Origin of the sequence: Mycobacterium sp. 1164966.3 (assembly GCF_001665395.1) — a bacterium.
Lineage (GTDB): Bacteria > Actinomycetota > Actinomycetes > Mycobacteriales > Mycobacteriaceae > Mycobacterium.
In genome coordinates this window covers 1-57,226 of sequence record NZ_LZSG01000023.1, presented here as the reverse complement: position 1 = coordinate 57,226, position 57,226 = coordinate 1, and the positions used below count along the sequence as shown (strand labels likewise).

The following is a 57,226-nucleotide window of genomic DNA, read 5'->3' as shown; positions in this document are numbered from 1 at the left end:
TGGTGGTAGCAGCGGTACGACATCATCGTCGGCAAGGCGTTCCGCGTCGGCCGACAGGGCTATCCGGGGGCAGCCGGCAATTTGTTCCAGCAGATACGCTTCGACCAGTGCCGGCCCGAACAACACGTTCTTGCCGTGGAAACACTGGCCGATGGCGACGCCGCCACGGCACAGGATCGAAAATTCCAGCAGGTAAGACAGCTGGATGCCGGCGAGAAGTCGCAATACCTGGCAGACGGCTCGTTGCTGCTGCTCGTCGTCCAGGCCGTCGATGACAATCGACGCTCCGATATTGTCCGAGAAATACGACGTGCGTAGCGGATTCGCCGCTGGCCGAGTGAGGTTGATCTGTTCCTGCCGATCGACCATGAATGCGACCGCATTCATGAAGACCTCGTTCTCGGCGAAGGCCTTAGCTCCGAGAGTGTCGACAAATCCGACCGCGGACAGTCGGTACTTTCGGCCGGTTCGCGCCAGCCGACGTCCTCGCGCAGGCAATTGCCGGCCCTCTTGCAGAGGTGCGCGGGGCCCCGCGTCGTCCACCGGTTACCGGGCTGCCCTTTGAGCGGTGGCTCGCTTCGACTTCTCCGGGCGGGGGACGAGCTTCCCGGAATCCGCCAATTCGACTGCCCGCCGAAGGCGATCGGCGATCAGGGTGACGGGCACGCTGACCACCGGCGTGAGAGTCAGTACACCCATTTCGTCTTCCTCCACCCGGTACCGCTTGTGACTGGGTTTTCCGGCCTTACCCAGGGAAATGCGACGCCGGGGGTCGACTTCGACCTCACCGACGAAGCGGTTCGAACCGCTCATGATGCACCTCTCTCGCGACGGGCTCTATGGTATCCAACGGCGCAACCGTGGGTAATAGGGTTATGGCCATTTGGGGTAAAACCCACATCTGAATACTACCAGTTTGCGACGCGGCCGCACGTCGAAGTGTCATGATCGGCCGGGTAGGGGACATTGCGCACACCCCGAAGGGACTGACGATCGACCTTTCCGGATGTGCCCTGAGCCGATACAGGCGGTGCCGATGAGCCGACCAACCCCTCCTGTGCTGACCATCCGCTATGACGGAGCCGAGCGCACTTTCGCGGCAGGCAACGATGTAGCCATCGGCCGGGATCTGCGGGCAGACGTCCGTGTTGCGGATCCTTCGATTTCTCGGGTGCACCTCTTGGTGCGCTACGACCAGAACGGATGGATCGCCGTCGACAACAACAGCCTCAATGGGCTGTTCGTCGACAACCGTCGCGTACCTGCCGTCGACATCCAAGACGGGCAGCGGATCAATATCGGCAACCCGGACGGGCCGGCGCTGACCTTCGAGGTGGGCCGCCATCAGGGTTCGGCGGGGCGTCCCCCAGACACCACATCGATGCCGATATTCGACCCGCCTAACGGACCCCACGGTGCGCCGGGAACCGCGGCATGGCAGGGCCCGGAACAGGACCCGCCCACATCGCGAATACCGCCCGAGCACCGGGGTACCGCGCCTGCAAGGCACCCCTCGGGCCCGCAGCCGCGACTCGCATCCACCGGACCGCAACCGCGCCAGCCAGGAAAAGCCGGGCCCGCGCAGCAGGTTTACCGTCCGCCGGCCCGACGCCGCCCGGTTCCCGCGGGTCGGCGGGCGGGCGGTGAGGGGACGAACATCGCGACGTCGATGATGAGGGTCCTGCGCCCGAGCAGAGCGGGCGCGGCGGCCGGGGCGGCCGGCGCCCTCACGATCGGCCGGTCCGACGACAACGACATCGTCATCCCCGAAGTACTGGCCTCGCGCCATCACGCAACGCTGATCCCGACACCCAACGGCACCGAGATTCGAGACAACCGCAGCATCAACGGCACCTTCGTCAACGGCACCCGGATCTATGCGGCGGTGCTGCAAGAAGGCGACGTCGTCACCATCGGCAACATCGACCTGGTCTTCGCCAACGGGACATTGGCGCGTCGTGAGGAGAGCTTGCTCGAGTCTCGCACCGGCGGCCTGGAGGTGCGGGCGATCACGTGGACGATCGACGGCAACAAGACGCTGCTGGACAACATCACCGTGGCCGCGCGGCCCGGGATGCTGACCGCGGTCATCGGTCCCTCGGGCGCCGGCAAGTCGACCTTCGCCAAGCTGGTGGCCGGGTACACCCACCCGACCAGCGGGACGGTGTCGTTCGAGGGGCACAACGTGCACGCCGAATACGCCTCGCTGCGCAGCAGGATCGGCATGGTGCCGCAGGACGACGTGGTGCACGGCCAACTGACCGTGAAGCAGGCATTGATGTATGCCGCCGAGCTGCGTCTGCCGCCGGACACCACTAAGAAGGACCGCGAACAGGTGGTGGCCCGGGTCCTCGAGGAACTTGAGATGACCAAGCATCTGGAAACTCGGGTCGACAAGTTGTCGGGCGGTCAGCGCAAGCGCGCATCGGTGGCGCTCGAATTGCTGACCGGACCGTCGCTGCTGATCCTCGACGAGCCGACATCCGGGCTGGACCCCGCCCTGGATCGGCAGGTGATGACCATGTTGCGTCAGCTGGCCGACGCCGGCCGGGTGGTGCTGGTTGTCACCCATTCGCTGACCTACCTCGACGTCTGCGATCAGGTTCTGCTGCTGGCTCCGGGCGGCAAGACGGCGTTCTGCGGACCGCCGAGTGAAATCGGCCCGTCCATGGGCACGACCAACTGGGCCGACATCTTCAGCACGGTGGCGGACGACCCGGATGGGGCCAAGGCTCGCTACCTGGCGCAGACCGGTCCGCCACCGCCGGCCCCGCCCACCGAGCAACCTGCCGAGCTGGGCGCGGCGGCGCACACCAGCTTGCTTCGGCAGTTCTCCACGATCGCGAGGCGGCAGCTGAGGCTGATCCTCTCCGACCGGGGCTACTTCGCCTTTTTGGCGATATTGCCGTTCATCATGGGTGCCCTAGCGATGTCGGTGCCCGGCAACGTCGGCTTCGGGATGCCGGACCCGCTCGGCAACGCGCCCACCGAGCCGGGCCAGATCCTGGTGCTGCTCAACGTCGGCGCGGTCTTCATGGGGACCGCGCTGACCATTCGTGACCTCATCGGTGAGCGGGCGATCTTCCTGCGCGAACAAGCGGTTGGGTTGTCCACTACCGCCTACCTGCTGGCCAAGGTCTGCATTTATACCGTCTTCGCGATCATTCAGTCGGCGATCGTGGTCATCATCGCGCTGTTGGGCAAGCCGGGCCCGACGCAGGGCGCCGTCGTACTGAGCAAGGCCAGCTTCGAGCTCTTTGTCGACATCGCGGCTACGTGCATCGCTTCGGCGATGCTCGGCTTGGCATTGTCGGCTATCGCGAAGACCAGCGAACAGATCATGCCCCTGCTCGTGGTGGCCGTCATGTCGCAGTTGGTGTTCTCTGGCGGCATGATTCCGGTAACCAACCGCGTCGGGCTTGACCAGATGGCGTGGGCCACGCCGGCGCGGTGGGGTTTCGCGACGTCGGCTTCCACCGTCGATCTGCTCAAGTTGGAGGCGCTGGTCAAACAGGTCCCGAAGGACTCGCACTGGCATCACACGTCCAGTGCGTGGTTGTTCGACATGGGAATGCTGGCACTACTCAGCGTCGTGTACCTGGGCTTCGTGCGCTGGAAGATTCGCCTCAAGGGCGGCGGCTGATCGCGCGCCTGCTTCGCGTCGACCTCGGCGGCGACGTCGCTGATGGCGGGCGCTTCAGCCGCGGGCTGGCTCGTCCTGCCGGGGTGCGTCGAACCGGAATCGCCGGCCGGTCACCCGCTCCGGAAGTATTCGGACATAGTGCATTTTCGCGTGCGCCGTCCACGGCAACAACTGGGCACGCTCAGCTTCCTCGATCTCCTCGTCGGTACGAAGGGAACGTGTCGTGCCTTCCACGATGACGCTCCAACCCTCGGCGACGTTGTGGTCGTCGACTTCGAACACCACGTGATTGTTGATCGCAACGCTGATCAACTTGGTTCCTTCCGCGGTGCGGAACAACAGGGTGCGGCGCTGCACGGCGAAGTTGACCGGGAAGATCTGCGGCCGGCCGTCGGCGGCGGTGACCAGCCTTCCCAGCGACATGCTCTTGAGTAGATCCCAGCATTCGTGTTCGGACAGGATCGTGGCCCCATCGACGGTCCCGGACATAAGCCAGCCCCTCTCGACAGTTGACAAGTCATCAGGTTACCGAGGCCGGCACGCCAAAGCCCGACCACGGGCGAGCGTCCCTATATGTACACCGATTCGCCGCATAGCCCGGCATTTTGGGGACGCTCGCGGCGCCCAAACGGATCAGCTGTTGCGTCTGATCTTCAGCGCGGTGGTGATCATGGGAATCTGTAGCGGCAGCCGGGCCAGCGCAACGATGCGCATCGGCCAGGGCTTGTTCCACCACAGCCGGACCATGTTGACGTTTCCCGGGAAGACGCCCATGAACAGGGCCGCGGCGGCCGTCGCGGCGGCCCGGCGGGTGCGTCGCGGCAGCAGCAGTGCTCCGATGACCAACTCGGCCACACCCGACGCGTAGGTGTAAAACCGCGGGCTTCCCGGCAGCTCGACCGGGATGATGTCGTCGAACGGTTTTGGTGCCAGGAAGTGGACGGTACCGACGCCGAACAACAGCGCCGCGATTCGGTACGCGGCGGTCTGGCCCGCATCGCGCTCAACTAGTGGTGTGGTCATGGGCCTTATTCTGGCGTGCGATCGGCTGCCAGACTGTGGTGTGGCCGGAATCGACTTCATCTCGGTATCGCCAATCGTCCCCGTCCGGAATCTGGATCTCGCGCTTGACCGCTACCGCCGGCTCGGATTCGACGTTCGTGCCTACGAAGGTCCAGACCGGTACGGCTTCGCCGACCGCGGCTCGGTGTCACTCCACGTCACCGAATGGGACGAGCATGATCCGCTGCGCACCGCGGCCAGCGTGTACCTCTACGTCAGCGACGCCGACGCGCTGTATGCGGAGTGGCATTCGCTCGAGGACCTTGATGGCCGGTTCGTCGCACCGCACGACAGACCGTACGGCTTGCGCGAATTCGCCTATGTCGATCCCGACGGCACTGCTCATCGCGTCGGTTCGCCCTTGTCCGGTCGGCAGACGTGACACGATACGGAAGATGACGACCACGGAAGTGTCGTGCTCGTCGTGCGGAAGCCTGCTGGCCGCATCGGCGAAGTTTTGCAGCGAGTGCGGTACACCGCTGAGGCGCAGCCCCGGTTCGGCGGAGTACAAGCAGGTCACCGTCTTGTTCGCCGACGTGGTGCACTCGATGGATATTGCCGCGTTCGTGGGTGCCGAGCGGTTGCGCGAGGTCATGGCCGAGGTATTCAGCCTATCGGCCGCCGCCGTGCAGCGCGACGGCGGCACGGTCGACAAGTTCACTGGCGACGGCATCATGGCGATGTTCGGCGCGCCGGTTGCGCTGGAGGATCACGCGCTTCGCGCTTGTCTGGCCGCGTTGCGCATACAGGACGAAATACGCAGGCTGGCAGGCGGATTCGAGCGCTCGGACGGGATCGCGCTGCAACTGCGGATCGGGCTCAATTCCGGTCAGGTGATCGCCGGTGAAATCGCTTCGGGTGCGGCCGGTTACACCGCGATCGGCGAGCAGGTCGGGATGGCGCAACGCATGGAATCGGCGGCCCCGCCCGGGGGCGTGATGATCAGTGAATCCACCGCCACGCTCGTGGAGCATGCCACGGTGCTCGGCGATTCCGAGCTGGTGCATATCAAGGGTGCAAAGGCGCCGGTTCCCGCGCGCAGGTTGGTGGCGGTCGGCGACGAGCGCATGCAGCGCAAGCGGCGCGAGCCGAACCTGGTGGGCCGCACCTGGGAGCTCAACACGCTGAACGGGATCGTCGATCAGTCGATCGATGGCGATGGTTGTGTGGCCGGGGTCGTCGGACCGGCGGGCATCGGCAAGAGCCGTACGGTCGGTGAGGCGACGTCATTCGCCGCCCACCGCGGCGTCGAGGTGTTCAGCACCTACTGCGAATCCCACACTCGAGATGTCCCGTTCCACGTGGTGGCTCGCCTGCTGCGAGCGGTGTTCCGCATCGGCGATGTCGCCGCTGATGCGGCCCGGGCCACGGTTCGCGAGCGCATCCCCGATGCGGACCCAGAGGAGTGCTGCTGCTCGATGATCTGCTCGGGATCGCCGACTCCGCAATTGCGTTGCCGCCCATCACTCCCGACGCGCGGCGGCGGCGGTTGACGGCGATGCTGAACGCGGCGGGCTTGGCCCGCACCCGGCCCGCGGTATATGTGGTCGAGGACGCGCACTGGATCGACGAAGCCAGTGAGGCCATGCTGGCCGAATTTCTCACCGTCGTCCCGCAAACCCACTCGGTGGTCCTGATTACCTATCGCCCGGAATACCGTGGCCCGCTGTCGCATCCACCCGGTAGCCAGACGATTGCCCTGGCGCCGTTAAATGCCAAACAGACCCGCGCACTCGTCGGTGAACTGCTCGGTGGGGATCTTTCGGTGGCGGAGCTAACCGAGCAAATTGCCGAACAGGCCGTCGGGAACCCATTTTTCGTTGAAGAGATCGTCCGGGACTTGGCCGGACGGGGTGTGCTCGACGGTGACCGCGGCAACTACGTCTGTCGGCATCCGACCGCCACCATCAGCCTGCCGAGCACCCTGCAGGCCACCATCGCGGCCCGAATCGACCGCCTGGACAGCAGTGCAAAGCGGGCACTGTATGCCGGAGCTGTTGTCGGAGCACGTTTCACACCCGACCTGCTCGAAACCCTGCTGGAGGATACCGACACGCTGGCGGCCGTTCTTTGTGAGCTGCTGCGGCTCGAACTCATCGATCAGGTGCGGTTTGCTCCGCACGCTGAATACGCGTTTCGCCATCCGCTCATCCGCGCGGTGGCGTACGAGTCACAGCTGAAATCGGAACGGGCCGAACTTCATCGGCGAGTCGCCAACGTCATTGAAGCGCGCGATCCCGAGTCAGCCGACCAAAACGCCGCATTGATTGCCGAACATCTCGAAGCTGCAGGAGATCTGCAGGCAGCCTTCGACTGGCACATGCGGGCCGGAGCCTGGTCGCGCTACCGAGACCTGACATCGGCCCGCACCAGTTGGCAGCGCGCATGCCAGGTCGCCGAACGACTGCCCGCTGATGAACCGGGTCGGCTACGGATGCAGATCGAGCCCCGAACTCTGCTGTGCGCCACCACAACTCTTGCCGGCGGCCGTCCCGGTGACACCGGGTTCGACGAACTTCGCCAGCTCTGCGACCAAGCCGACGACCAGGTATCTCTGGCCATTGGCATGGGCGGCGTCGTCATGGCACTCGCAGCCAATGGCCGTGTTCGCGACGCGGCCATACTCGCCAGCGAGCTGACTGAACTCATCGAATCAATCGGAGATCCAACGCTTTTGGTAGCTCTGCACTTCAGTATGATCTACCCCAAAAATGAGTCCGGCGAGATTCGCGAAGCGCTGCGCTTAGCGGACCGCGTCATTGATCTGGCCGCCGGGGACGCGACCAAGGGTAACCTTGTCTTCGGTTCTCCGCTGGCAATGGCGTTGGGCATGTCGGCGTTTTCGAAGATGTGCCTGGGCATTCCGGATTGGCAAGTCGACGCCGACGCTGCCATCGCCGTCGCGGCCCAGGTGGAACCTCAGGACCATGTGGCGGCGATCATGTGGAAGTACGTGTTGGCCATTCCTTTTGGCGCATTAGCGGCCGATGCGACCGCATTGGCGGACACCGCCGAGGCACTGCGTATCGCCGAGCAGAGCGGTGACGACTTTACCCTGGGTCTCGCACGACTGACCCACGGCTTCACAAAGATTGAACACGGCGCACGGGACGAGGGTCTGGCGCTTCTGGTTCAGGCGCGGGACTCTGCATCGAGTCAGCGATTTATTGGCTTGGCGCTCGCCATCGTTGATCCCGAGATAGCCAGGCAGAAAGCACGACTCGGAGATCTGGACGGCGCCATCAAACTCGGTCGCACGGTTGTCGAAGACGACTATGCGTCGGGCGACATGATATGGCTTTGGCTGGCAGCCACCGCTCTCGTGGAGGCGTTAGTCGCCCGCGGCACTGAAAACGACCTTCTCGAAGCACAATTTGCGATCGACCGGCTGGCGGCGGTACCGACCGACCCGGGCTTTATCCTTCACGAACTGCCGCTATTGCGCCTGCGCGGGTTGCTTGCCCGCGCGCAGGGTGACGAGGCCGCTCATGGTGAGTTCATGGCGCAGCTACGAGCAAAAGCGCTCACCCTCGAGTTCGAACCGCTTGCAGCTAGGGCGGTTTGACGCATTTAGGCCACCAACCGGGCCTCGCGCGTTACGGCGGTAGCGGCCAACACGGAACCCCAGGCGCGGGCTGCCCCGACCCGCATGGCCTCGGGATCGCCGGTGGTCAGAAACACCCGCTGCCGTGACCCTGCATTCAAAGTGTGAGGATGCCGCGCCGCAATCGCCGCGGCCAGCCGCTCGGCGGGATCGATCAACATGGCTTGCGGCAGCGCGGCTTTGAACCAACGACTCGCGGCGGGGTAGTGAGTGCAGGCCAGGACCAGCGCGTCGACCCCTCGTAACGGCGCGATGATCCTGGCCAAGTCTGTGCGGAATTGCGGTGAGCAGGTGCGGCCGGCCTCGATGTGGGCGGACAACGGCTGTGCCACCCGCGACCGCACAACGTGGCCTCGTCTTTCGAGGCCGCGCCGGTAGTGGCCGCCGGCGATGGTGCGACGTCCGCCTACCACGCCGATCGGACCCCCAATGTCGTCGGGCACGGAGGCCAGTCCGTGCTCGATGATGCCCTCCACCGGAATCGGTGTCGCCCCAAGCCGTCCGACCACCGTGCTGGCCGCGTTGCAGGCCAGCACTACCTCGGTGGCTCCCCGCTCGGCAAGCTGGGTGACGACCATGGTCAGCCGGGTAGCAAGCTCGTCGCTGCCCATCCGGCCGTAAGGGGTGGCCTCCGCGTCCGACCAGTACACGATCGGCAGCCCTGGTGCCATCTCGTCCAGCGCGCGAACCAGCCCGATACCGCCGATCCCCCAATCGACAATTCCCAAGCAAGAATTCGTGGTCATGACATCACGGATAGGTGAGGGGGGCGGTCTGCCCCTTGTCCAATGGTCCGGAATCGAATGCCACCACCCGCGCAGACCTGGTTGCTGTCAGCGTGTCCAGTCGAGTGCCGGGGAAGCGGCTGGCAAAATACCACTGATACTCGTGTTCGGCACGAATCGGGTTGTGCCGCACCATGGTCAGCCAGTCGGGGTGCGTCGTCAACGCGGCCAGGTCCTTAGCGAACTGTGGTCGGGCACGCCGCGTGCGCAGATGCGCCATGGCCGAACGGGCGAGCACGCCCAACTCTCGTGCGCGTACCGGGTGTTGCACCATGTCCACTACCCACAGCCGTCCGCGCGGAACCAGGACGCGCCGGATCTCTGCCATCACCGGATCCCAGTCCAGGTATCGGAACGACAGGAACGAGATCACCACGTCGACGTGTTCGTCGGGGACATCCAAATCCGGGCCGTTGACTTTGACGAACCGCAGCCTGGTCCGGTCGCGGCTGTGCTCGCGGGCTTTGTCCAGCATTCCCGCCGAACTGTCTACCCCGATGCCGAAGTCGATGTCACCGCGGTCATCCAGCTCGCGCAGCAAAGCGCCGTTGCCGCAACCAATTTCCAGCACTCGCAAGCCGCGGCCAAGCTCAGCGCGGACCCGGGATACCTTGTCGGCCACCCACTTCCACTCGGCCTCGCGAACTTTGATGTCCGCGTAGGCGCGGTCGTAGAGCTCGGCCACTCGGTCGTAGGACCGTTCCGGTTGCGCCGTGGCCGGAAGGCTCTGTATCAACGGCTCCGCCGCGCAGCCGGAGTACTTGCGGATGCTTCCGACCCAGCCGTGCGATTTCTTGCCGGGCGCGGCGATCATGTAAAGACTCGGGCGGGCCGCCGGATGGCGACCCGCCCACGCAAACCGGTCTTTGCGAGCAGACACGGTGGTGTAGTTGTAGTTGCCGAAAGTGGGGACTCCGAACACGTCGGCAAAGAATGGCGCGAACCAGCGCGCGGTGCGGCAGGCGTGGAAGTATGCACGCCCGTTGGGGGAGAACGGAATTGCCATGTCGCGCCACTCGTGCGGCGAGAACTGCTCGGGCCAGTCCGTCGAGCCGAACATCGGACCGTACATCCCGGCGTGGCTGATCAAGTGCAGCTCGCTGACCTGTCGGCCCGAAGCGGCGAACTTTGCCAGCTCGGCTGAGAAGTCGGCCTTGTGGTGCAGGCCGGAGACGACGACGTCGGCGTCGGGATTGGCGGCGCCCAGTTCGCGGGCCATGGTGGCCGCGGCAACCGAGAATTCGGCCGACCCGCCACGGTAGTGGGTGGTGTGGGCCACCCAAACCAATGGCCTCACTTGGCTTTTGGGTGCTATCTGTGCGAAGGGGATGCGCGGATGATCGCCTTGCGGTATCCATGCCCCGTAGTTGCCGACCAACTCCAGCACCTCGGCCCGCTCCAGGTCGAACACCCGCATGCCCGCCGCGGGCGGACTGTAGAAATGCAGTGTCAGTCCGTACTTTCCGGCGGTCATGTCGTGAATCACGTCGGGCGTGATCCGAATTGGCGCGCCTTCGGGGCGGATCGCCTTCTCGGCCACGACCAGCTGCGGGCCGTCCCACGTGAACCGGCGCTCCGTGAACGTGCCCTCGACGGGGATGACGAAGCCGCCCGAACCTCCGTGGTCATGCGGTGCACAGCTGTTTCCAGAACGCCAGCGCGCGAGCATGATCTCAACCTCGTCGTCGACACGCAGAATCGAGCGCGAGTACGGCTCTCCATCGGCGGGCGGCGACGCCAAGATCGACAGCTTCGAGCGGGCCTGCGCGACGCGAGTCAGCAGCTCAGGACCCGGCACTTCGCCACGCACAGCGACCGCGGCCAACGCATCTAACAGCGGGGCCAGTTCCGTGAGGCCGCTACGGGTCACGGGCGGTAGGGCGTGGACGATCTCGGTCATGGTGCTTTCCTCGTGCGGCGGACATGGCCGGGTAGGGGACCATGCGTCGCAGCTGTCCCTATGCGGCCGATACGCAACGCTGTCGCCGGGGTCTCAAAGGATCCTTGGAGGATTCTTGGAACGGCATGCGGCAAGCAGCGCAGCTGGGGTCATCACTTGCTTGCGGAGGCCGCGTTTCGGCAGGTACTCGTGACCTTTTGCGTCTGCTCGCGCGGCGCGGACGTTACGATCCCGGGATGGGTCACCAAGTGGAGGATGACGGGGTCGACGAGGATGAGTCGACCCCGGAAAGACGCCTGGCGAGCTGGCAGCGGGCCCTGCGGTGGACTGCTTGGCTGACCTTCATAGGCGTGGCGATTGCTCATTCGGATCGCCCCTCGTTCGGTGCAGTCGAATTCTTGGCGCTGGGCATCGCCCTCGCCGTCAGCATCTGGTGCATGGCCAAGCCGCTCGGGGGACCGAAGGTCGACATTGCGGAACCGGCGGACGTGCGCGGCGCATTCGTGTCACGTACGAGCTGGGGACTGGTCCTGCTGGGCGTTGCATTGACCGTTGGAGGAATCGGCGCGACCGGCGCGATCGCGTACGACCTGTCCACCGGTCGTGCGACGATCCGCGAGGTGCTCAGCGACATGGGCGCTTTCGTCGCAGGCTGGACCGCCGAGATGGTTACCGGTTGGTCATACGATGCGCATCTGGAAGAAACTCACGCCTACGCTCTGTTCGTCCTCATCGTGCCAGGCCTCTTGCTCATCTGGTTCAATCTTGTTCCGTTCGTCAAGCGGGGACATGAGTTTCGGGTGGCACCGGATTCGTCGGTTTCTGTGCGGGCGCCGGGTGGCTGGTTCGAGTTGCTCGAATACGAGTATTCGGCCGTCACCGCCGACGGAACCACGATCCGGTTTGCCGCGCGCGGTCGCGACGTCATCCTGCCGCAGGCGCGCGTGTTCTCCCGCGAGACCGGTGCCAGGCTGCCCGACGGCGTGAGCGCGGCGTTTTTTCGGCAACGGCTCGCCAGTCGAGGTTTTTGTGTCGACGAGGTCGACAAGAAACGCTTTGACGCGACGCTCGAACACGCGGCACGCTAGCTATAGACCCGGCGAGAAGACGCAGAAGCCCCCGTTTCGGCACGAAATCGGGGGCTTCTGCGTCTGCTCGCCGAACTTAGGTGACCCACTCCGGTTGTTGCGCGGTGTCGACCGCGGAGAAGTCCTTGTGAGCGAGCCCGGCCACGCAACCGCCGTCGACGACGAACTCTGAGCCGGTAGAGTAGCTGGACTCGTCGCTGGCGAGGTAGACGACGAGGTTGGACACCTCTCGCGGCTCGGCGATCCGGCCGAGGGCGGTCTGGAAGATGTCCTCGGGAACCCATTCTGTCATCGGTGTCTTGATGAGGCCGGGGTGGATGGAGTTCACTCGGATTCCGCTCGGCCCCAACTCCAGCGCGGCTGACTTGGTGAGGCCGCGGACACCGAATTTGGTTGCGGTGTAACCATGGCACGCGATCGTCCCGGCCAGTCCTTCGATCGACGAGATGTTGATGATGGAACCACGTCCGGCTTCCTTCATCGGCTTGGCGACTGCGCGGATACCAAGGAACACTCCGGTCAGGTTGATGTCGAGGATCCGCTGCCATTCGGAAAGCTCGTAGTCCTCGATAGTGCCGATGTTGATGATCCCCGCGTTGTTGACCAGTATGTCGAGCCCGCCGAATACGTCGAGGGCAGTGGCTACCGCAGCCTCCCACTGCTCGGGCTTGGTGACGTCAAGCGAGACGTATCGGCAGGAATCGCCGACTTCCTTGGCTACCAGCTCGCCCTCGTGGTCGAGGATGTCGCCGAACACCACCTTCGCGCCCTCGTCCACCATCGCCCGCACGTGCGACGCGCCCATCCCGCGCGCGCCGCCGCTGACCAGCGCGACCTTGCCCGCCAATCGTCCCGTCATATCGTCCTCCGGCTCGTTGGAATGCCTTATGTTCTCAGCCCGGTGATCGTCGGGATTTCGGGGGTACGTCCAGCAGATAAGTCATTCCAGCGCGCTCCGCGCCGGAGTACAGTTAGCAAACATTGTCGATCCCGGCGGGATGAGGTGACGAAACAATGGTGCTGCTGAGAAGGCTTGCGCCGCTTGGAATATCGATCATAGCCCTGCTCGCAATCGGTGTTTCGTTGTCGACGCGATCCGGCCCCGAGGCTACGTCCTCGAAATACCACCTCATCTCGACCGCCACGCCGCCGGCCTCGCCCGGAATCCCGTTGCCGCCGAACGAGCAAGGCTACGTGCGTGTGCAAACGAAGTCGGGTTCGACGAGCTGTTCGATCAATGCTGAAGTGGTCGCCTGCCGAACCAACGCCAATAACTGGCCCACCATGCCCGACGGGCAGCACTACCACGTCGCCAGTATCAACGCCGATGGCGAGTTCCATTGGGTCAATGCCGATCTCGGCCTGCTCGAGGGCAAAGTCACGATGGACTATCAGACCTACAGCGCCCAGGGCTGGACGATCGTCGCCAGCCCGGACGGCACCAAGTTCACCAATGACCGTACCGGCCATGGCATGTCCGTCGACACGCAGAACGTGACACCATTCTGAAACCGGGCCGCAAACCCGCGCATTGGCTCTGCGGCAATGGCGTAATCGTGCAAGTAGGGCGCGCCGTCGCCGCAGAATCAACGCTGGCTTTCGCAAGAGAGGACCCATGAACACCCGCACCTACGTCGTCACCGGCGCTGCATCAGGTATCGGGTTGGCCACGGCTCGGCGCCTGTTGGCCGACGGGGGCACCGTCGTCGGGGCCGACCTCGCCTCCCCTCCCGACCTCGGCAGCGGATTCACATTCGTGACAGCCGACGTCACCGACGAGGCGGCCGTCACCGAAGTGTTCGACGCCGTTCCGGGGCGCCTCGACGGCGTCGTGCACTCCGCCGGTGTCGCCGGCGGCGGCCCGGTCCATTTACTGCCACGCGCCGAATGGGAGCGGGTGATCGGTATCAACCTCACCGCCACCTTTCTGGTCGCAAAGGCCGCCCTGGCCAGAATGATCGAGCAACCCCGGATCGACGGCGAGCGCGGCTCGATCGTCACCCTCGCCAGCATCGAGGGCCTCGAAGGTACGGCGGGCGGCAGTTCCTACAACGCCGCCAAGGGCGGCGTTGTGCTGTTGACCAAGAACATCGCGCTCGACTACGGGCCCAGCGGCATCCGGGCCAACGCGATCTGCCCCGGCTTCATCAAAACGCCGATGGCCGACAGCGTCTTCGGGATACCGGGAATGGAAGGTCCGGCGGCCTCGATCACCAAGGAGCATGCCCTGCAACGGCTGGGTCAGCCCGAGGAGATCGCGGCCGTGGCGGCCTTTCTGTTGTCTCCCGACGCGTCCTTCGTCACCGGTCAGGCCATTGCCGTCGACGGCGGCTACACCGCCGGCCGCGATCACGGTGTGGTCCAGCTGTTCGGCCTACCCGGCTGACACCGATCGCGAAGTGGTAGGAAACAGCAATGACGTCGATATCGGAGACAGCCGCAGTGAGTGGTCAGGTCGTCGCGCTGGCCCGAGGGATGCGAGACGTGGTGCGCGCGGGGGCCGCCGAATCCGAGCGGATACGCACCCTGACTGACGCGATCGTCGACGAGATGTGGGCCAGTGGGCTGATGTCGGCGTTCAATCCGGTCGCCGCGGGCGGCGTCGAACCATCGTTCGCCGAGATGATCGAGACATGGATCGAAATGGCTTGGCAGGACGGCTCATTCGGGTGGATTGGCATCGCGAACCTGCCGTCGTCGTTCGCGGCCGCCGCATATCTGCCCGACGACGCATTCGCGGAAGTGTTCACCGCCCACGACAACCGGGTCACGATGGGAGGCCAGTTCTTCCCCAACGGCCAGGGACACGCCGCCGACGGCGGGTATCGGCTGAGCGGATCGTGGAGCTTCGGCTCGGGCATCGGCCATTCGCAGTACGTTGCCGCCGGGTTTTTCCCGATGGACAACGGCGAGATGCGGTGGATCAGCGAAGGGGTCCCCGACATGCGGGTGGCTCTGCTGCCGCGAGCCGAAGTTTCGTTCAACGACGGCTGGCATGTGCAGGGGCTCAAGGGAACTGGCTCCTACGATTACAGCGTCCAAGACGTGTTCGTGCCGGAAAACCGCACGTTCGCACTGTTCACCCGTGAGCCGTACCGCGGCACGTCGCCGGCCACTCGCATGGGGCTGATGCCGGTGACGGCCGCCGGTCATGCGTCCTGGGCGCTCGGGGTATCGAAGAGCATGCTCGACGACGTGTCCGAGCTGGCCGCGACCAAGTACCGAATGAGTGACATGGCGGCGCTGGCCAGTCGCCCGACGTTCCAGAAGGGGCTTGCCCAGCACCTCGCTGCGTGGCGGGCAGCCCGGCTTCTGGTGATCGACGCCTTCAGCACTGCCGAGGCTGCGGTGGCCGCGGGCGGGGAGCTGACCCCGACCCTGCGAGCGGACATGCGCGTCGCGGCCATCCACGCCACCGATACGGCGCGTGGCTGCGCGGAGTGGGCCCACCTCGTCGCCGGTACCAGCTCCATTCGCGAGGGCAGCCGCCTCGAACGCGCGTTCCGCGACATGTACACCGGAACCCAGCACGCGTTCATCAGCGAAAAGGTCGCCATGGATGTGGCACAGGTCTGGCTGGGAATCATTGAGGACCAGTTCGGGCTTTAGCTTTGCGTCTGCTCGCGGGCCCTAGGCCGGGACCTCCTTGGAGCCACGACCCAGATGACGGAAGCCCGCGCAGGCCTTCTTGAGGCCCAGCGCGTACGGCAGCGCGCTGGATTCGAACTTCAGCCTCGCCGCCAGCTTGGAGCCGAAGCCCGACTCCGGCACCGCGGGTGCGATCTCAGACGCGGCCAGGTCGATGTAGTGCGTGGATGTTTCCCCGATGCCTTCGAAGTGATGCACCAGCGGCAGGCAAAGACCACGCATGTGCTCGTCCAGGCATTGCGCTACGACGTCGGTCATCAGGACGTATTCCGGGACTGGTACCTCGTTCTTGAGCATGCGGTGCACGAGGATGACGTCCACGCCGGCCAGTTCGACGAGACGCTTCACTTTCTGCTGCGCCACCTCGCCCTCGTGCGCGACGAACTTCAGCGACAGCCGGTCTAACTGCTCACAGCTCGCGCAGTCGCAGGCAATGTCTTTCCGCATCCGTTCCCGACGCGTCAGGAACGACCGGCGCATGTCTGAAAGACGTTCGCACACCAGAACTTTTGCGTTACCACCCGGCGCCCAGAAGAATGCGGCGTCACCCTCCAGCTTCGCCAGCTTGAGTCCTTTGCCGGCGTCGATGACCGACTCCAGCAGGTCGGCCACCGTCTGCTGAGCGTGGGCCAGGTGCAGCCTGTTCCACTGCATGTAGTTCGTATATCCGCCGATGTCCGCGATCAGCAGAACGGCTCGCTGGATGGCCATGATTTCCGGAGTCTAGCCAGGTCGGGCCGCTTGAGCGGGCGATTGCGGGGACGCAGTCAGTTCGATTGCCACATGCTTCACTCCAGCATCGCCGCAGGCTCGGCCGTCCTGTTCCGAAAAGCGATAGCGCGGGTGATACCGATTTCAGAACAGACGCGCCCGCCGCCGCCAGGGGCTGGTGTGGCGCATGTGACCAGCGCCCATTGCAACGGTGGCATCCTTGCTCTATGGGCTTGGTGTTCCGCCTGGTGGAGCTTCTGCTGATCATCCTCCCGCTGGCCGGCGCGATTGTCGCCGCGCACAAGGCGTTCACTGCTTTCCGAAGAGGCCAGCAGACCAGCGGGACAGACCGCGACGAGACACGGGTTCCCACGCCGCAGGCACGAACCGGGAACCCGGCCGCCCAGTGGGCGGCGATCAAACGCGTCGTCGAGGAGCACAAGCGAACTGATTCGCGCTGGCTGGATTACGAACTCGACGTGGCCAAGCTGCTGGACTTCCCGCTCATGACAGACATGCGCAACCCGTTCACGACGGCCTTTCACAAGGCCAAGCTCAGGGCGGAGATGCTGCGACCGACCCGAGCCGAAGACCTTCTCGACGACCGCGAGGCTGCCGACCAATACTTCGCCGCGGTCGAGGAGTATGTGACCGCGTTCAACGTTGCGGAGACCGAGGCAATTCGTCAGCGCCGCAATGACTTTACCGAGGAGGGGCAGCAGCGGATAGCGCGTGCGCAGAGTCTGCTGCGCGTGGTGTCGGACAATGCGGCGACGGCGCAGGAGCGCCAACGTGCCTACGACCTGGCCCGTAAAGAACTCGATGGGCTGATCGTGTTGCCGTCCTTGACTCAAGCAAGAATCGAGCGTGGGATTGCCGGCGAGCTCGGCGGATAGCGGTCCATTACGGACCAGCGAGCAGATGTAAACCTCGGCACGCATACCATCAGCGCATGCGCGGCTACAAGATCTTGATCACCGGCCCGAGCGGTCAGGTCGCAGCGCCGATCGCCCGGGCGCTGGCCGCCGACAACGAGGTGTGGGGGATCGCCCGGTTCACCGACGCCGCCGCGCGCGCAAATCTGGAGCAGGCGGGTGTGCACTGCGAGGCGGTCAACCTGGCCGCCGGCGATTTCACCGCGCTCCCGGACGACTTCGATTACGTCCTCGACCTGGCGGTGGCCAAAAGCGGAAACTGGGGCAAGGACCTGGCAGCCAACGCGGATTCGGCCGGCTTGCTCATGAGCCACTGCCGCGGCGCGAAAGGCTTCCTCTACTGCTCGTCGACGGCGGTCTATGACCCTCCCGACGACGAGCCACGGACTGAGCACGCCGCCCTGGGCGACAACCACAAGGTCGTGTTTCCCACCTATTCCATCTCCAAGATCGCGGGGGAGGCCGTGGTCCGCTCGACGGCACGGGTGCTCGGCGTACCTACCACCATCGCCCGGCTCAACGTGCCGTACGGCGACAACGGCGGGTGGCCGTACTTCCACATGGAGATGATGCTGGCCGGTATCCCGATTCCGGTGCCGCCCGGCGGTCCGGCCCGCTACAACCCGATCCACCAGGACGACATCATCGCAACGATCCCGAAGCTGCTCGAAGCGGCGTCGGTCCCGGCGGTCACGGTCAACTGGGCCGGGAGCACGACCGTCAGCCTCCAGGAGTGGTGTAGCTACCTTGGCTCGCTCATCGGTCGCGAGCCGACGTTCCGAGAGGACCCGCAGGCGCTGGGCGGAGTGCCCGTCGATCTGACCCGGATGCGCGAGCTCGTCGGCGACACCGAGGTGGACTGGCGTGACGGCATCCGCCGGATGGTCGCCAAGTATCACCCTGAGCTGGTCAGCGCATGAACAAGCGGTTGGTAGGGGCTGGGCCCAGGGCTCAGCGTGTCGAATTCGATTGATAGGACGGATATGTCGAGAACGGTGGTGATCGGTGCGTCGAGCGGGCTAGGGCGCTGTATCGGTGTCGGCCTTGCCAAACGCGGCGCCAATGTGGCTCTGCTCGCACGTCGGCGCGAGCGGCTCGAGGCAGCCACGCAGGAGGCCGGAGAAGGCGCGGTCGCCATCGAATGCGATGTTACCGAACAGGATTCGTGCCGATCAGCGATCAATGCCGCTGCCGACGCGCTTGGCGGCATCGACAACCTGGTATATGCATCCGCGATTTGCCCGTTGGTGCGCGTCGCCGACACCGATGCCGACATGTGGCGAAAAGTCTTGGATACCAATGTCATCGGAGCATCGCTGGTGACGGCTGCGGCGGTACCGCACCTGTCAGCCTCCGGCGGCAAGGCGGTCTACCTGTCGTCCGATTCGGGTACCTACGGGCCGCCATGGCCCGGCTTGGGCGCGTATGGCGTCAGCAAGGCGGCGCTGGAGAGGCTTGTGGAGGTGTGGCGGGCCGAGCACCCGAATATCGGCTTCACCAACCTCATCGTCGGAGAGTGCGCGGGCGGTGAGGGCGACTCGATGACGGGCATGAGTTTCGACTGGGATCGCGAGCTCGCCATGAAAGCTCACCCGCTGTGGATGGCCCGCGGCTGCATGCCGGGAAAGCTGATGCCGGTCGAAGATCTCGTCGAAGTGGTGCACACGATTCTGCGCACCGACGCGGCGACGTCTATGCCGGTCGTGGTCGCCAGGGGTGCTTCGGCGACTCCGGCGGGACTTCTGGACACCTAGGAGAGTCGATGTCCGAGCGGCCACGCGACATCAGAGAGCTGATCGACGACACCGAGGCTTACCGGGACGAGCTGCTGCGACGGTGGACTGGTCTGCTCAGCTACCGCTATATCGGGCGCAATCATGCGTCGATGAATATCGGCGAGGTCGACGACACCGTTCGCATCAGGCGCGACATGCGCAACGATGCCGGCGGAATCATGGTCGCCCCGTTGGCAATTGCATCACCTGAGGGATGCCAGACCGACATGGTCGCGGTGCCCAATCCGGTGATCTCCTCGGTACAGATCCTGGATCCCGGGTTCGACGTCGACACCGTCCTCGTGGTGGGTTCCGGCAACATCCATCAGGGCAGGACGATGGGCTATGGCCGGTGCCTGATCGTCGACGCGAACAACACCGACCGGGTGATCGCCTTCATTCAGGGTCAGGGCGCGGTCATCGGTCAACCGCCGCCCGGTCTGGAGAAGATGGACGTCAGCGGTACCGAGCTGGTCATCGAGGATTCCCCTGACCTCCCGCCGCTGTGGCAGGCGTTCGGCGCATGTAAGCGCGACGACGGGCACTGGGTGATGCCTGAGCTCACCCTCGAGGTGGCATCCCCCGATGCCGCGCTGCACATCGGGCCGCAGCACGTGTTGCTGGAGACGGCCGCGATCGACCTGGCGGCAGAGCAGGCGGGTACCAGGAAGCTGCAGGTGCAGAGCTGGCACGTGATGTTCATGGCGCGCGGCAAGGTAGGCCCGTTTCGCGTCGACGGGACCGCGTATCGCGGCGCCGACGGGTGCATCGGCGTGCGCATGCTCATCCACGACGAGGGCAACGACGATCGTCCCATCACCGCGGGCTCGGCACAGCTGGCGCGAGCAGACGCAAAATCGCCCAAATCGGCCCCGATTTAGGCGATTTTGCGTCTGCTCGCGACCATCAAGGAGGCACAAATGAAGCTCAGCGGCAAGACCGTCCTGCTTACCGGCGCGACCGGCGGCCTCGGGCGAGCGATCGCCGCCGCGCTCGCCGACCGCGGCGCACGCCTGATCCTCAGCTCGCGCAAGCCACAGGAACTTGATCAACTGGCATCCGCGTTGCCGGGCAGCGATCACCGCACGATCGTGTCTGACCTCGCCGAGCCGGGAGCCGGGTTGACACTGCTCGCCGAGGCAGGCGAGATCGACGTCATGGTCGCCAACGCGGCGCTGCCCGCCTCCGGCAAGTTGGACAGCTTCACCCCTGAACAGATCGATCGCGCGCTGCGGGTCAACCTGGAAGCACCGGTCCAGATGACGCGAGGGTTGATCCCATCGTTCACAGCGCGAGGGTCCGGGCATCTCGTCTACATCTCGTCGATCTCGGGCAGGGCGGCAACGGCGCGTGCTTCGCTCTATGCGGCAACGAAATTCGGCATCCGTGGTTTCGCGCTGTGCCTTCGCGACGACCTGCGGCCCACCGGCGTCGGCGTCTCAGTCGTCAGCCCGGGAGCCATCAGCGGGGCCGGCATGTTCGCCGACTCGGGAGCCAGTGCGCCACCTTTCATCGGCACCGGCAGACCCGAGGAAGTGGGAGCGGCCGTCGTCACCGCGATCGAACGCAATCGCGGTGAGGTGACCGTCGCGCCGATACGGCAACGGGTGCTGGCTCAGTTCGCCGTTAATGTTCCGGAGCTGTCCTCGCGGTTGTCCGGCGACATTGCCGCCAAGGCTGCCGACCAGATCGCCGCCGGCCAGACCGACAAGCGCTGATACCTCATGTTCGGCTTGCTACGAAAATGGTCTCAGCTCGGGAGCCTGCCGGCAGAGCTGCGCGAACAACTCGAAGCCGAGGGCGTCATCTACCTGTCCGGCAGGGTCGGGGTAAACCGCCACTTCAGCGGTCATGTCCCAGGCGTCTATTCGGCGTCCGGCGTCGCCCGCTATCGTGGCGCATTCGCGTTCAGCACTGCGCGGATCGTCGCCACGTTTCCGACGAGCGCCGACCCGGCAATGCGCTGTGTCGATTGCGGCTGGGACAGCAGAACCGGCCCCGCGCGGGCGGCCATCACCGACAAGGGCCTCTCGATAAAGATCGACTTGCCCGCGGTGGACCGGGCCTTCAGCGGCACGATGGAGCTCAACTACAAGAAACACATCGACGACAACGTCCTGCGGCAACTGCCCGTCAAGGAGCTTGCCTTCCCGCTTGACCCCGTCTTCGTCTACCGCGCCGCCGGAGTTCGACTCCCCAAGTAGCTATGGGCGCAAATCCGCGCCGATCTAGCCGATTTGGCGTGGGCTCGCCACACGCTCTCGCACCGCGCGGCCCATCCGCGTCACCGCCTCGACCAGAATCGCTTGCGACGTAGCGATATTCATGCGGACATGCCCTACGCCGCCAGTCCCGAACGCGTGGCCCGACGTCAGCAGGACACGAGCGTGGTCGAGAAACCAGCGCGCCGGGCCGGACAGATCGGACACCACCGCGATGCCCTCGGCCGCCTGTTCGCTGAAGCCCAGTTGCCGACAATCCAGCCACGCCAGATATGTGCCTTCTGGCCGGTGATAGCGGACGCCGGGAAGATGCTCGGCTACCAACTCGCCCAGCAACTTTCGGTTCGTATCCAAACCGCCCAGCAGCGCATCGAGCCAGTCGCCGCCGGAACGGAACGCTTCGGTATGCGCGATGACACCCAGGTGGCTGGGTCCGTGGCTGACTTCCTCGGGCATCCGCTTGAGCTCCGCCGCCGATTCCGGACCGGCGACGGCCAATGCTGCTTTCAGCCCGCACAGATTCCATGCCTTGGAAGCGGATATCAGGGCCAGGGCGTTCTCCGTGCCGGGGACAGTCAGATACGGTGTGAACCGCGCACCGGACAGCACAAGCGGAGCGTGAATTTCGTCCGACACCACCTGGACACCGAATCGGCCGGCCAATTCGGCAACAGCACTCAGCTCCTCGCCGGTGTGCACCGACCCGGTCGGATTGTGCGGATTACACAACAAATAAGCCACTTTCGCAGCCGGCCCGCTAGAGCGACGGACACGCGAGAATGTTTCCTCCAACGCCGCCAGGTCAATTCGGCCGTCGCTACCCAGCGGCGCCTCGACCACCCGTCGACCGTCATGCGAGACGAACGCGTAAAACGGTGGATACACAGGCGGATTCACGATCACCGCGTCACCGCGTTCGGTGACCAGCCGCAGCATCTCGACCACACCGAGCATCACGTCGGGAACGATCGCCGTGCGGCTGACCGCCAGATCGTGCCATCCCCAGCGCTCAGAAGCGAATTCGCTCACGGCTACGGCATAGCCTCTTCCGTACGGGTACCCGGTATCGCCGATATCGACCGCGCGATGAAGCACGTAGGCCACCGTCGGCGCGAGGCGGACGTCCATCTCGGCGACCCACAACGGCAACACATCGGGTGCGCACGCGCGCCACTTCATGCTGCTGCGCTTGCGCAGTTGCTCGACCGAAAGCTCCTCGAAAGGATTAACCGCTCCGGGACTCACGAGCAACCACTTTAACCGCCGACGAACGCGCCTTTCGGAATCGTCAGGGGCAGATCCACCGAACTGAGCAGCCCGGGTGGTGCGTCGACGACATAGGGCACGGCGTTGACGACGCGCATCGCGGTCGCGACCATGGCGCCGGCTCCCGAGCTCATCCCCGGGATACCGGCCCGGCGTGGATCCTTGAGCGTGGCGGCCAGCGTGCAGTCGATGTCGGGATCACCACTGATCACGATGCGATACGACAGATCGCCGATCCCAGTGGGCCAGTCGGGGGCGACGTCGTGCGCGAGCCGGGTGACGTGTTCGATGACGATGGCGTCGCGGCCGTCGACCACCCCGATCGCCTGCATACGCAGGGCGCCGCAAGTCCCGGCCTCGACAGTGCCCATCGCGACTTCCAGCGTCCGGTTGGTGACGGCGCGATCGAATCCCTCACGCACTTCGGACACCTCGACGCCGAGCGCGTCGGCGATCAACCGGATCTGCCCCTGCCACTCGCCGGCAATCGCTCCCGGAAAGCCGATCCATGGCTGGTAATCCAGCGGCCGGCCAAATCCCAACGCGTCGCTCATGATGTCGGGGACCCCGTAGTCGTCGTACAGGCCGATCTCGAATGCGTGGATCTTTTCGATCGTCGACGACTGCGTGGACAGCACCAGCGGCAGGTAGTCGGCGGCGAAGCCCGGTTCGATTCCCGACGCATACAACGACACCTGACCCTGCTTGGCCGCGGCGGCCAACTGGTCGCGCCACTCGGCCGGTTGGTAGGCGTGCGGGTTGACCAGGCGGGTGGTGCTGGTGGTGACGACGTTGATCCCGGCTTCGAGCAGCTTGACGTAGTCGGGGATGGCCAGCGCGTCACGTTCGGGGCCGCTGGCCGCATAGACCACGCAGTCTGGCTTCAGGGCGATGAGCGCGTCGGCGTCATTGGTGGCGGCCAGACCGATCGGCTCGCCGTTGGCCAATTCACCGGCATCCTTTCCGACCTTGTCCTGCGCGTGTACCCACACCCCCACAAGTTCCAGGTCGCGACGCCGTTGGATGGTGCTGATGGCGATCGATCCGATGCCGCCCGTCGCCCACACCACCACTCGGTATGCCATGGTGCTCCTCCTCAGATCTCGAAAAGCGAAGCGGCAGTGGCCAACCCGATACTTGCGACGCGCAGCTCGGGCCGTCTACTGCGGCCGACCCGCGAGTCAACCATACGCAGAACAAACGTTAGGTTACTCTGCCTGGGTATGTTCACGCTCAGGTTCGACATGCGTGCTCCCGACTGGGCCGGGCCCGTCGCGGATCTCTACGCCGCGGCCATCGCCATGTGCAGCTGGGCGGAGACACGCGGTGCCGTCCTGGCCATCCTGTCCGAGCACCACGGCACCGATGACAGCCATCTACCGGCGCCGCTGACGCTGGCCTCAGCGATCGCGGCCAGGACGCGAAGCTTGGCGATACTGCTGGCCGCGGTGCCGATTCCGTTGTGGGACCCGGTGCGGCTTTGCGAAGAGATGAGTGTGCTGGACCTGATCAGCCGGGGCCGAGTGTCCTATGTGTTCGGGGTGGGTCATCGGGCCGAGGAGTATGACCACTTCGGCATCGACATGGCCACCCGCGGTCGGGTGGCCGGCGAGATCCTGGCGGTGCTGGGCCCGTTACTGCGCGGTGAGTCCGTCCAGCTTCGGGGCCGACGGGTCCGCGTCACCCCAGCGTGCGCGTCGCCCAATGGGCCGCTGATCCTGATCGCCGGTGGCAGCAAGGCCGCGGCTCGCCGCGCCGGCACCTTCGGACTCGGGTTCGTCTCGCAGACCGACCTGCCCGGTTTGAAGGAGTACTACGAAGCGCGGTGCCGCGCGCACGGGCATGAGCCCGGTGTCATTCAGTTCCCCGGGAAGGGCGCTCCGACAACAGTTTTCGTATCCGACGACGTCGACGAGGCATGGCAGCTGTTGGGGCCGCACCTGCTGCACGACGCAATGACGGCGGCTTCGTACAGGCCGCACGACGACTCGGTCGCTAGCATCACGCGGGCCGAGACCGTGGCCGCACTACGCGCGGAGAACGGCCCATACCGCATCCTGACCTTCGACGAGGCGACCGATTACGTGCGGAGCGGCAAACCGCTGCCGCTGCATCCGCTGTGCGGCGGACTTCCACCCGACACAGCGTGGCCATACCTGCAACGTGCCGTGGACGCCGCAGCCCGAGCCCACGAATAAGGAGTGTTGATTGTGCCTTCGAACCCGGAGAAGCCGCTGCGTACCGTGGTGTGGTCCACCGGGGGAGTCGGATCGATCGCGATCGACGCCATTGGCCGCCGACCGGATCTGGAACTCGTTGGCGTATGGGTGCATTCGCCTGACAAGGTCGGCAAGGACGCCGGCGAGCTGACCTGCGGCCAACCGATCGGGCTGCGCGCCACCAATGACGCCAACGCGCTGATCGCCCTGGCGCCCGACTGTGTGGTCTACGCCGCCAGCGGTCCCGAGCGCGACGGGGCCGCAGTGCCTGACTACATCCGGCTGTTGCAGGCGGGCATCAACGTCGTGTCGACGACGTCGACGAGCCTGGTGTACCCGCCGTCGTATTTCGCGCCCGACTGGCGCAACCAGCTCGAGGCGGCAGCCCAGGCCGGAGGAGCATCGTTCTACGGCTCGGGCATCTTTCCCGGTTTCGCCTCCGATCAACTCGCGCTGCTGATGGCGACCCAGTCGAAGCACATCCGCAGCATCACGGCCAGCGAGATCGCCCTCAACGACCACTACCCGGTGGCCGACGTGATGATGAACGGTATGGGGTTCGGTCGCCCACTGGATTTCGAACCCATGATGAAGACTCCCGGTTTTATCGAGATGGCCTGGAAGGCACCGATATACCTGATCGCCAGGGGCCTCGATGTCGAGGTGGAGCGAGTGCAGAGTTCCTTCGACCGGGAGCTGACCGATCGGGACATCGAGGTCGCATTCGGCACCGTTGAGGCAGGCACCTGCGGTGCGGTGCGCACCCGGGCCGCCGGCGTGGTCAACGGCCGCGAGGCCATCGTGATCGAGCACGTCATCCGGATGGCCCGCGACGTCGCACCGGCCTGGCCGACCTCGGACGCCGACGCGACCTATCGGGTCGACATCGAAGGCGATCCCGACATCCACTGTGTGATGACCCTGGGCGAGGCAGTGGGTCACGGTGCCGGACATGCGGCGATGACGTCCACGGCGATGCGGGTGGTCAACGCGATCCCGTACGTCGTCGGCGCGGCTCCCGGGCTGCTCAGCTCGCTGAATATCCCGACGACGCTGCCGCGGCACGTCTTTGATCGTTGACTGCGATCTTGAATGGGACGTAGCGTACTGAGACAAATATTAGGTTGGCTAGGGAGTTCAGTTGTACATAATGCGCTTCGACATGCGAGCCCCCGCGTCGGGGGCGCCGCCGGCCGCGTTGTATGCGGCGGTTCCCGAGATGTGCGCATGGGCCGAGGATCATGGTGGCCTGGCAGCTGTGTTGTGCGAGCACCACGGATCCGACGACGGCTACTTGCCTGCTCCGTTGTTATTGGCTTCGGCGATCGCGTCCCGTACGCAGCGGTTGGCGCTGAGCCTGATCCTGATTCTGCCGTTCTACGACCCGGTACGCCTCGCCGAGGACATGTCCATCCTCGACATCCTCAGCGGCGGGCGGGCGTCGTACATCCTGGCCCTGGGGTATCGACCCGAGGAGTACGACATCTTCGGCCTGTCGCTGAGTGACCGTGGGCGCCTAGCCGACCAGAAGCTCGGCCTGCTGCGCCGGCTGCTCGCGGGCGAAACCGTCGTTGAAGACGGACGACAGATCATGGTGACACCGCTGCCGCTCACTCCCGGTGGGCCGGGGCTGATGTGGGGCGGTGGCAGCCTGGCAGCGGCTCGAAGGGCGGGCCGGTACGGCCTGGGGATGTTGGCCAACGCGAATATCCCGGGTATGCGGGAAGCCTACGAGGAGTCCTGCCGCAAGCACGGCTATCAGCCGGGCGCGGCATTCTTTCCCGACCGCAACACGCCTTCGGCCACCTTCGTCGCCGACGACGTGGACCAGGCGTGGTCGGAGCTAGGCGAGTATCTGCTGCACGACGCGCGCGCCTATGCCGAATGGAATCCGGGCAACGAGACGTCGGCCGGGTTCTCCCACGTGGCCAGCGTCGACGAGCTGCGGGAAGCATCGTCGTCGCACGTAATCATCTCGACGTCGGAAGCGATCTCGCGTGTTCGCGCCGGCAAGATGCTGACGCTGTCGCCGTTGTGTGGTGGCTTGCCACCGGAAATCGCCTGGCCCTATCTCAAACGCGTTGGTGAGGTCGTGTTGCCCGAGGCCGCCCGCTCGCAACCACCAACGGACGACGCGTTCAACGCGTTGTTGTCGGAGACTGGGACGAAGCCATGACCACCACTGAACTTTATTACGACCCTTTCGATTTCGGCATCGACGACGATCCGTACCCGATCTGGAAGCGGCTTCGTGACGAAGCGCCGCTGTACCACAACGACAAGTACAACTTCTACGCGATGAGCCGGTATGAGGACGTGTCGCACGAGCTGACGAATTGGGAGGTCTACCGCTCGGGCCGGGGTACCACCATGGACATCATCATGAGCGGTATCGACTTGCCGCCCGGCGTCATCCTTTTCGAGGACCCGCCGATTCATGATATGCATCGCCGGGTCCTGTCAAGGGTTTTCACGCCGCGCCGGATGGAGGCGATCGAGCCGCTGACGCGTGATTTCTGTGTGCGTGCGCTCGACCCGTTGGTGGGCTCAGGCCGGTTCGACTTCATCGAGAACATCGGCGCGATGGTCCCGATGCGCACCATCGGCTACCTGCTCGGCATCCCCGAACAGAATCAGGAAGCGATCCGTGATCGTGGTGGCCGTCAGATCACCTTGTCCGAGGGGACTTTTCGGGCCGTCCCGAAGGACTTCCTGGAGCACAGTCACGAGATGTTCGCCGAGTACATCGATTGGCGGGTCGACCATCCCTCCGATGACCTGATGACTCAGCTGCTGAACGCCGAGATCGAGGACGACGACGGGACTCGGCGGCTGAGCCGGTCGGAGGTTTTGCTGTATACGAGCATGATCGCCGGGGCCGGTAACGAGACCACGACGCGACTGATCGGCTTCATGGGGCAACTGCTGGCCGAGCATCCCGATCAGCGTCGCGAGATCGTCGCTAATCAGGCCCTGATTCCGATGGCGATCGAGGAGGTGCTGCGCTACGAGGCGCCGTCGCCCGTGCAGGCGCGCCATGTCGCTCGCGACATCGAATGCCGTGGCACGACGGTCCCGGAAGGTTCGATCATGTTGCTGATCAACGGATCAGCCAACCGCGACGAGCGCAAATTTCCCGACCCCGACAAGTTCGACATCCACCGCGGCGCACCGCATCTGAGCTTCGGGCATGGGCTGCACTTCTGTCTGGGCTCAGCATTGGCGCGTATGCAGGCGCGGGTGGTGCTGGAAGAGGTCATCAAACGCTGGCCCGACTGGGAAGTCGACTACGCCAACGCCAGTAAGGCCCATACGTCCAGTGTGCGGGGCTGGTCGAAGCTGCCGGTGTTCACTGGCTAACAGAACAAACGTTTGGTTGCGTCGCCGTTCCCAAGGAGACAGACACCTTGTCGTACGAAAGTACTGCTCAGCCAATCAAAATCGGGTATCTGATGGACTTTCGGCTGCCCGAGTTCTTCCCGAAGAGTTACTTCGAAGACCTGACTCAACCGTTCGATCTTGTGTTCAAGCAAGCGATCGATCGCGGGCTGATCGATCGGCCGATCGAGATCATCTACCGCGAGGTCGAGGGCCTGCCCAAGGGATCGGTGAAGGCGGTGATCGATGCCTACGGCGAACTCTGCGACGAGGGGTGCCTGGCCGTGTTCGGCCCGAATATCGGTGACAACGCGATCCCTACCCGGGAAGCGATCGCGGAGCGTTTCAAGGTTCCTTGCATCAGCGTGACGGGATCCGACGTCGCGCTCGGCGAATGGTTCTTCTCTTTTCCGATGGGTTCACATACGGACGAGCCGATCTTCTGGTCGGACCTGCTGGCTAAGGGCGGGCACTCGGAGGTGGGCGTGCTCGTCGAGCAGTCTTTGGTCGGGGAGACCTATCTGAAGAACTTCCGGGAAGCCAGTAGGCGCAAGGGGATTCGTATCGTCGCGGAGGCAGCGATCCCGCAGACGGCCCAAGATGTGACGGCGGCCGTGCAGTCCCTTCACGATGCCAAGGCACAGGCATTGGTGCATTGCGGTTTCGGTTTCGGCATCGTGTTCATCAATCCCGCTCTACAGGAGCTGGGGTGGGACCCGCCACGGTTCTGCGGCACCGCCTTCCAGAACGCTTGGCTCAACCCGGTGATGTGGAACGCGTTCATGGGCTGGGTCGGGGTGGACCAGTACGACGAGGGCAACACTGTCGGACAAAAGTTCCTCGACGAGTACCACCAGGTGTATGGCCGGCGACCGGAATGGTGTGTGCCCGTGGTCAATCGCGATGTTGCGTGCACCTTGTTGCGGGCGCTGTCAGATGCGCACCCGTTGAGTCCGCGTGGGGTCAAGGAGGCGCTCGAACGGGTGAAGATGATGCCGGCCGCATCCGGGGCGCCCGGAACGCGGGTGTCGTTCGGCAACTGGACCCGACGAGCGTGGATGGGCGCGGGTTACCTGGTGGCACGTCGGCTTGACGCCGACGGCGTCACCTCCCATCTTGTCGACCGCTTCGGCGAGGAGTAGCTGCTCGCCTATGGCGCGCTGAAATCGACCAGTAGGGCGCCTTCGGGCCGGTTCCCGAGGGTCTGCAGCGGAATGTCCTCACCCTTAGCCGTCAGCCGCACGATGTCGGCCAATTGCCTGGGAGCGTCGCATTGTAAATAGTGATCGGCTGTCGGCAGCACCCAATAGCGGTTGCGGCCGGGTTTGTCCTTCAGGTAGGTATGCCACACATAGTTCGGGACTCTCAGCGGCGAGACGTTGTCGTGTATGCCCCATACCACCGTGGTATTGACAGAGAGCTTGGAAAGCGCTTCGAGCCAACTGGTTTCGTCGGCAGCGCGCTCGTTGAGGTATTGGATGATGTCGGGCAGCACCCGGATCCCGTCGTTGTGCGCAAAGCTTTTCGCCAATGCGGCGATCTCCGGGTCGTCCGGCGTCCGGCGGGGCATGAAGGTGGTCATCCCGAGACCGGCCGCCAGAGCGTCCGGAGTCGTTGCCGCAGCAGTACTTCGGGCGGTCGCCGGGTCGAGCAGCATGGTCTGGAACACTGTGAGATTCGACAGCGGGAGATAGATGTTGGCGTTCGTGATGATGACGTCGACGGGTGCGGCCGGCGGTCCCTGGGCGCACAACATGTCCAGCGCAATCATGCCGACACTGCTACCGCGGTCGTGGGTGAGCATTCGGTACTCGGTCAGCTGCCACACCTGTGTGATCGCGTGGACGAGCAGACGGGCATCGTCATACAGCGAGTAGACGTACGGCTCGGGTGGCTTGTCGGACAATCCGTGGCCCGGGAAATCCAGCGTGAAGATGTCGAACTCGGCACCCAGCTCTTTGGTCAGTGCGTAATAGTCAATGCTCGACGTCGGGAAGCCGTGCACGAGCACCAGCGCCGGCGCACCCCGGGTGCCGCATCGGCGGCTGAATATCGCGAGCTCTCGTCCGTCGTTGGCCGGCGTCGTAGACCGCCACCGAAGTTGTGCACTGTCACGCTGCCATTCAGTGAAGATGTCCAAGCTGTCAGCATCGCAGAGGTGCGCGCCGATGTCACGATTCATCGGGTGGGGCGGATGCAAGTCCCGCGACACACCACTCGTCTGCCTCTCACGTGCCGAGCCATAGCAAGACCTGCCACACGAGTCACGGCCGAGAGACGAGTGTCGTTTTGTCCGCATCGTAGCGACAGCCAGGATCGAATTGCCCTGCGGTGCTGCATTTCTCAAGCCGCGCTAGTTGTCGCTACGAGCCGGGCAAAAAGACACACGATCAAAATCTTGTGACTCGTGGGGCCAACGATGAACGCTCGACTAGCGCCTCACGCCCACGCATCCCAGCTGATCATGCTCCGCAACGGTCCGGCGAAAACCGGCCGCACTGCACCAGATTGCCAACGCTCCTGGACCAGTGGGGCCAGGACAGCGGTGGTCGCAAGGGGATCGTCGTCGAGGTAGACGACCGTGATGTATTGCGGCTCGGCTCGCCAACCCCTCGATGCGGCGTTCCATTCGTTCGTCGACCCGAATGTCCACGCACCGGCCGTGCCAGGCACTGCGAGCAGCGCCGGATAGTGTTCGGCGTGTAGCCATCGCAACCATTGGGTCGGGCGGTCTCCGACAGATTCCTCGACGACCAGCAGCACCCCGCGATGCGGCCGAAACGGCACCACCTCAGCGGAAATCAGTGCGCGCGGGGAGGATTGCCACTGCAGCAGCCGCAGGCCAGCCACTTGCAGAGATGCTCGCCTGACGGGAAAGCGACCTTTTTCGCGCAGCGCACGCCCGAGGGTGACGAAGTCGTCGAAGGTCTTCTCCACCGGGTCGCTGACGAGATAGTGAACGGCGTTGCCGACATCGCCCAGTTGTCCATCGGCGGCCAACCGATGGCCGCGATAGCTGCCGTCGGCGATCCAACGCAGGCCGTACACGATGCCCGGCAGCTGGTATTGCTCCGGCATGTGGTCCAGCAAGTGCCAACGCAAATAGTCCTCGTCAGCGGGCGCCGGCGGAGTAAGGCTGAAAATGCCTGCCCTGACGCGGTTCATACGCGGTTCAGCTCGGCGAGTGCCTGCAGATTCTCCAGATAATGCTGCAGGGAGGTGTGCGTGAACAGGGCGCTGATGATCGTGACGCCGTGAGCGGCGGACTCGCCCATGACGTCGCGGGTCCGCTCCGGCTGGTTGATCGGATCCAGCGGCGCTAGGGGTAACAGCACGACCTCGAATCCGGGACGAAGTTCAAAGCGGTTCAACCAATCTCGCACCTCGTCGAGAGTCACGTTGAAAGGTGCCCAACCATCGGCCAGCGTCACGGCCCGTCGCAACGATCGCAACGTTCGTCCGCCGACCCAGATGGGAACCCGCTCCTGGACGGCGCAGGGGTCGACGACCATACCGCTGAACGCATAGAACTCGCCGTGGTAGGCGGGTTCCGGGGCCGACAGCGAGGCCCGAAGCGCCCTGACGGCGTCGTCGCCGCGTGTCCCGCGGTCGTCGAACTGAGCACCCAGGAGGTCGAACTCTTCTTTGAGGCTACCGACGCCGACGCCAAGGATGAGCCTGCCGTTGCTAATCTTGTCTAAAGTGCCGTAGCGCTTGGCGATCTCGAGCGGATGATGATAACCCAGCACCAACACGTTGGTGGCCAACCGGATCCGCCGAGTGCGCGCAGCCAGGTAGCCAAACGTGGCCAGCGGGTCCCAGTAGCGGGTTCCGCGACGCTTGTGTTCGGCTGCGGGCAGCGCAATGTGCTCGCTACAGGTCAAGTGGTGATACCCGAGGTGGTCTGCGGCCGCGGCGATCTGCGCCACGTCCTCGATTGACGCGTTCTTTTCCCAATCGGCACTGAATCCCGGCGGCATGGTCAGCACGGGCGTGGAAATCGACAGTTTCACGGCGGGGCTCACGGAAAGTTCACGATCGCGTTCAGCAGTGGCAATTGTTTCGCCCGCGGCTGAGGCGCCGGCAATCGATCAGGTCCGAAAAACGAACCGCTGAGGTAGTTGTCGGCGTCCCAGATCGACGCGCTGCTGACTTGGCCCTGATAATCGAAGTTGTCCAGCACGTAGGGAACTGCGTCGGCGTCGAGTATCGACGGGCCGTTCATCAGCTGGAAGTGTAGGTGCGGCGCATTGGCGTTACCGGTGTTGCCCAGTTTCGCGATCTGTTGGCCCTTCTTAACCTTGTCGCCGGCCTTCACCAGCAATGAGCCTTTGATGACGTGGGCGTACATGGCATAGACGCCGCCACCGAGATCCATGATGATGTGATTGCCGTCGATGTTCTCCACCGTTAACTTCTTGACCAGCACGGGATCTGAGGCCGGCAGGATTCCCGGTACATTGGCCTCCATATCGTCCAGCGTCGAGGTCACGGTACCGTCGGCCACCGCGTACACCGGAGACCCATATGCGACGTAGCTCTCATTCTTGGTCTTGTCGCCGGTGTAGAAATTACCCTGATCGTCGGTACGTAGCCAATCGATCGCAAACCGCTGGCTGTTGTTTAATTTCATGTTGGCCGGAGTGATGGCGTCGCGATGCGCCCAACCGGGATCGCAGCATCCGTTCAATGCGACCCAGTTAGAACCTCGCAGTGGTGAATTGATCACCCGCGGCGTTCCGGCCGAGATGTCGAACGGATTGCCGAGCGCATCCATGGGAACGGGATCTGTTGCCGACGGACTGGTCGCACCGGTGCCGTGCAAACGAAGCATCACGGCTTTCGGGAACTTCGCCAGTGCGTCGAATGCGAAGTCGAGAAGCAGGGCGCGCGCTGTTTGTGGGGCGATGGTGACATCGCCGGCGGGTGCAGCGGGGAGCAGTCTCAGCCGGTTGCAGTCACCATAGTTGCATCCGGGTTGCACCAATTGCTTCCCGGAGAACGACACCAGCACCTTGGTGGGGTTCTGACCGTCGACCACGTCGACGGCATCGAGGCTGGCCGCCACGTTTGTGGCATTGGTGAGCTGCACGTCGAAGGCCAAGTGGTACTTGCCGTCGGTGCCGGGGAAGGGGAACGTCGGCTGGCTGATCGGCTGGACGGTTAACGGGGTGAACGCATCGGGTACTTTCACGCCTGCGAGCGTGTCTCGGGCGTGCGTCGTCGTCGGGCGCGACGTGCATGCCGCGACCGTGAGCGCCAATGCGACGACGACCGACACCGCCCGGTAGCTCGTCATGGCGCTATAACCTCGAAATCCCCTGGGCGCCAAGCTCCGTCGAATGCGGCCTGTTCTGGCTCGTAGATCCGAAAATAGACGAACCAGCCCTTGCCGGGAATGGTCTGAATCCATCGGTCTACTTCGCCGCCCGGCGGTTTCGGGCCGAAATACAGTCGTGCCGTGTCGCCTCTCAGATCGGAGAGCTCGAATAACGAGCGCAACGCGGCCTTGTTCTGGGGGGCCCGGATCTGGGAACGGGTATCGAGGTCGTAGACGGTGACCGACCAAAATAGCTTACCTGGCACTGGAAGTGGAACGGTCAGCTGGTAGTGAAGCCCACCGTTCAGCGGCGTGCCGGCAGCATCCCGAAGTCCCAGCCAATACAGCGAGCCGGCGCGGCTATCGCGGCGGAACATGGCCGGCGAAGCACCGATGGCCTGATAGAACCACTTCTCGCGGGCACACAAATCAAGGTGGGAGACGGTGTTGAAGTTTCCGTCCGCATAACGCAGCGCCGCCCATTCCCACTGCCGGTCATCCCACACCCGACAGTCGGGACTGCGGTCGGCGAAAGACTGGACTCGCATTTGGGCGTTGGCGGCCTCTGCGGCCGATTCGAGCAGGCTTTTCATCCGGTCATCGGGCTCGAACGGTTTGCCCTTCTCGATCCCGAGCGCGGCGAGTTCGCCGTAATGCGTGTGGTATCCGGGGAAAACCGGCTCTGCGTCGATTGTTTCGTGCAGTGCTTCCCAGAACTTCAGGTTGGTCTCCCATTGCAACGGCGTGGTGTCCTGGAACTTTCCGGTCAGATCAAGCCACTGCGGTTTCGGCCATTCGATGTCGCGGTCGAGCGGATACACCTTGATGGTGGTGAGGCGCTTCCTGGCTGCTGCGATGCTGCCGCCGACCGGCAGCGAACGTGCTCCGACGATCTGGCGGTTGGTGCTGGCCCGATGCACGTAGTACCCGGCGTCGGGAACCGAACCGCTGTAGCCCGGCCCAAGGAGCAGGTGTTTACCGCCATTGCCGCCATCCGGCCCGGGCAGACCCATGTCTGCGACCCAACGCTGGTTGATGTCCATCGCTACGACGATGAGCGGTCCGGGTGGCAACTCGACGACCAGCGGGCCCACGCTCAGATCGAGTAACAAGGGTCCGTATGGGGTGTCCGAATTCGCTGTGTAGACCAGCTGTTCGGGCCCGCAATCGAGGATGCCGAACACCTTGTTGGGGACCAGCCCGGCAGCCTCGTTGCCCTTGACGATGGCTGCGCCGGAGACGGTGGGGTAGAAGAACTTGTAAGCGGTGACCGCGCGGGTGAGGTCGGCGTCGTCGTAGAACTGCTGTGCTGTCGGGCTGCTCGCGTGCTTCACTATCCCTGGCCTGGTTTGCGTGACGACGAAAATCGCTAGACAAAGAGATGATAACGAGCCTTGGCAGTCATCAACGGTAGAACGGCAGGCGCGGTGCGGCGGGCGTCGGAACCGGGAAAGCGCACGCTGGTGTTGTCCGCCTTTCCGGCGGAAGCCGACGCGGTGCTGTCGCACACCGCGCTCGACCCCGATCCGGTGGTGGTCGCCGATCGCCGGCACTTCTACCTCGGCACGATGGGCGGCAAAAAGGTGATCGTGGCGATGACCGGCATCGGTCTGGTAAACGCAACCCAGACCACCGCAACCGCGTTCAACTGCTTCACCTCCGGCATAACAATTGGCGCAGTAATCTTTTCGGGCGTGGCCGGCGGCGGGACGCGCCTCAAGATCGGAGATGTGGCCATCCCCGCACAGTGGACTTCGGACGACGGCGCAACATTTCATCCGGTCGATCCGGGCATGCTGGCGACAGCCCAAAAGCTTTCTGTCGCACTGGAAAGCATGAACACCCTGAGGCTGTGCAAGAACGCACCGGTCGTCCGGCTGAATAACCTCGGGCGCGTACCGCAACTGGTGGTCGGCGGCGACGGCATCAGCTCGGACAACAACAACGGCCAGGCGTTCCCGTGCATCCCCAACGGCGGCGACGTTTTCGGCTGTCAACCGTGCAGCGTGCCCGATCGCTCGCTTCTCTACACCGGCAACTTCTTTCAGGCTGTCGGGCCCTGGCTGAAGAACGCCTTGGTCAGCAATCTCAACATCGCGACTCTGAACCCGATCTACGACGCGATGGACAACGAGACGGCGGCGGCGCAGGCAGTCGCCGACGCGCACGGCGTTCCCTTCCTTGGTATTCGCGGGATTTCGGACGGCAACGGCGATCCGCTGCGCTTGCCGCCCTTTCCGGTCTCGTTCTTCTTCTACAAGCAGATCGCGGCGGACAACGCCGCGAGGGCGACTGCGGCATTTATGCAGAGTTGGAAGGGTATGTGAATGAACAGGATTCGAGTGGCGCACATAGGTACGGGTTACACCGGAAGTCTCGGACTACGGGCGGTGCTACGGTCGCCTCGTCTGCAGTTGGTCGGTCACCTCGTGCACAACCCCGAGAAGGGGGGCCGGGACTCCGGAGAGCTGGTCGGAGAACCCGCCGTCGGTGTCACAACGTCCGATGACTTCGACGACTTCGTAGCGCTCGATGCCGATTGCGTGACCTACTTTGCCACGGTTTCCGGCCGTGCCGGCGACGAAGTCGTCGATCAGCTGTGCGCGCTGCTGGAGAGCGGAAAGAACGTCGTGACACCGGCTTACCTTCCGCTGTTCCATCCGCCTTCCCTCGACGATCCGGCACGCCAGAAGCTGCAAGCGGCGTGCCGGACGGGCGGGACATCGCTATTCGCGGCAGGCATCGCGCCTGGCTTCGCGAGCGACATTCTTGCCGTGCATGCGGCCAGCATGAGTGCATTGCCCACGAAAGTCTCTGTTCAAGAACGCATTCCCTGCGGAAGCTATCGAGTACCGGGCTTCTTCGCGATGATGGGATTCGGGCGCACCCCTGAAGAAGATGCAGCGCTGCACCCAGCGGGCGCAATGATTGGCCACCTGGGCCCAGCATTGCGACTACTGGCCCAAGGGCTCGGGTTGACGCTCGATGAGATTCGCGAACATCGCGACATTGCGCTTGCCGACCGGCAATACGCCTTCGAGGCCGGAGAGATTCCGCCGGGCACCGTCGCCAGTGTGCGGATGCGATTCGACGGCATCGTCGATGGCCAGCCGCGGGTGCAGTTCTCGGCGGTCTGGTCGATGCCCGACGAGCCGATCGAAGACTGGGAGCCCGCTATCGCGGCAGGCAGCGCGACTCGCCGGCTCACTCGAATCACCGTCGACGGCGATCCGCCGGTTCAGGTCGACTTCGCCCTGAACGGCGGAGAATTGCCCGGCTCATCGGCCACCGCTGCGCGAGTGGTGAATGCCATTCCGGCAGTGTGTGCGGCGAAGCCCGGAATCCTCAGCGCGCTAGATCTCGTCGTGCCCGCGCATGCTGGAGCGATCTAGGCGGTCTGCTGGTTTTCGCCCTGCCGGACATGCAGCGTTGCCAGCATGCCGTCGGCCGCGCGCTGCCAGGTGAACATCTCGGCCCGGGCGCGCGCAGCACCGCGACGGTGAAGCTCTGGGCGGCTGACGATTTCGCGGACGGCATGTGCGATGGCCGCAGGGTGGTTGTCTGCCGAGGCGCCGCTGTCGGCGGTGATGATCTCGGTCAGCGCCGACGTCCGCGACACCACGGCCGGTGTCCCGCATGCCAGCGATTCCAATGCTGCCAAGCCGAATGTTTCATGCGGACCGGGCGCCAGCGTGACATCGGCCGATGCCAGTAGCGCTGCCACGGCGTATCTGCTGGAAACAAAACCTGTGAAGTGGACGGGCAGCCCAGCAGCCTGCCGCTGGAGCCTGGGTCGCAACGGGCCTTCGCCCATTACGACAAGTCGCGCGTCGACCCCGGTGTCGCGCAATGCGGCGAGCGTGTCGATGCTGCGGTCAACGCGCTTTTCCACCGACAGTCGGCCGCAGTGGACGAGCAGCATTTGTTTCGGTGTGGCCAATGTTTGCCGCAGCACGGCGGAGCGCCGGCGCGGGTGAAAGGTTTGCAGGTCCACGCCGAGCGGGACAGTGGCGACATTTGTCACACTGATGCGGTCGAACTCCTCACGCGCGAAACCTGTGGTGCACACCACGGTGTCGTAGTCGGCCGCGGTGCGCGCGTTGGCGATGTCGGCGCATTTTCGGGTGACCCGATGCGGAAGTGCCTGACCCACAAGGCGATCCAGACGTTCGTGAGAGATCATCACCGTCGTCACGCCGTGCTCGCGGCCCCACTGGCCCAACGATCGCAACGTGAGCCGGTCCGAGACCTCCAACGCGTCGGGCCGCAACACCTCCAGCAACGCCTTCACCGGTCCCGGCATTACCGCGCGATAGCCTCCCGTGAACGGAATCAGCTTGGCGGGCAGCGTGATTCGCATGACTCCGGTGGATAGCCGACTGCGCTCTGCGTGCGGTCCAGGGACGATCAGAAACACCTCGTGTCCCGCAGCGCTGTATTCGTCGCCCAGGCGGTCGACCGCGGTACGAAGGCCGCCGGAGCGAGGGCCATAAAAGTTGGCGACCTGAACGACACGCATACCGTGAGGACATCCGGTGCTCGTGTGCAGTCAACTATGTTGAGCCGACTCGTGCTTGAACAGTCCGTGAATTCCGACCATTCGGCACCGCCAGGTGGTGCCGAGCAGACGCAAAATCGCCTAAATCCGAGGCGATTTGGGGGATTTTGCGTCTGCTCGGCACTATTAAGGACCGCCGTCGCTGAGCAGCTGCACTTCCTCGAGATCCATCTCTGCCTGCAATTCCCGCAGCACGATGTCGTCGATGAGATTCTGGTTGCGCAGGGCCGTGACGGCCTGTCGCTGATGATCGAGCACCTGAAGGCGCAACCGGCGAACCTTTTCCTTCTTCAGGAGCAGATCGTTGGGCGCTGAGTCCTCGCCTCCGTTCGACCTGACCACGGCGGCACGTTGCTCGTATTCCTTTTCCAGGCGATTGAACAATTCCGGGCTTACCTTCAGTTGCTGAGCGGCATTCGGCAGGGCTTCCAGCCCGACTTCGGCGATGCGCTCGCGCGCCATTTGCAGTTCCTGAACGTGGGCATCGTCTTCGGGCATCCGGGCCCAGCGAACGATGAGAGGCAGGGTGCTTCCCTGGACAAGCACGGTCACCAGGATGACGACGGTGACCACGAAGATAAGCAGGCTGCGGTCGGGGAATGGAGCACCGCTGAGTGTCGTCAACGGGACGGCGAGGGCCGCGGCGAGCGACACGGCGCCTCGGAATCCCGCCCAGGAGGTAACCGTGCGCTGACGCCAATCGACGCGGCGCGCGCGTTGCACATCGCGGCGATCGAAGGTGCGAAACAGCGCCGTGGTGGCTTCCACCCAAAGGATCCGGGACACGATGACCACACCAGTCACGGCGAAAGCGATGTAGAGCGCGTGGCGAAGGCCGCCGTGAACGTCGTTGATGTGGCGCACCGCCCCCGGAATCTGGACTCCGACGAATACCCACAACGAGCCATTGAGCATGAATGTGGTGATGTCCCAGAATGCGAACGACTCCAGGCGCGAGCGAGCGCGGATGATCTTCGGCCCGAAGTAGGTGAGCATCAATCCGGACACCAGGACGGCGACGACACCGCTGCAGTGCAGTGATTGCGCGAGCAGAAAGGCCGCGAACGGTGTCCACAGGCTCAGGGCTCCCTCTTCGAGCGGGGCGTCCATCCTGCGGCGCAGCAGCGTCACCGATGCGCCCACCAACAACCCGGCTGCGATGCCACCGAAGTAGGAGCCGACGAAGCGGCCGACCAGGTCAAGCGGGCTGATCGCGGCCCCACCGATGGCGACCTCCACGGTCACGGCGAACAGCACCAGCGCGGTGCCGTCGTTTATGAGGCTCTCGGCGCGCAGCACGGTAAGGGCTCGGCGGGGCAGCTTTTTGGCCAGACCGGCCACCGCTGCGGCGTCGGTGGGGGAGAGCACGGCACCCAAAACCGCCGCCGCGTGCGATTCCATGCCGAGCGATCGCGCCGTCCACGACACCGCGAACGCGGTGGCGATCACGAGACCGACGCTGAGGAAAATGATCACGCGTTGATTGGCCCGCATCTCGCGGAGGCTGGTGTTCATGCTTTCCCAGTAGAGGATCGCCGGCAGGAACAGCAGCAGCACGATCTCTCCATTGATATGGATATTGCCGAACGCCGGGATCAGGCCCAACAAACCGCCCAGCACAATGAGCAGCACCGGCGGGCCCACCCGGTAACGCCGACCCCAGATCGTTCCGGCGATGACTGTGGCAACAAGTGCAACGATGACGACTAGCGCAAACACGCGCCCATCCTGTCATCACCGATGCGGGGGCCCGGCGACGGAGCAGCGGTTTACGAGCAGTCGCAGCAGTCGCCGCAGTCGCAGCAGCAGTCGCAACCGTCGCAGCAGCAGATGCAGGTGCCGTCGCCGCCGCGGCCACGCTTCTGCGGCACCTGGCCCGGCGCTTCGCCTCCTTCGGTGCCGTCCTGCCCGTAGGGGTAGCCGGCGCCGGCGGGCTGGTTGCCGAGGTTGATGCCTTCCTGCTCGCCGCGCGGTGTCCCGTCACGTGCGACGGTGTACCCGGCCCCGCTGAAGGTGCGCGAGACCGCTCGTCGAATCTCCCGGGTCAGCAACCGGCGAGCGAGCCGGCCGTCGGTGAATTCCACGTCGTCCAAAGCTAATTCGATGCCCAGCACCGCGTCGTCGCACATGGTGCGGACCTCCGAGAACGGAGTTTCGGTGGCGGCCAACGGGTTCCACTTACCGCGCGCCACGTCGTCGCGATAGTCCTCAACTGCATCAAGCAGATGCGCCACCCGACCGAAGAGCTGACCGATCTCACGCAAGGGCGCCTCGTTAGCCGGGCGGCCGGCCAGCACGGCGGTGTGCGCGAATGCCGCGGCGACGGCGGTCTCGGTGGGTTCGGTGACGGCCAGCAGCGAGCTGCCCGGAACGGCGGCCGCCTCGAGCTCGGCCTGCCGGTCCATCGCGGCGACGAGTACGCCGGTGTCGAATCCCAAAGTGTGTCCGGCGTCGCTGCCTTGCCGCACCCACCGCTCGGCGACGCGGCGCGCCGCGGGGCGCACCCCGATCGCTCCGGCCATGCCGTCGCGGTCGTCGACGTGATCGCGCACCTTTGCCGCGGCCAGCGCCAGCGACACCACCGCCGCCAACCGCACGCAGTCACCGGTCGCCACGTCTGCACGCCGCATACCGCGCAACGGGCAAGGCCCGGCGGTACGCCTCATCGGTCCAGCGACCGACTGGGCTTCGACCAACAGCGAGACGACCAAGCCGTCGTAGTTGGTGGCGATCCGCGCAACCTGACCGTAGTCGTCGCGCAGCGCGAGGCACAGTCCACACAATTGGGCTCGCCACGCGGCGGCCAGCTCGCCACCGAGCCGATGACGGCAGGGCCGGATGATGCCAAACACGAGTAGAAGCTACCGGACGGTTTGCCGGCGCGCGCCCGGAAACGCCGCGTTGACCGGCTACCCGAGTCGATTTATCGTTTTCGGCGGGTGCTGACCTCTCATGAAGACCCAGGTGCTGCTCGTGCTCGCCGTGCTTGTCGCCGCGGCGGTGTTGGCCTGCTCGGGTAAGCCCGGAAGGCAGGCGGGGACCACTACCGTCGAGGTCCCCATCGACGACGTCCTTCAGCACAGCGTCATCGGCCGCGACGTCGCGGTGGCGGTCGGTGACACGCTCAAGGTGACGTTGGGCTCGAATCACACCACGCCGTACCGGTGGACCCCCGATGCGAAGATCGCCGACGCTACCATCCTGCGGCAGACCGGTCACGAGTATCTGCGGCCGAAGTCTGACCTGATGGGAGCACCGGGCACTGAAGTGTGGATCTTCGACGTGTTGAGGGCGGGCACTACCACCATCGTGACCGACTACACCGGCATCGTCGGAAGCGATCCGGCGCCGTTGTGCACCTTCACCGCACGGGTGACGGTCCGACGATGATCGCTTCGGGCCAGTGGAGTGCGGTGAATAGCGTTAACGGCCAAGCAATTTCGATGTAGCTGGCTATCTACCGTCCCTACACGTCCGGAATTGTCTGGCTGACGTATGTCTCCCAGGTGGCGATCTGACCAGCCTCGAGCAGAACCGCCTGCATCTCGGGGTCGCCCATCAGCGCCTGCTGGATCTGCCCGTACCGCGACCAATCCTCTGCGGTGGACAGCACGCCAATGGTGTTGGTCGCCGGGCCACCGATCATGGTTGCCATCACGGTGACGTTTTCAGCGCCGTGTTTGCGGGCGAGGTCGCACGCCTTCTTTAGTTGCTTCTGCACCTCGTCCCACTGGACGCCCGGGTTCGGGTGAAGCGTTACGAACGAGACGATGGTCATGGCGGGCCTCCTTGCTGACTTGTGGCTGATTTGCCACAAAGCAAGCCAACACCCGAATTTTCTGCACGGCAAGTGCCAAATTAATTGCCCGTCTCTGCGCGACGGATCTGAGGCACCCGGAGCAGCCTAGGCCGTCATCTCGTCGGCTTTACAGTGAAGGCAATACTCGTCGTTCTTTCGCTGGGTTTCGTGTATCTCGTGGCATTCGGGACATTGTTGAATGTATTTGTGATTCAGATTCCCGTCGAATGCCATTAGTCTCTGTTTGTGTCTGAATCTGTTTACTGAGTTATTACTTCTGTTAGATAACATTTTTGGATGAACAATCTTTCCGGGGCAGGCTTTGAAGGCCCTGCGGACTGCCTGCGCTTTGCGCCTATCAAATCACTGTTCCCCTGAAGTCGCTGATCAAACCCCATGCGCGCGAGTTCGACTGACAGGCACCGAGGTGGCGTGGCTGATCAGGCCGATTGCCCCGCCGAGGATCGGCCAGATCGGCCAGAAGTACCAGGCGCCGGCTGTCAGAGCGACTGCGGTCCAGACGGTGAGCACGATGACGACCATGGCGAAGTAGGCGGCGAGGTGCATGCGGACCCCGCGGCGAGCCGCGGTCATCCGCGCGGCGCGACGGCGCGGATCGGCGCGACGAATGCGGTCCAGCGGCAGATCGGCGACGAGTTGTTGTAGCTCCCGGGTGGTCTCCGTCTGGAAGGCCGCTTGCAGCCGTTCCTCGTACTCATCCATCCGCAGATAGCCCTGGGCCAGAGCTTGGCCCAGGCGGGTCGCCGTCCTCTGCCTATCGCTGTCGCCTGCGCGAGCGGTCACCGTTGCGTCGCTGAGTCGATTACTCATTTCTGCTCCTCGTAGACTCGCGTACTCAATGTGAATAGCCTTAACATAGTCCAGAATGTTAATCTCGTCAACATGGTGAGCAGGGGAACGTCAGGCTCGCGTCGTGATAGCTACCACCACGGCGACCTCAAGCGCGCGCTGACCGGCGCGGCGCTTTCCTTGGTGGCCGAGAAGGGGCCGAAGGGCTTCACGCTGACCGAGGCGGCGCGGCGTGCCGGAGTCAGCGCCGCCGCGCCATACCGGCACTTCGCCGACAAGGCCGAGTTGCTGGCTACCGTCGCGCAACAGGGATTCCTCGAGCTGCACGCCGAGTTGAGCGCGGCTGCCAAGGCCACATCCGAGCCGAAGGCCCGGGTGATCGAACTCGGCCGCGCCTATGTGCGCTGGGCCGTTAGCCATCCGGATCACTACGTGGTCATGTTCGGCGCCGAGGTCATCAAGGCGGACCACCCGATCCTCGCCGTTGCGGCGAAGCAGGCGTTCGACGATCTGCTGGACGCGATAACCAAGTGCCAGGAGGTTGGCGTCGTCGCGGGGGACGATCCGCGTGACATCGCCGGTCCGCTGTGGTCGTTGGTGCACGGCGTCGCCTCGCTTGTTATCGGTGGCGAGTTGCGCTCCGTCGAAATTCATCAGGAGCCAGAGGACATGGTTGCGCGCAGCGCGGCAGCCCTGCTTCGCTGAAATTACCAGTGGTCCGTGGTGCACGGGTGTCGACGGTAAGTCGGACAATTCCTTGCTTGCGCGAAATAACTATTCTTCGGGCTTTTGGGACAATGGTCGTTCGCATTTATCTCAATTGCCACATCCGTCACTGGCCTGAAACCGGGTAGCAGATTAGTCCGCCTTGGCAGCGACAATTCTTCTGACCCGACGAAAACGGCTTGTCACTCACCGGGCGGGCAGGTCATCAGCTGGACGAGGCGCGGCCTTAACCCGCCGCGAAGAGAACGTCAGGGTTGAGGATGCCCGCTGGGTCGAAGCTGCGCTTGATGCGGCGCATCAGATCGATTTTCACCGGGTCCTCCAACTCGAGGAAGTAGGATGTTTTAGCGCAGCCCAGGCCGTGTTCGCCGGAGATTGCACCGCCCAATTCCATTGCCAGCGCGAAGATATCGGTCATCAGCTTCTTTCGTGCATCTGCGTCCTTGCAGAAGATGCCCAGGTGCACGTTGCCGTCGCCGGCGTGCCCACAGCCGATCACCGCAGCGCCCGAAGCCGAAGCCAAACCGCGCGCGGTGGCAAGGAATTTCGGCATCGACGCACGCGGCACGACGGTGTCGATGATGTCGTCGGCGCCCGCCGCCTTGGCCGTCCAGAACGCCTTCTCGCGCGCCTCGATCAGCTTGCGCGCCGAGCCTCCTTCGAGCACGTATGCGTCCAGCGCGCCCAGCTCGGCGAGTAGCTCACCGACCCGCTCGACATCCTCTTCCAGTCGCTGCGCGGTGCGGTTCTCAAGGGCCACAACGAGATACGCTTGGCAGCTTTCGCGGATCTGGTCCGGAATGCCGAGTTCCAGGTTTTGCGAGTAGACGAGAGCGGCCATCGTCATGTTGTCGATGTACTCGAGGATGTAGGGCACCAGGCCGCTGGCAAGCACCTGCGGCACCGCTTCCATGACTTGGTCGAAGTCCGCGAACGGGGCGAGCACGCTGGCGCTGTGATCCAGCCGCGGATGCAGTTTGACAATCACCTCGGTGGCCAAAGCTAGCGTTCCTTCCGAGCCGACAATCAACTGAGTCAGGTCGTAGCCGGTGGACACCTTGGCGATCCGGCCGCCGGTGCGGATGATCTCGCCGGTCGGCAGGACCGCCTGCAGCCCGAGCACATTGTGGCGGGCCACGCCGTACTTGACCGCACGCATGCCGCCCGCGTTGGTTCCGACGTTGCCGCCGACGCTGGAGGACAGCTCGCCGGGGTGAACCATGTACCGCAGCCCAGTGTCGGCGGTCGCGGCGTCCAGGTCGGTCAGAGTGACGCCAGGCTGGACCACGGCGACCTGGTTGGTGGTGTCGACCTCTAGGACGGCGCTCATCCGTTCGAAGGAAATCACCAGGCCGTTGGGTCGTGGGCGGGCCGCGCCGGACAGGCCGCTGCCGGATCCGCGGGCTGTCACCGGAATACGGTGCTCGGTAGCGGTTTTCAGCAGTTGCGCCACTTCTTCCGCGGTGGCGGGTTTGGCGACGTAGGCAGGCTTCCGTGGCGGCTTGCTCAACTCCTCGTCGTGCGCATAGTCGTCGGAGATCGCGTCGCCGGTCAGCACGTTGTGCGTGCCGACGATGTCGGCGAACCGTGCCGTGATGTCGCTCATTGAAGGCCTCTTCTTCTTACGTTTGCCTGCACAGCTTATTGCGGCTGTCTCAGCGGGTTCTCAGCTGCGCGGAGGATGCCAATCGTCGGGCACGCAGACCGCGACAAGGTGGCCGGAATGGCTTCGTTGGCGGTATTGACGATCTTGGTCGGGCGGCGCTCTTGGCAGATGGTGCGGGGCTTGCGTAGAACATAGGTAATGCGTCACGGCTGAACTGGAGAAGACATGAGAAACGACGGCCATACCGATGTCGACAAATGGGATCGCGACCTGACCAAGCACGTCGTCACGCTGACTCGGCCGATCGTCAAGCACTATTTCCGTTCCGAGATGCGGGGCTTAAACAACATTCCCTCAGGTGCATGCCTGGTGGTTTCGAACCGTTCTGGCGGGCCAGTCTCGGTTGACCTGTTGGCGTTCGCCGTCGGCTATTACGACAGGTTCGGCTATGATCGCCCGCTTTACGCTCTGGGCTTCGACACGTTGTTCGCCGAGTTCGCCCCCGAATTCTTCAACCGCACCGGGATTATCCGAGCGACGCGCGAAACCGCCGCTCAGGCGCTGGCCGCCGGTGCAGTCGTCTTGGTCTCCCTGGGTGGCGACTTCGACGTTTACCAGCCGAGCGGGCAGGAAGCCGTCTTCAACGGTGACGGAAGTGGTTACGTCACCACGGCGATCGAGGCAAATGTGCCGATCGTGCCCGCGATCTCGATCGGCGGGCGGCAAGAGCAGATCTTGTTGACCAGCGGCAGGCGCATATCGCGTCGACTTCGGCTGAGCAATCTGTTTCCAGCGAAGATCATGTCGGTGAGCGTCGGTTTCCCATTTGCGTTCAGCATGGTCGCGCCGGCCAGCGTGCTGCCCACCAAGGTCGTCACCGAAGTGCTGCCGCAGATCGACGTTGTCGCCGAATTCGGTCCCGTTCCTGATGTCAACGACGTCGATGCTCACGTACGCCAAAAGATGCGGGAGGGTCTCGACAATCTGGCCGTCTAATGTGCTTCGGCGAGACGTGGTTGACCGCTGCGGCCGTCACATATGGCTATAGATTGGTCGAGGGCCGTTGCGTGCTAACCGTTTTCACGAGCAGCGGGCTACTCGGAACCGCGGGCGACGGGTCGGCTCGGGTCCGAACTCCACTCAGACCACGACCCCGGAAACAGTGCGGCCTCGTAGCCGAGTACGGCGAGTGCGGCGACGGTGATTGTCGCGGTGACGCCCGAACCGCAATAAGCGCCGATGCGCTCGCCGTGCTCGGCAAACCGACGGTGCAGTGCTGCGTCGTCGAGAAAGGTTCCGTCACTTGCCAATACGGAGCCGCTGGGAACGTTTCGGGCGCCCGGGATGTGACCGGCGATCGGGTCGACGGGCTCGACCTCGCCGCGGAAGCGTTCGGGTGATCGCGCATCGAGCAAGGTCACGTCTGTGGTGCATTGCTGTGCCGTTAGCGTGGGTAGCGCTCCGGCGTACAAATCGCTATGCGGCACAGTCACATTCCCTGGCTCAGGAGTGACCGGGCCGGTTTCGAGACTGCCTCCGGCCGCGCGCCATGATCCGAGGCCGCCGTCCAGAATGCGGACATTCTGTAAACCGGCCGCGGTCAGCACCCACCATGCTCGCGCGGAACCCGCGCGGTTCCAGTCGTCATACACGACGACCGGCAGGTTCTGCCGTACTCCCCATCGCCGTGCTGCGGCTTGCACATTGGGTCCCGACGGCAGCGGATGACGGCCGCGCCCGGTGATGGTGTGGTCACTGAGTTCGTCCTCGAGTGAGACGTACACCGCGCCCGGGATGTGGCCGTCGAGATAGGCCGAGCGCCCGTCTGGCTCGTCGAGGCGCCAGCGCACGTCCAGGACGGTCACCGGATCGCCCGACTGGATGAGGCCGGCCAACTCTGCCGCGGTGATGAGCACCTGCGAGCGTAACGGCACCGATTACCTCCTTTAGGTGTTCCAACGAGCCTATCCATAGCGGGCAGGGTGACTTGCGATATGGCGCGTATACCGCTGCTGTCGAAAACGTTCGGGCAGAACGTGATCGTCGTTGACGCGAGAGTATTGGCAGTAGCGCTCGGCGACGATGGACCAGATGGCCGACGCGCCCGGGACGGTTGACCGACGAAGCGCTCGTCGCTCCCGAGCTCGTCGACCTCGAGCTAGTGTCGGCCTGGCGACGCCATGTTTCCGCAGTTGCCAGATTGAGGTCATCGGCATCGGTCCGTAATTACCCTCAACAAGCCTGGTTGTCAGCAACGCAGCGCCGTATCGTTTGTCCCAGCAAATAATCCGGCCGGAGGTGACGGCGATGAGTACGGACACGCAAGCTCCAGAAACATCGGTTGGAACAGAAGCCCCCCGCGAAGTCGTGGTGAAATGCCCTGCCACCGGACAGCGCGTCGGAAGCGTCCCGATCGCGACGGCGGCTGAGGTCGAGGCCGCCGCCGCACGGCTGCGGGAAGCGCAGCCGGCCTGGCAGCGATTGGGATTCGAGGGTCGCGCCAGATGGTTGGGCAAATGGCGCGACTGGCTGTTGGACCATGCCGACGATTTGAGCACCCTGGTGCAACTCGAGGTGGGTAAGTCCTGGGGGGATACCTCCGCCGAGCTGCTGTTGGGGACGCAGGTCACCAACTATTGGATCGACAATGCCGCGAAGTTCTTGGCCGACGATCCGGTGCGTCCGTGGGGCGCTGCCAACGCGGCAAAGAAGCTGACCGTCGTGTACCAGCCGTACCAACTTGTCGGCGTCATCACCCCGTGGAATGGCCCGTTGGCAGCGCCGCTGCTGGATATCCCCGCGGCGCTGATGGCCGGGTGCGCCGTGCTGTCCAAGCCGTCGGAGATCGCGCCGTTGGCGTGGCAGGCCGCGGTCGATGGCTGGAAAGAGATTGGTGCCCCCGACATCCTCGACGTCGTCAATGGCTTCGGGGAAACCGGTGCCACCTTGGTCGATGTCGTGGACTACATCATGTTCACCGGCTCGGTCAACACCGGGCGGCGCATCGCCACCGCGGCCGCTCAGCGCCTGATCCCATACAGCTTGGAGCTCGGCGGCAAGGACGCCATGATCGTCTGCGCCGACGCCGATATCGACCGAGCCGTCGATGGCGCGACGTGGGGCGCGTTCAGCCTCACCGGCCAAGCCTGCATATCGGTGGAGCGCCTGTACGTCGAAGAGCCCGTTTACGACGAGTTCGTGCAGAAGCTGGTGGCCAAGACCTCGCAGCTGCGGCTGGGGATGGACACCAAACACGACTATTCCTGCGAAATCGGTTCCATGGCGACCGAGCAGCAGCGGGCCATCGTCACGCGTCACGTCGAGGACGCGGTGAGCAAAGGCGCCAAGGTGCTCACGGGCGGTGAGGCGCGTGAAGACGGCCTGTTCTACGAGCCGACGGTGCTCGTCGACGTCGACCACGGCATGGACTGCATGCGGGAGGAGACATTCGGGCCCACGTTGCCGGTGATGAAGGTGCGCGACGCCGCCGAGGCGATCGAGAAGGCCAACGACTCCAGGCTGGGGTTGGCCGGCAGTGTCTGGACGCGTGACAAGGCCAAGGGGATGGCGTTGGCGCGTCAAATGAACACCGGAACGGTGACCATCAACAACGTGATGATGGGCATCTTCCAGTTCGGCGTGCCGTTCGGGGGCTGGAAGGACTCGGGCATCGGTTCCCGTTCCGGAGGCGCCGAGGGCATCCGGAAGTATTGCCGCACGAAAAGCATTGTGGCCGAACGGGTCACCACGAAGAAAGAAGCTATGTGGTACCCCTACAGCCGCAGGAAGGGCAAGATCTTGGAGGCGGCCGGCAGGTTCATGTCAGCTCGGGACTGGCGGCGTCGGCTGGGGCGCTGACGTAACCTCGCGCGTTAGGCGACCGCTCGATCCGGGAATCCCAGAGCGGTCCAACGCAGCGAAAGGATCGTCACATGTTCAGGCCGCATCGCGGCTCACGTCTTGGTACCCGGTTCGGGCCTTACGAACTGCAATCCTTGCTCGGCGCAGGCGTAATGGGCGAGGTGTACCGCGCCTACGACACGACCAAGAATCGGACCGTCGCCGTCAAGCTGCTGCGACCTGAATTCGCTGCGGACCTGTCGTTTCAGGAACGCTTTGCGCGAGAGTACAGAATGGCGGCGCGACTGCAGAACCCGCACGTCATCCCGCTGCACGACTTCGGCCTGATCGACGGGGTGCCGTTCATCGATATGCGCCTGGTCGACGGCGGCAACCTGCGGGAGTTGTTGCGGGAGCGTGGTGCGCTCGATCCCCGGCAGGCGGCCTCGGTCACGGCGCAAGTGGCGGCGGCGCTGGATGCCGCGCATGCCGAGGGGCTGGTGCACGGCGGCGTCCAGCCGGAAAACGTGCTGCTCACCGGTGATGGGTTCGCGTATCTCAGCGATTTCGGCATTGCTCAAGCCGACGGTTCCTACATGGCGCCCGAACGGTTCAGCGGCGGCGAGATCGGGCCGCAGAGCGACATCTACTCCTTGGCGTGCATGCTCTACGAGTGCCTGACCGGTGATCCGCCGTTCGAGGGCGCGGACGTCCGGGAGCTGGCTGATGCGCACACGCACTCGCCGGCGCCGCGGCCAAGCATCATGCGACGTGGAATCCCGAAAGCGATCGACGACGTCGTCGCGATAGGTATGGCCAAACAACCCGCGGAGAGATTCTCGTCGGCCCGCGAACTGGCCGATGCTGCGACGGCGGCGGCGTCGGGGGACCGGGTGGTGGTCTCGCCGTCGCCGCCGAGCACGAGGCCGTTCGCGGTGAGTTACCCAAACCCGGAGGACACGGGCAGCAGCCCGTACCCGCCGTTGCCCGTGGCTGCTCGCGCCTGGCGTCCGGCCCGTGCGCCGCTCGTCCTAGGCGGGGTGGCGGTGGTGATGTTGATCGTCGCGGCGGGTCTGGCGGTGATCCTGGCTCTTGGCGGTGGCCGCAATAATCGGTCGCCGCAGACTCCGACGGCCGCACCTCCGGCGATGTCGAGCGCGCCGACCACGACAAAGACGACAATGCCGTCGCTGTCACGGCCGGTGCAGGGTGCCGACGGGCTGGGCTTCGTCGGCCATTCCGCCCGCTGCGACGTGGGCAACCCGCCGGCCGCGGTAGTGCGAACCGCCAAGTCACTTGCGGTGGTGTGTCAACGCGGGCCCGACAGCTTCTACTACCGCGGCGAGCGCATCCGTGATGGCGCCAATATCGAACTCCCCAACGCGATTCGAGCAGCAGGCGGATTCGACGTGACCAATCCGGCCGATGGCACCCGCTACGAGGTGGGTCCCAAGCGGCTGCGGATCATCAGCAACGGTCACGTCGATTCGTCGGAGCGGGTGCTGCAATACGCGACGGCGACCTGACCATTCATCACGCGTCGAACGTTTGGCCCTCAGGCTGCCTGGTTACTCGGCCCTAAGTGGAAACCCAGCACAAACGCGATTACTGCGGCCATGGCATCGGGGTCGTCGGCGATGGTCGGTACGAACTGCGCGGCGTGCTGGGGCGCAATGCGATGTCGGAAGTGCGTGACGGCTGGGATTTGAAAATGAGCCGACCCGTCGCGATCAAGTTGCTCTATTCGGGCGTCGATGATCCGCTGCTGTTGGAGACGCACGTGGCCGCGCAGCCAACGGGTCGGCACGTCGTGGTTGTCCACGACCTCGGCCAGCACAACGGTTTGCCGTTCATCGTGATGGAGCGCCTGCCAGGAGTGTCACTGGCCGACTGCATGGCCCGCGGGCCGCTGGCCCCGGAATTCGTCGAGGTCGTCCTCGAGGACGTTTTGGACGCTCTTGCCGAAGCGCACAGCGTCGGGGTCCTGCATCGCGACATCAAGCCGGCCAACATCTTGCTGACGACGCGCGGGGAAGCGAAGCTCGCCGATTTCCGGGTCGAAAAGATGTTGGACGCCGCGTATTTCACGGCCGAAGGGATGGCTTCCAAGGCAGCGACGGAGGTCGACGATCTCTATGCCGTCGGCGTGGTGGGCTATGAGGCACTGACCGGGCGTCGGCCGTCGGTCCAGGCGCCGGGCATGCTGGCCCTGCTGCGGCCGGATGTGCCGCCGGGCCTCGCCGCTGTGATCGAACAAGCGATTGCGTGCGAGCCTGAGCGGCGGTTCTACCAGGCCGACGAGATGCGAGCCGCGTTAATCGGCGGTTGACGCGGCGGCGGCGTCAGCCGTGGCGGCCAGCGCCGCTTCGAGTGGCATGCTTCTACCATGGCGGCCGTCCCCCAAACCGTCTATGCGCGAGACGGCGATACTCATCTGGCGTATCAGGTCGTCGCTGACCGCGGGCCAGATCTCCTCTTCGTCCCGACCTCAACGTTCCCGATCGACTTGCTGTGGGACGAGCCCACGGTCGCCCGGCATCTGCGTCGGCTGTCGTCGTTCAGCCGTCTGATCATGACCGACCTGCTGGGGATGGGAAGCTCCGATGCTGTGCCGATCCACGATCGGCCGGCGATGCAGGCGTGGACGGATGGGCTCGTCGCGGTGCTCGATGCCGTCGGGAGCAAAAGTGCTTCGGTCTTCGCGATGGGGGAGTCGGCGCTGCCCGCCATGCTGTTGGCAGCAACGCATCCCCAGCGGGTGCGATCGCTGGTGCTCTGGAGCCCCTACCCGTGCTTCGTCCGGACCCCCGACTATCCGCATGGAATGCCCGAGCCGACCGTCAGCCGGTATATCGCTGGCTTCGGCGACACGGTCGGGACCGGTGCTGTTGCGGACAACTTGGCGCCCAGTTGGGCCGGCGACGACGGGAAGCGGCGATGGTGGGCCCGCGGCGAGCGCTTGGCCGGCGGCCCCCGGTACTTCAAAGCCGTCTTCGAGCTTTTCCTGCGCACCGACGTCCGGCCTGCGCTCGATAGCATCCAGGCGCCGACGCTGCTGCTGCGCCGACGCGGCGACCGTCATGTGGCCGGCGGCCATGCCCAATACCTCGCCGAACGCATCGCGCATGCGCGATTGGTGGAATTCGACGGGGATGACCACGTGTGGTTTGCCGGCGACTCCGACCGAGTGCTCGACGAGATCGAGTCGTTCGTCACCGGTGCGCGTGCTGCCGCCACGACCAACCGCGTGCTGTCGACGGTCTTGTTCACCGACATCGTCGGATCGACCGAACGCGCCGCGGCGCTCGGTGATGAGGCCTGGACGGGCGCCCTCGACGCGCACAACGAGGTGGTGGCCAGACATGTGGGCAGCGCGCGGGGCGAGGTCGTCAAGTTCACCGGCGACGGCGCACTTGCGACGTTCGACGGGCCCGCGCGGGCGATCAACTGCGCGTGCGCGATTCGCGACGCCGTGCACGATCTCGGCCTCGACATTCGCGCCGGCCTGCATACCGGCGAGGTGGAAATGATGGATCACGACGTGCACGGGATCGCGGTCCATATCGCCGCGCGGATCATGGCGCTCGCGGGGCCCGGAGAGGTGCTGGTGTCGGGCGTGGTCCCGCCGCTGGTCCTCGGATCGCGGATCGCCTTCGACGACCGCGGCAGCCACGTTTTGAAAGGTGTGCACGATCCGTGGCCGGTCCTGGCCGTGGTCGAGACGCGCAATTAACAGTGACGTTTCCGTTTTGCGGTGTGTGGCTACCCCGGTCCTACTGGCATGCGATTGTTTTGCGTGAGCAGATTTCCGATAGGCGGGACCGACACGGAACTCCAACGGACTCGGAATGACCCCGGCCGGGATGCTAACGGAGTGCTCATCCCGCCGGGCGGGGTTATTGGCGGGGGGCGCTACGAACTGCGTGGCCTCCTCGGACGCGGCGGGATGGCCGAGGTGCGCGACGCGTGGGACCTGAAACTAAGCCGGTCCGTCGCGGTCAAAGTGCTCTATCCCGAGGCGGACGCCCGGCCAGACGCTCGACGGCGGTTTGAGGCGGAGGCGCGTGCGGCCGCGCAGCTCATCGGACGCCACGTCGTGATAGTCCACGACGTCGGCGAGCATCACGGGACGCCGTTCATCGTCATGGAGCGACTACCGGGAGTGTCGCTGGCCGACCACATCGCGCGAGGGCCGCTACCGCCCGCGTTCGTCCAAGCCGTCCTCGATGGGGTCCTGGACGCGCTCACCGAGGCGCACAGCGTCGGCATCCTGCACCGCGATATCAAGCCGGGCAACATCTTGTTCACCGCGACGGGCGAACCGAAGCTAGCCGACTTCGGCATCGCCAAAACATCCGAGACCGCCTACACGAGGGCTGGTGAAATTGTCGGCACCATGGCCTACCTGAGTCCCGACCGGCTGAGTTCCAAGCCGGCGACCGTGGCCGACGACCTCTATTCCGTCGGAGTGGTGGGTTACGAGGCACTCACCGGGCGGCGGCCGTTCCCGCAGAAGGAGCTGGTGCCGCTGGCGCACGCGATCCTGCACGAGACGCCGCCGCCCCTTGCTGTGCTGCGCCCCGATCTGCCCGAAGCCCTTATTAGTGCGATCGAACGAGCCATGGCGCGCGAGCCGGCGCACCGGTTCGACGACGCCAACGCGATGCGCGCCGCGCTAGGCAGCACCAGCCCCGTCCCGATTCCGGTCCGTCCCGCCACTCGGGTAATGGAGGTGCCGCCGCCGGCCGTGCTGACCAACGTGCCCACGGGCGAGCTGCCTGGGGGTAGCCCGCGCCGACGCGCACTCTGGGCGGCCGCGGCAATCGCCGCATTCCTCCTGGCGCTAATTTTGTTCGTGGTTGACCCGCCGTTTTCGGCGCCGCCGCCGCCAACGCCGGCCAACACCACCACACGGTTACCGTCGGCGACGGCCACCACCGTCACCACGACACCGAGCAGCATTGTGCTGCAGCCGAACCCGCCGGCCCACCCGGGCCCGGGCAAAAAGCACAAGGGCGGGCAAGGCGGCGATTGAGCGCAGTCGTCTAACCGCGCTTAGCTGCGAAGGTTATCGGTAGCTTGCCCAGGCCGGTCATGCTCGGGTTGCCCAGGTATTGGTGGACGTGTTGCACGTCGACTTGATAATCCGGGATGCGGTCGAGGACCGCCTTGACCATCACCTCGGACATCAGGCGCGCCAGGTGGGATCCGATGCAGCGGTGCGGTCCGAGCCCAAATGCGAGGTGGCGGTTGGGTAGTCGGTCGAGAATGATCTCGTCGGGTTTTTCGAACTCGTTCTCGTCGTGGTTGGCGGCGAGCCAGCTGATGACGACTTTGTCGTTCTTCCGGAGGTGTTGGCCGTTAATTTCGACGTCTTTGGTGACCGTGCGGCTCAGGGTTTGGTTGACCGAGAAGTAGCGTAGGAACTCGTCGGTGGCTGTGCGGTAGAGCTCGGGTTTTTGGATGAGCTGCTTGCGCAGATCCGGGTGGGTGCCCAGGTGCAGCAAGGTCAACGCGGTGTGCGACGTCGTGGTGTCGACGCCGCCGCCGATGAGGTTCCAAACGATGTTGAGCAGCTGCTCGTCGGTGAGGCGGTGGCCGTCGTACTCCCACTGGAGGAGGAAGCTGGTCAAATCGTCTTTGGGCTGGGCTTTTCTGGTGGCCGCGAAGTCGAGGACGCCTTGCATCATTTTCGGGACTTGCGCGATGGCTTCGATGTACTCGGGGCTGTCTTGGGGAACGGCCATGACGGAGTGAAAGAGGTTGGCATACAGCTGCCAGTCGTCGTCGGGCAGGCCCATCAACTTCATGGTCAGGATGGCCGGGACCGGGCTGGCGTAGTCGAGGACGAGGTCCATGTGTCCGGTTTCGATTTTCTTGTCGAGGAAGTGGTGTGCCTGTTCTTCCATGAACGGTTTGAGGGCTTGCACGGCGCCGGGCGAGAAGAACGGGGCCAGCGCGTGTCTGAGGGCCAGGTGGTACGGGCCGTCGATTTCGCCGATGCCCAGGGCCGGTTGGCCTGCGGGTCGTGGGACGCCCATCTCGCCTTGGTAGTCAATTCCGTCGTCGGCGTTGGGTTCGTATTTGTGGGCGAAGGTGTCGCCGTCTCTGGCGGCTTGACTGACGGCTGCGTAGCTGGTGAGGAACCAGAAACCGCCGTAGTTCTCGTTCCACGCGACGGGGCACTTTTGTCTGAGTTCGGCGTTTCTGGCGAGTTCGTTGAGGTTGTAGTCGTCGGAGTGGTGGTCAAAGTTGACGACGACGTCAGCGCTGACATCGGGACGGGTTGTCATCTGGAAAATCCTCCACCGCAACGAGCGCTTTGCTATTTGAACTATCTTTGCACTATTGCGCTCATGGGTTCTGGCGAGAAAGGCCGCGATGAGTAGTCACCGGACGACCTTCAACCATGTCGGATTGTGTGTCTCCGATCGCCAGCGGTCACGGCGGTTCTACGAGCGCGTGCTCGGATTTCAGTTCTGGTGGGAGCTCGATCCGCCCGACAGCCCCACCGCTCAGCTTGTGCAGCTTCCTGAGCCCCTCGGGGTTCATGCGACCTACCTGGTGCGCGACGCCTGTGTGCTCGAACTAATGGACTACTCGAAGCGCCAGGTTCACACCGGGTCGGAGCGCACCATGGATCAGGTTGGGTTGACGCATATTTCGGTTTCGGTGTCCGATCTTGCCGACGCATTAAAAACGGTCGAGGAGTTCGGGGGAGCGGTGGTCGAGGGAACGGTGACGGAGGCGATGGCGATGATCCGCGATCCAGACGGGCAGCTGCTCGAATTGCTTTCGGACGGGTGGTTATCAGCGTTGCCGCCTCGGCCGTAGTCAATTTTTGTGATTCAGTTAAGACGATTTGCGACACGCCCACTTGAGCTTCGCCACGCCACCATCTCATGTCCTCCACTTTCCGCGGTGGCTAGCGGCGGCTCTGCTGATGGCTCTCATGCGCTACCTCCGCCCGGTCACCTAATCAGCTCTCCACCAACATCCAGTTCTACATCGACAGCGCAGTGAAGGTGTCCAAGCGCGAAGCCACTGACAGCAACGCCCACCGGTGGCGACGGTGAGCACGATAACGATCGCAGACTTCATCGCGCTCCGGCACGAGTACGTACGGGCGCAAAAGGATCGGTGCCCGCGGGTGTGACGCGTCAACGGGCATCGACGCCGCCTAGGTCGCCGATCGGCTCAGGGTTTGACGCTCGACGCGGCTCGGACGACGTCCCACCAGGTGACGACAATTGGCGCCCCGTCACGGACCTTCGATGTTAGAAGCTCGAGGTCGATCGAGGCGGCCCACGTGGGCAGATGTTCGACGAACTCGAGGTCGGCAACGAAGTACATATCACCGCCAGGGCTGGGGTATCCAGTGGCCGACAAATCGCCTGCTGTCGCTGGCCGCCAGCGCGCGACCTTTGCAGCGCGGACCACATGGAGGGAGCCGTTCCGGCGCTCGTACAAGAGAAGAAGCTCGGCACCGAGCTCTCGCCCGCCGATTTCGACGGCGCCAACCCGGTCTCCCGCACGAATGTTGTACTGCCGCAACCGTTCTATCCAGCGCAGGTGCTCAACATTACGGACGAAACCAAGAAGCACATCCGTATCCGCAGGAGGTTCATCCAAAAAGTCCGTTGTCAGTGATGACGTCAGGGTGGGATCACCAGGTCGATGCACGGTCGCGGTCCAGAAGCGATGCCGCTCGTCGCGCGTGACCTGACTAGCGACATGTGTGAGCACATCGCTCAAGAATTGGTCGAGGGCCGCCGATGACGACGGCAGGCCGTCGTTATTCGGTCTGAGGGGGAAGGCTCCGAGACCAGGCAAGACTTCTTTGAAGCCCGGATGTCGTCGAATGTCCTTGATCTCTGAACCGGGATACAGCACGTACGCTCCCGCCGTTCGCGAGATCGCGTCTCGGTATGCGTGCATCTTGAGCAGGTCGTCGCGCTTAGCACCCCCGAAGGTCGTCGATTCGTCGAGCAACTCATCCGAAGCTTGAGCTGCTGTTAGCTGCGCGAGGAGATTTTCTGCTCGGTACTTTGCATCAAAGTGAAGCCAGACCTCGAGCTCCTGCGTGGAGACGCGTGAAGGCGTGCTGCCTACCGGTCGAATGCGCACCGAACAGTCAGGACGCATTGCTTGGCTCCATGAGCCACGTCGGTCGTCTGCTCCCGCAAAGGTTCGATTAAAGAAGACCTCGACGAGAAGTGGGGGGGCCGCGCGGGGGGCCGCCCCCGCCCACAGGCGGGGGGGGCGGGGCGGCGGGGGGGGGGGGGGGGGGGGTTTGCCAACGGGCGCGGGCGGCGCCGAGGGAGGGGGCGG

The 57,226-nt window shown here is 64.5% G+C and carries 54 protein-coding genes (1 of these 54 cut by a window edge); 30 read left to right on the top strand and 24 right to left on the bottom strand.

The window, feature by feature from the left end:
* Positions 1–387: the 5' portion of a hypothetical protein gene (locus tag A9W99_RS08315; protein WP_156623015.1), read on the bottom strand. Its footprint begins 228 nt before the window's first position; only the first 387 of its 615 coding nucleotides appear in the window; the start codon lies at positions 385–387; its stop codon lies off the left edge, out of view.
* A 159-nt stretch (positions 388–546) separates the two neighbouring features.
* Positions 547–813, bottom strand: coding sequence for a hypothetical protein (locus A9W99_RS08310; protein ID WP_067239920.1), 267 nt, complete (start codon positions 811–813; stop codon positions 547–549).
* 217 nt (positions 814–1,030) lie between these two features.
* On the opposite strand from A9W99_RS08310, the gene A9W99_RS08305 reads away from it, so the two are divergent.
* A complete protein-coding gene (locus tag A9W99_RS08305) occupies positions 1,031–3,643 on the top strand; it encodes an FHA domain-containing protein (protein WP_067375666.1) in 2,613 nt (870 codons plus the stop codon).
* Positions 3,644–3,697: 54 nt separating this feature from the next.
* On the opposite strand, the gene A9W99_RS08300 is transcribed toward A9W99_RS08305, so the two are convergent.
* Both A9W99_RS08300 and A9W99_RS08295 read right to left on the bottom strand, forming a co-directional pair.
* Entirely contained in the window at positions 3,698–4,132 is a 435-nt protein-coding gene (locus A9W99_RS08300) for a pyridoxamine 5'-phosphate oxidase family protein (RefSeq protein WP_067375664.1), read from the bottom strand.
* Between the two features lie 144 nt (positions 4,133–4,276).
* Positions 4,277–4,666, bottom strand: coding sequence for a hypothetical protein (locus A9W99_RS08295; protein WP_067375662.1), 390 nt, complete (start codon positions 4,664–4,666; stop codon positions 4,277–4,279).
* Between the two features lie 49 nt (positions 4,667–4,715).
* On the opposite strand from A9W99_RS08295, the gene A9W99_RS08290 reads away from it, so the two are divergent.
* The 3 genes from A9W99_RS08290 to A9W99_RS08285 are packed head-to-tail and all read left to right on the top strand — an operon-like array spanning position 4,716 to position 8,270.
* The gene (locus tag A9W99_RS08290; RefSeq protein WP_172828837.1) at positions 4,716–5,087 is read left to right on the top strand and encodes a VOC family protein; all 372 of its coding nucleotides are present in this window, start codon (positions 4,716–4,718) and stop codon (positions 5,085–5,087) included.
* A gap of 13 nt (positions 5,088–5,100) precedes the next feature.
* Positions 5,101–6,198, top strand: coding sequence for an adenylate/guanylate cyclase domain-containing protein (locus tag A9W99_RS27720; protein ID WP_371514935.1), 1,098 nt, complete (start codon positions 5,101–5,103; stop codon positions 6,196–6,198).
* A 5-nt stretch (positions 6,199–6,203) separates the two neighbouring features.
* Positions 6,204–8,270, top strand: a complete 2,067-nt coding sequence (locus A9W99_RS08285; RefSeq protein WP_371514934.1) for a hypothetical protein — start codon at positions 6,204–6,206, stop codon at positions 8,268–8,270.
* 5 nt (positions 8,271–8,275) lie between these two features.
* Here the strand turns inward: A9W99_RS08285 and A9W99_RS08280 are convergent, their stop codons facing one another.
* Positions 8,276–9,055, bottom strand: coding sequence for a glutamate racemase (locus A9W99_RS08280; RefSeq protein ID WP_067375658.1), 780 nt, complete (start codon positions 9,053–9,055; stop codon positions 8,276–8,278).
* A gap of 4 nt (positions 9,056–9,059) precedes the next feature.
* Positions 9,060–10,994, bottom strand: a complete 1,935-nt coding sequence (locus A9W99_RS08275) for a methyltransferase domain-containing protein (protein ID WP_067375656.1) — start codon at positions 10,992–10,994, stop codon at positions 9,060–9,062.
* 236 nt (positions 10,995–11,230) lie between these two features.
* Here A9W99_RS08275 and A9W99_RS08270 point away from each other — a divergent pair, with 236 nt between their 5' ends.
* Positions 11,231–12,082, top strand: coding sequence for a hypothetical protein (locus A9W99_RS08270; protein ID WP_067375655.1), 852 nt, complete (start codon positions 11,231–11,233; stop codon positions 12,080–12,082).
* Positions 12,083–12,158: 76 nt separating this feature from the next.
* Here A9W99_RS08270 and A9W99_RS08265 read toward each other — a convergent pair whose 3' ends face one another.
* Positions 12,159–12,941 carry an SDR family oxidoreductase gene (locus A9W99_RS08265; protein WP_067375653.1) on the bottom strand — a complete coding sequence of 261 codons (783 nt, stop codon included), beginning with the start codon at positions 12,939–12,941 and terminating at the stop codon, positions 12,159–12,161.
* A gap of 155 nt (positions 12,942–13,096) precedes the next feature.
* On the opposite strand from A9W99_RS08265, the gene A9W99_RS08260 reads away from it, so the two are divergent.
* From A9W99_RS08260 to A9W99_RS08250, 3 genes are all read left to right on the top strand, one after another.
* Positions 13,097–13,591 (top strand): hypothetical protein, encoded by a 495-nt coding sequence (locus A9W99_RS08260; RefSeq protein ID WP_067375652.1) that lies wholly within the window; start codon positions 13,097–13,099, stop codon positions 13,589–13,591.
* A gap of 106 nt (positions 13,592–13,697) precedes the next feature.
* The gene (locus A9W99_RS08255) at positions 13,698–14,468 is read left to right on the top strand and encodes an SDR family NAD(P)-dependent oxidoreductase (protein ID WP_067375650.1); all 771 of its coding nucleotides are present in this window, start codon (positions 13,698–13,700) and stop codon (positions 14,466–14,468) included.
* Between the two features lie 29 nt (positions 14,469–14,497).
* Positions 14,498–15,691 carry an acyl-CoA dehydrogenase family protein gene (locus A9W99_RS08250; protein ID WP_067375647.1) on the top strand — a complete coding sequence of 398 codons (1,194 nt, stop codon included), beginning with the start codon at positions 14,498–14,500 and terminating at the stop codon, positions 15,689–15,691.
* Positions 15,692–15,712: 21 nt separating this feature from the next.
* Here the strand turns inward: A9W99_RS08250 and A9W99_RS08245 are convergent, their stop codons facing one another.
* Positions 15,713–16,441, bottom strand: a complete 729-nt coding sequence (locus A9W99_RS08245; RefSeq protein ID WP_067375645.1) for a DUF2652 domain-containing protein — start codon at positions 16,439–16,441, stop codon at positions 15,713–15,715.
* Between the two features lie 227 nt (positions 16,442–16,668).
* Here A9W99_RS08245 and A9W99_RS08240 point away from each other — a divergent pair, with 227 nt between their 5' ends.
* From A9W99_RS08240 to A9W99_RS08215, 6 genes are all read left to right on the top strand, one after another.
* A complete protein-coding gene (locus A9W99_RS08240; RefSeq protein ID WP_067375643.1) occupies positions 16,669–17,337 on the top strand; it encodes a hypothetical protein in 669 nt (222 codons plus the stop codon).
* Positions 17,338–17,393: 56 nt separating this feature from the next.
* Entirely contained in the window at positions 17,394–18,296 is a 903-nt protein-coding gene (locus A9W99_RS08235; RefSeq protein WP_067375641.1) for an NAD(P)-dependent oxidoreductase, read from the top strand.
* A 75-nt stretch (positions 18,297–18,371) separates the two neighbouring features.
* Positions 18,372–19,130, top strand: a complete 759-nt coding sequence (locus tag A9W99_RS08230; protein WP_172828836.1) for an SDR family oxidoreductase — start codon at positions 18,372–18,374, stop codon at positions 19,128–19,130.
* Between the two features lie 8 nt (positions 19,131–19,138).
* Positions 19,139–20,032, top strand: a complete 894-nt coding sequence (locus A9W99_RS08225) for a hypothetical protein (RefSeq protein ID WP_067375638.1) — start codon at positions 19,139–19,141, stop codon at positions 20,030–20,032.
* A 39-nt stretch (positions 20,033–20,071) separates the two neighbouring features.
* Complete coding sequence (locus A9W99_RS08220) at positions 20,072–20,869, top strand: SDR family oxidoreductase (RefSeq protein ID WP_067375739.1); 798 nt, start codon at positions 20,072–20,074, stop codon at positions 20,867–20,869.
* 6 nt (positions 20,870–20,875) lie between these two features.
* A complete protein-coding gene (locus tag A9W99_RS08215) occupies positions 20,876–21,355 on the top strand; it encodes a hypothetical protein (RefSeq protein WP_067375636.1) in 480 nt (159 codons plus the stop codon).
* A 24-nt stretch (positions 21,356–21,379) separates the two neighbouring features.
* Here A9W99_RS08215 and A9W99_RS08210 read toward each other — a convergent pair whose 3' ends face one another.
* Together A9W99_RS08210 and A9W99_RS08205 are read right to left on the bottom strand one after the other, a co-directional pair.
* On the bottom strand, positions 21,380–22,552 hold the full coding sequence (locus A9W99_RS08210; protein WP_067375737.1) for a MalY/PatB family protein: 1,173 nt from the start codon (positions 22,550–22,552) through the stop codon (positions 21,380–21,382).
* Between the two features lie 77 nt (positions 22,553–22,629).
* On the bottom strand, positions 22,630–23,724 hold the full coding sequence (locus A9W99_RS08205; RefSeq protein ID WP_067375634.1) for a dihydrodipicolinate reductase: 1,095 nt from the start codon (positions 23,722–23,724) through the stop codon (positions 22,630–22,632).
* Positions 23,725–23,862: 138 nt separating this feature from the next.
* Between A9W99_RS08205 and A9W99_RS08200 the strand changes: the two genes are divergently transcribed.
* The 5 genes from A9W99_RS08200 to A9W99_RS08180 all read left to right on the top strand — a co-directional run bounded on the left by A9W99_RS08200 (position 23,863) and on the right by A9W99_RS08180 (position 29,378).
* Positions 23,863–24,837 carry an LLM class flavin-dependent oxidoreductase gene (locus tag A9W99_RS08200; RefSeq protein ID WP_067375632.1) on the top strand — a complete coding sequence of 325 codons (975 nt, stop codon included), beginning with the start codon at positions 23,863–23,865 and terminating at the stop codon, positions 24,835–24,837.
* Between the two features lie 12 nt (positions 24,838–24,849).
* The gene (locus tag A9W99_RS08195; protein ID WP_067375630.1) at positions 24,850–25,938 is read left to right on the top strand and encodes a dihydrodipicolinate reductase; all 1,089 of its coding nucleotides are present in this window, start codon (positions 24,850–24,852) and stop codon (positions 25,936–25,938) included.
* Positions 25,939–25,999: 61 nt separating this feature from the next.
* Positions 26,000–27,034, top strand: a complete 1,035-nt coding sequence (locus A9W99_RS08190) for an LLM class flavin-dependent oxidoreductase (protein ID WP_067375629.1) — start codon at positions 26,000–26,002, stop codon at positions 27,032–27,034.
* Positions 27,031–28,218 carry a cytochrome P450 gene (locus tag A9W99_RS08185; RefSeq protein ID WP_067375627.1) on the top strand — a complete coding sequence of 396 codons (1,188 nt, stop codon included), beginning with the start codon at positions 27,031–27,033 and terminating at the stop codon, positions 28,216–28,218. The genes A9W99_RS08190 and A9W99_RS08185 overlap by 4 nt, the downstream gene beginning before the upstream one ends.
* Before the next feature lie 47 nt (positions 28,219–28,265).
* A complete protein-coding gene (locus A9W99_RS08180; protein ID WP_067375625.1) occupies positions 28,266–29,378 on the top strand; it encodes an ABC transporter substrate-binding protein in 1,113 nt (370 codons plus the stop codon).
* Positions 29,379–29,386: 8 nt separating this feature from the next.
* On the opposite strand, the gene A9W99_RS08175 is transcribed toward A9W99_RS08180, so the two are convergent.
* The 5 genes from A9W99_RS08175 to A9W99_RS08155 all read right to left on the bottom strand — a co-directional run bounded on the left by A9W99_RS08175 (position 29,387) and on the right by A9W99_RS08155 (position 34,890).
* Positions 29,387–30,376 (bottom strand): alpha/beta fold hydrolase, encoded by a 990-nt coding sequence (locus A9W99_RS08175; protein WP_067375733.1) that lies wholly within the window; start codon positions 30,374–30,376, stop codon positions 29,387–29,389.
* Positions 30,377–30,675: 299 nt separating this feature from the next.
* On the bottom strand, positions 30,676–31,401 hold the full coding sequence (locus tag A9W99_RS08170) for a hypothetical protein (protein ID WP_067375623.1): 726 nt from the start codon (positions 31,399–31,401) through the stop codon (positions 30,676–30,678).
* Positions 31,398–32,261 carry an LLM class F420-dependent oxidoreductase gene (locus A9W99_RS08165; protein ID WP_253869676.1) on the bottom strand — a complete coding sequence of 288 codons (864 nt, stop codon included), beginning with the start codon at positions 32,259–32,261 and terminating at the stop codon, positions 31,398–31,400. Before A9W99_RS08165 ends, A9W99_RS08170 begins: the two co-directional genes overlap by 4 nt.
* Entirely contained in the window at positions 32,258–33,535 is a 1,278-nt protein-coding gene (locus A9W99_RS08160) for a M23 family metallopeptidase (RefSeq protein WP_067375621.1), read from the bottom strand. Before A9W99_RS08160 ends, A9W99_RS08165 begins: the two co-directional genes overlap by 4 nt.
* Positions 33,532–34,890 (bottom strand): DUF1254 domain-containing protein, encoded by a 1,359-nt coding sequence (locus A9W99_RS08155; RefSeq protein WP_216639718.1) that lies wholly within the window; start codon positions 34,888–34,890, stop codon positions 33,532–33,534. Before A9W99_RS08155 ends, A9W99_RS08160 begins: the two co-directional genes overlap by 4 nt.
* A gap of 93 nt (positions 34,891–34,983) precedes the next feature.
* Here A9W99_RS08155 and A9W99_RS08150 point away from each other — a divergent pair, with 93 nt between their 5' ends.
* Positions 34,984–35,883 (top strand): hypothetical protein, encoded by a 900-nt coding sequence (locus A9W99_RS08150; RefSeq protein WP_082929909.1) that lies wholly within the window; start codon positions 34,984–34,986, stop codon positions 35,881–35,883.
* Positions 35,884–36,948 (top strand): hypothetical protein, encoded by a 1,065-nt coding sequence (locus A9W99_RS08140; protein WP_156623013.1) that lies wholly within the window; start codon positions 35,884–35,886, stop codon positions 36,946–36,948.
* On the opposite strand, the gene A9W99_RS08135 is transcribed toward A9W99_RS08140, so the two are convergent.
* The 3 genes from A9W99_RS08135 to A9W99_RS08125 all read right to left on the bottom strand — a co-directional run bounded on the left by A9W99_RS08135 (position 36,945) and on the right by A9W99_RS08125 (position 40,966).
* Positions 36,945–38,075 carry a glycosyltransferase gene (locus A9W99_RS08135; RefSeq protein ID WP_067375617.1) on the bottom strand — a complete coding sequence of 377 codons (1,131 nt, stop codon included), beginning with the start codon at positions 38,073–38,075 and terminating at the stop codon, positions 36,945–36,947. The genes A9W99_RS08140 and A9W99_RS08135 overlap by 4 nt on opposite strands.
* A gap of 165 nt (positions 38,076–38,240) precedes the next feature.
* The gene (locus A9W99_RS08130) at positions 38,241–39,833 is read right to left on the bottom strand and encodes a Na+/H+ antiporter (RefSeq protein ID WP_067375615.1); all 1,593 of its coding nucleotides are present in this window, start codon (positions 39,831–39,833) and stop codon (positions 38,241–38,243) included.
* 50 nt (positions 39,834–39,883) lie between these two features.
* Positions 39,884–40,966, bottom strand: a complete 1,083-nt coding sequence (locus tag A9W99_RS08125) for a DUF5685 family protein (RefSeq protein WP_067375613.1) — start codon at positions 40,964–40,966, stop codon at positions 39,884–39,886.
* A 100-nt stretch (positions 40,967–41,066) separates the two neighbouring features.
* Here A9W99_RS08125 and A9W99_RS08120 point away from each other — a divergent pair, with 100 nt between their 5' ends.
* Positions 41,067–41,504, top strand: a complete 438-nt coding sequence (locus A9W99_RS08120) for a protease inhibitor I42 family protein (RefSeq protein WP_067375611.1) — start codon at positions 41,067–41,069, stop codon at positions 41,502–41,504.
* Between the two features lie 76 nt (positions 41,505–41,580).
* On the opposite strand, the gene A9W99_RS08115 is transcribed toward A9W99_RS08120, so the two are convergent.
* Positions 41,581–41,892, bottom strand: coding sequence for a hypothetical protein (locus A9W99_RS08115; protein ID WP_067375609.1), 312 nt, complete (start codon positions 41,890–41,892; stop codon positions 41,581–41,583).
* 408 nt (positions 41,893–42,300) lie between these two features.
* Positions 42,301–42,744, bottom strand: coding sequence for a DUF1707 domain-containing protein (locus A9W99_RS08110; RefSeq protein ID WP_067375607.1), 444 nt, complete (start codon positions 42,742–42,744; stop codon positions 42,301–42,303).
* Positions 42,745–42,816: 72 nt separating this feature from the next.
* Here A9W99_RS08110 and A9W99_RS08105 point away from each other — a divergent pair, with 72 nt between their 5' ends.
* Positions 42,817–43,428 carry a TetR/AcrR family transcriptional regulator gene (locus A9W99_RS08105; RefSeq protein WP_067375605.1) on the top strand — a complete coding sequence of 204 codons (612 nt, stop codon included), beginning with the start codon at positions 42,817–42,819 and terminating at the stop codon, positions 43,426–43,428.
* A gap of 247 nt (positions 43,429–43,675) precedes the next feature.
* On the opposite strand, the gene A9W99_RS08100 is transcribed toward A9W99_RS08105, so the two are convergent.
* Complete coding sequence (locus tag A9W99_RS08100) at positions 43,676–45,055, bottom strand: FAD-binding oxidoreductase (RefSeq protein WP_067375603.1); 1,380 nt, start codon at positions 45,053–45,055, stop codon at positions 43,676–43,678.
* Between the two features lie 225 nt (positions 45,056–45,280).
* Here A9W99_RS08100 and A9W99_RS08095 point away from each other — a divergent pair, with 225 nt between their 5' ends.
* Positions 45,281–46,051, top strand: a complete 771-nt coding sequence (locus A9W99_RS08095; RefSeq protein WP_067375601.1) for a glycerol acyltransferase — start codon at positions 45,281–45,283, stop codon at positions 46,049–46,051.
* A gap of 98 nt (positions 46,052–46,149) precedes the next feature.
* Here the strand turns inward: A9W99_RS08095 and A9W99_RS08090 are convergent, their stop codons facing one another.
* The gene (locus A9W99_RS08090; protein WP_067375599.1) at positions 46,150–46,989 is read right to left on the bottom strand and encodes a sulfurtransferase; all 840 of its coding nucleotides are present in this window, start codon (positions 46,987–46,989) and stop codon (positions 46,150–46,152) included.
* 373 nt (positions 46,990–47,362) lie between these two features.
* Here A9W99_RS08090 and A9W99_RS08085 point away from each other — a divergent pair, with 373 nt between their 5' ends.
* The 5 genes from A9W99_RS08085 to A9W99_RS08065 all read left to right on the top strand — a co-directional run bounded on the left by A9W99_RS08085 (position 47,363) and on the right by A9W99_RS08065 (position 53,930).
* On the top strand, positions 47,363–48,913 hold the full coding sequence (locus tag A9W99_RS08085; protein ID WP_067375597.1) for an aldehyde dehydrogenase family protein: 1,551 nt from the start codon (positions 47,363–47,365) through the stop codon (positions 48,911–48,913).
* A 74-nt stretch (positions 48,914–48,987) separates the two neighbouring features.
* A complete protein-coding gene (locus A9W99_RS08080) occupies positions 48,988–50,421 on the top strand; it encodes a serine/threonine-protein kinase (protein WP_067375595.1) in 1,434 nt (477 codons plus the stop codon).
* 56 nt (positions 50,422–50,477) lie between these two features.
* Entirely contained in the window at positions 50,478–51,224 is a 747-nt protein-coding gene (locus A9W99_RS08075; RefSeq protein WP_067375593.1) for a serine/threonine-protein kinase, read from the top strand.
* A gap of 57 nt (positions 51,225–51,281) precedes the next feature.
* Positions 51,282–52,628, top strand: coding sequence for an adenylate/guanylate cyclase domain-containing protein (locus tag A9W99_RS08070; RefSeq protein WP_067375591.1), 1,347 nt, complete (start codon positions 51,282–51,284; stop codon positions 52,626–52,628).
* A 141-nt stretch (positions 52,629–52,769) separates the two neighbouring features.
* The gene (locus A9W99_RS08065) at positions 52,770–53,930 is read left to right on the top strand and encodes a serine/threonine-protein kinase (RefSeq protein ID WP_253869675.1); all 1,161 of its coding nucleotides are present in this window, start codon (positions 52,770–52,772) and stop codon (positions 53,928–53,930) included.
* A gap of 10 nt (positions 53,931–53,940) precedes the next feature.
* Here the strand turns inward: A9W99_RS08065 and A9W99_RS08060 are convergent, their stop codons facing one another.
* Positions 53,941–55,188 (bottom strand): cytochrome P450, encoded by a 1,248-nt coding sequence (locus tag A9W99_RS08060; protein WP_067375589.1) that lies wholly within the window; start codon positions 55,186–55,188, stop codon positions 53,941–53,943.
* Positions 55,189–55,276: 88 nt separating this feature from the next.
* On the opposite strand from A9W99_RS08060, the gene A9W99_RS08055 reads away from it, so the two are divergent.
* Positions 55,277–55,729, top strand: a complete 453-nt coding sequence (locus A9W99_RS08055) for a VOC family protein (RefSeq protein ID WP_067375587.1) — start codon at positions 55,277–55,279, stop codon at positions 55,727–55,729.
* Between the two features lie 363 nt (positions 55,730–56,092).
* Here A9W99_RS08055 and A9W99_RS08050 read toward each other — a convergent pair whose 3' ends face one another.
* Positions 56,093–57,148, bottom strand: coding sequence for a nuclease domain-containing protein (locus tag A9W99_RS08050; protein WP_082929903.1), 1,056 nt, complete (start codon positions 57,146–57,148; stop codon positions 56,093–56,095).
* Between the last annotated feature and the right edge of the window lie 78 nt (positions 57,149–57,226).

Bases quoted from the DNA above. Each gene is read 5' to 3' on its own strand.
- A9W99_RS08310 (WP_067239920.1), bottom strand. From the start codon at position 813: ATGAGCGGTTCGAACCGCTTCGTCGGTGAGGTCGAAGTCGACCCCCGG.
- A9W99_RS08300 (WP_067375664.1), bottom strand. From the start codon at position 4,132: ATGTCCGGGACCGTCGATGGGGCCACGATCCTGTCCGAACACGAATGC.
- A9W99_RS08295 (WP_067375662.1), bottom strand. From the start codon at position 4,666: ATGACCACACCACTAGTTGAGCGCGATGCGGGCCAGACCGCCGCGTAC.
- A9W99_RS27720 (WP_371514935.1), top strand. From the start codon at position 5,101: ATGACGACCACGGAAGTGTCGTGCTCGTCGTGCGGAAGCCTGCTGGCC.
- A9W99_RS08285 (WP_371514934.1), top strand. From the start codon at position 6,204: ATGCTGAACGCGGCGGGCTTGGCCCGCACCCGGCCCGCGGTATATGTG.
- A9W99_RS08280 (WP_067375658.1), bottom strand. From the start codon at position 9,055: ATGACCACGAATTCTTGCTTGGGAATTGTCGATTGGGGGATCGGCGGT.
- A9W99_RS08275 (WP_067375656.1), bottom strand. From the start codon at position 10,994: ATGACCGAGATCGTCCACGCCCTACCGCCCGTGACCCGTAGCGGCCTC.
- A9W99_RS08270 (WP_067375655.1), top strand. From the start codon at position 11,231: ATGGGTCACCAAGTGGAGGATGACGGGGTCGACGAGGATGAGTCGACC.
- A9W99_RS08265 (WP_067375653.1), bottom strand. From the start codon at position 12,941: ATGACGGGACGATTGGCGGGCAAGGTCGCGCTGGTCAGCGGCGGCGCG.
- A9W99_RS08260 (WP_067375652.1), top strand. From the start codon at position 13,097: ATGGTGCTGCTGAGAAGGCTTGCGCCGCTTGGAATATCGATCATAGCC.
- A9W99_RS08255 (WP_067375650.1), top strand. From the start codon at position 13,698: ATGAACACCCGCACCTACGTCGTCACCGGCGCTGCATCAGGTATCGGG.
- A9W99_RS08250 (WP_067375647.1), top strand. From the start codon at position 14,498: ATGACGTCGATATCGGAGACAGCCGCAGTGAGTGGTCAGGTCGTCGCG.
- A9W99_RS08245 (WP_067375645.1), bottom strand. From the start codon at position 16,441: ATGGCCATCCAGCGAGCCGTTCTGCTGATCGCGGACATCGGCGGATAT.
- A9W99_RS08240 (WP_067375643.1), top strand. From the start codon at position 16,669: ATGGGCTTGGTGTTCCGCCTGGTGGAGCTTCTGCTGATCATCCTCCCG.
- A9W99_RS08235 (WP_067375641.1), top strand. From the start codon at position 17,394: ATGCGCGGCTACAAGATCTTGATCACCGGCCCGAGCGGTCAGGTCGCA.
- A9W99_RS08225 (WP_067375638.1), top strand. From the start codon at position 19,139: ATGTCCGAGCGGCCACGCGACATCAGAGAGCTGATCGACGACACCGAG.
- A9W99_RS08220 (WP_067375739.1), top strand. From the start codon at position 20,072: ATGAAGCTCAGCGGCAAGACCGTCCTGCTTACCGGCGCGACCGGCGGC.
- A9W99_RS08215 (WP_067375636.1), top strand. From the start codon at position 20,876: ATGTTCGGCTTGCTACGAAAATGGTCTCAGCTCGGGAGCCTGCCGGCA.
- A9W99_RS08210 (WP_067375737.1), bottom strand. From the start codon at position 22,552: ATGAAGTGGCGCGCGTGCGCACCCGATGTGTTGCCGTTGTGGGTCGCC.
- A9W99_RS08205 (WP_067375634.1), bottom strand. From the start codon at position 23,724: ATGGCATACCGAGTGGTGGTGTGGGCGACGGGCGGCATCGGATCGATC.
- A9W99_RS08200 (WP_067375632.1), top strand. From the start codon at position 23,863: ATGTTCACGCTCAGGTTCGACATGCGTGCTCCCGACTGGGCCGGGCCC.
- A9W99_RS08185 (WP_067375627.1), top strand. From the start codon at position 27,031: ATGACCACCACTGAACTTTATTACGACCCTTTCGATTTCGGCATCGAC.
- A9W99_RS08170 (WP_067375623.1), bottom strand. From the start codon at position 31,401: ATGAACCGCGTCAGGGCAGGCATTTTCAGCCTTACTCCGCCGGCGCCC.
- A9W99_RS08160 (WP_067375621.1), bottom strand. From the start codon at position 33,535: ATGACGAGCTACCGGGCGGTGTCGGTCGTCGTCGCATTGGCGCTCACG.
- A9W99_RS08140 (WP_156623013.1), top strand. From the start codon at position 35,884: ATGAACAGGATTCGAGTGGCGCACATAGGTACGGGTTACACCGGAAGT.
- A9W99_RS08135 (WP_067375617.1), bottom strand. From the start codon at position 38,075: ATGCGTGTCGTTCAGGTCGCCAACTTTTATGGCCCTCGCTCCGGCGGC.
- A9W99_RS08120 (WP_067375611.1), top strand. From the start codon at position 41,067: ATGAAGACCCAGGTGCTGCTCGTGCTCGCCGTGCTTGTCGCCGCGGCG.
- A9W99_RS08115 (WP_067375609.1), bottom strand. From the start codon at position 41,892: ATGACCATCGTCTCGTTCGTAACGCTTCACCCGAACCCGGGCGTCCAG.
- A9W99_RS08110 (WP_067375607.1), bottom strand. From the start codon at position 42,744: ATGAGTAATCGACTCAGCGACGCAACGGTGACCGCTCGCGCAGGCGAC.
- A9W99_RS08105 (WP_067375605.1), top strand. From the start codon at position 42,817: ATGGTGAGCAGGGGAACGTCAGGCTCGCGTCGTGATAGCTACCACCAC.
- A9W99_RS08100 (WP_067375603.1), bottom strand. From the start codon at position 45,055: ATGAGCGACATCACGGCACGGTTCGCCGACATCGTCGGCACGCACAAC.
- A9W99_RS08095 (WP_067375601.1), top strand. From the start codon at position 45,281: ATGAGAAACGACGGCCATACCGATGTCGACAAATGGGATCGCGACCTG.
- A9W99_RS08085 (WP_067375597.1), top strand. From the start codon at position 47,363: ATGAGTACGGACACGCAAGCTCCAGAAACATCGGTTGGAACAGAAGCC.
- A9W99_RS08080 (WP_067375595.1), top strand. From the start codon at position 48,988: ATGTTCAGGCCGCATCGCGGCTCACGTCTTGGTACCCGGTTCGGGCCT.
- A9W99_RS08070 (WP_067375591.1), top strand. From the start codon at position 51,282: ATGGCGGCCGTCCCCCAAACCGTCTATGCGCGAGACGGCGATACTCAT.
- A9W99_RS08060 (WP_067375589.1), bottom strand. From the start codon at position 55,188: ATGACAACCCGTCCCGATGTCAGCGCTGACGTCGTCGTCAACTTTGAC.
- A9W99_RS08055 (WP_067375587.1), top strand. From the start codon at position 55,277: ATGAGTAGTCACCGGACGACCTTCAACCATGTCGGATTGTGTGTCTCC.